The sequence below is a fragment of the Paractinoplanes lichenicola genome (genome assembly GCF_016785085.1).
GTDB lineage: Bacteria > Actinomycetota > Actinomycetes > Mycobacteriales > Micromonosporaceae > Actinoplanes > Actinoplanes lichenicola.
The window spans coordinates 1-52,720 of the sequence record NZ_JAENHO010000024.1; the positions used below are offsets into that span (position 1 = coordinate 1).

The 52,720-nt window shown below is 70.6% G+C and carries 63 protein-coding genes and 2 pseudogenes (1 of these 65 cut by a window edge); 32 read left to right on the forward strand and 33 right to left on the reverse strand.

Annotation, left to right across the window (positions count from 1 at the left end):
- Positions 1-1,744, reverse strand: a 1,744-nt coding sequence (locus JKJ07_RS47230) for a helicase-related protein (RefSeq protein WP_268919459.1), incomplete at its 3' end; no start/stop codon positions are given.
- A 165-nt stretch (positions 1,745-1,909) separates the two neighbouring features.
- Here JKJ07_RS47230 and uraD point away from each other — a divergent pair.
- The 7 genes from uraD to JKJ07_RS47265 all read left to right on the forward strand — a co-directional run bounded on the left by uraD (position 1,910) and on the right by JKJ07_RS47265 (position 9,731).
- Complete coding sequence (gene uraD / locus JKJ07_RS47235; protein WP_203078450.1) at positions 1,910-2,416, forward strand: 2-oxo-4-hydroxy-4-carboxy-5-ureidoimidazoline decarboxylase; 507 nt, start codon at positions 1,910-1,912, stop codon at positions 2,414-2,416.
- Complete coding sequence (gene uraH / locus JKJ07_RS47240; RefSeq protein WP_203078451.1) at positions 2,406-2,768, forward strand: hydroxyisourate hydrolase; 363 nt, start codon at positions 2,406-2,408, stop codon at positions 2,766-2,768. The genes uraD and uraH overlap by 11 nt, the downstream gene beginning before the upstream one ends.
- 6 nt (positions 2,769-2,774) lie before the next feature.
- Positions 2,775-3,635 (forward strand): factor-independent urate hydroxylase, encoded by an 861-nt coding sequence (gene pucL / locus JKJ07_RS47245; protein ID WP_203078452.1) that lies wholly within the window; start codon positions 2,775-2,777, stop codon positions 3,633-3,635.
- Positions 3,632-5,062 (forward strand): 8-oxoguanine deaminase, encoded by a 1,431-nt coding sequence (locus tag JKJ07_RS47250; protein ID WP_203078453.1) that lies wholly within the window; start codon positions 3,632-3,634, stop codon positions 5,060-5,062. The genes pucL and JKJ07_RS47250 overlap by 4 nt, the downstream gene beginning before the upstream one ends.
- Before the next feature lie 272 nt (positions 5,063-5,334).
- Positions 5,335-6,813 (forward strand): DUF1996 domain-containing protein, encoded by a 1,479-nt coding sequence (locus JKJ07_RS47255; RefSeq protein ID WP_203078454.1) that lies wholly within the window; start codon positions 5,335-5,337, stop codon positions 6,811-6,813.
- Between the two features lie 155 nt (positions 6,814-6,968).
- Entirely contained in the window at positions 6,969-8,516 is a 1,548-nt protein-coding gene (gene aceB / locus JKJ07_RS47260) for a malate synthase A (protein WP_203078455.1), read from the forward strand.
- Positions 8,517-8,591: 75 nt separating this feature from the next.
- Entirely contained in the window at positions 8,592-9,731 is a 1,140-nt protein-coding gene (locus tag JKJ07_RS47265; protein ID WP_203078456.1) for a DUF6986 family protein, read from the forward strand.
- Between the two features lie 135 nt (positions 9,732-9,866).
- On the opposite strand, the gene JKJ07_RS47270 is transcribed toward JKJ07_RS47265, so the two are convergent.
- Together JKJ07_RS47270 and JKJ07_RS47275 are read right to left on the reverse strand one after the other, a co-directional pair.
- Positions 9,867-10,016: a hypothetical protein gene (locus tag JKJ07_RS47270; RefSeq protein WP_203078457.1), complete on the reverse strand. Its 150-nt coding sequence runs from the start codon at positions 10,014-10,016 to the stop codon at positions 9,867-9,869.
- Positions 10,004-10,462 carry an alpha/beta fold hydrolase gene (locus tag JKJ07_RS47275; protein ID WP_203078458.1) on the reverse strand — a complete coding sequence of 153 codons (459 nt, stop codon included), beginning with the start codon at positions 10,460-10,462 and terminating at the stop codon, positions 10,004-10,006. Before JKJ07_RS47275 ends, JKJ07_RS47270 begins: the two co-directional genes overlap by 13 nt.
- A 131-nt stretch (positions 10,463-10,593) precedes the next feature.
- Between JKJ07_RS47275 and JKJ07_RS47280 the strand changes: the two genes are divergently transcribed.
- Together JKJ07_RS47280 and JKJ07_RS47285 are read left to right on the forward strand one after the other, a co-directional pair.
- Positions 10,594-11,562, forward strand: a complete 969-nt coding sequence (locus JKJ07_RS47280; RefSeq protein WP_203078459.1) for an outer membrane protein assembly factor BamB family protein — start codon at positions 10,594-10,596, stop codon at positions 11,560-11,562.
- Between the two features lie 37 nt (positions 11,563-11,599).
- Positions 11,600-11,821 (forward strand): hypothetical protein, encoded by a 222-nt coding sequence (locus JKJ07_RS47285; protein WP_203078460.1) that lies wholly within the window; start codon positions 11,600-11,602, stop codon positions 11,819-11,821.
- Here JKJ07_RS47285 and JKJ07_RS47290 read toward each other — a convergent pair.
- The 4 genes from JKJ07_RS47290 to allB are packed head-to-tail and all read right to left on the reverse strand — an operon-like array spanning position 11,794 to position 15,033.
- Positions 11,794-12,117 (reverse strand): TfoX/Sxy family protein, encoded by a 324-nt coding sequence (locus JKJ07_RS47290; RefSeq protein WP_203078461.1) that lies wholly within the window; start codon positions 12,115-12,117, stop codon positions 11,794-11,796. The two genes, JKJ07_RS47285 and JKJ07_RS47290, sit on opposite strands and share 28 nt — an antisense overlap.
- 9 nt (positions 12,118-12,126) lie before the next feature.
- Entirely contained in the window at positions 12,127-12,708 is a 582-nt protein-coding gene (locus JKJ07_RS47295) for a dihydrofolate reductase family protein (protein ID WP_236031451.1), read from the reverse strand.
- Between the two features lie 19 nt (positions 12,709-12,727).
- A complete protein-coding gene (alc, locus tag JKJ07_RS47300; RefSeq protein WP_203078462.1) occupies positions 12,728-13,717 on the reverse strand; it encodes an allantoicase in 990 nt (329 codons plus the stop codon).
- A complete protein-coding gene (allB, locus tag JKJ07_RS47305) occupies positions 13,717-15,033 on the reverse strand; it encodes an allantoinase AllB (RefSeq protein ID WP_203078463.1) in 1,317 nt (438 codons plus the stop codon). Before allB ends, alc begins: the two co-directional genes overlap by 1 nt.
- 199 nt (positions 15,034-15,232) lie before the next feature.
- Between allB and JKJ07_RS47310 the strand changes: the two genes are divergently transcribed.
- Both JKJ07_RS47310 and JKJ07_RS47315 read left to right on the forward strand, forming a co-directional pair.
- Positions 15,233-15,967, forward strand: a complete 735-nt coding sequence (locus JKJ07_RS47310; RefSeq protein ID WP_203078464.1) for a hypothetical protein — start codon at positions 15,233-15,235, stop codon at positions 15,965-15,967.
- Positions 15,952-16,329, forward strand: coding sequence for a cupin domain-containing protein (locus tag JKJ07_RS47315; RefSeq protein WP_203078465.1), 378 nt, complete (start codon positions 15,952-15,954; stop codon positions 16,327-16,329). Before JKJ07_RS47310 ends, JKJ07_RS47315 begins: the two co-directional genes overlap by 16 nt.
- Here the strand turns inward: JKJ07_RS47315 and JKJ07_RS47320 are convergent.
- Entirely contained in the window at positions 16,324-17,379 is a 1,056-nt protein-coding gene (locus JKJ07_RS47320; protein ID WP_203078466.1) for a hypothetical protein, read from the reverse strand. The two genes, JKJ07_RS47315 and JKJ07_RS47320, sit on opposite strands and share 6 nt — an antisense overlap.
- Positions 17,380-17,433: 54 nt before the next feature.
- On the opposite strand from JKJ07_RS47320, the gene JKJ07_RS47325 reads away from it, so the two are divergent.
- From JKJ07_RS47325 to JKJ07_RS47335, 3 genes are all read left to right on the forward strand, one after another.
- Positions 17,434-18,582, forward strand: a complete 1,149-nt coding sequence (locus JKJ07_RS47325; RefSeq protein WP_203078467.1) for an aminoglycoside phosphotransferase family protein — start codon at positions 17,434-17,436, stop codon at positions 18,580-18,582.
- Between the two features lie 64 nt (positions 18,583-18,646).
- A complete protein-coding gene (locus JKJ07_RS47330; RefSeq protein WP_203078468.1) occupies positions 18,647-19,843 on the forward strand; it encodes an aminopeptidase in 1,197 nt (398 codons plus the stop codon).
- Complete coding sequence (locus JKJ07_RS47335; RefSeq protein WP_203078469.1) at positions 19,843-20,703, forward strand: NAD-dependent epimerase/dehydratase family protein; 861 nt, start codon at positions 19,843-19,845, stop codon at positions 20,701-20,703. The genes JKJ07_RS47330 and JKJ07_RS47335 overlap by 1 nt, the downstream gene beginning before the upstream one ends.
- Here the strand turns inward: JKJ07_RS47335 and JKJ07_RS47340 are convergent.
- A complete protein-coding gene (locus JKJ07_RS47340) occupies positions 20,610-23,141 on the reverse strand; it encodes a sel1 repeat family protein (protein WP_203078470.1) in 2,532 nt (843 codons plus the stop codon). The genes JKJ07_RS47335 and JKJ07_RS47340 overlap by 94 nt on opposite strands.
- A gap of 97 nt (positions 23,142-23,238) precedes the next feature.
- Between JKJ07_RS47340 and JKJ07_RS47345 the strand changes: the two genes are divergently transcribed.
- Positions 23,239-23,421, forward strand: coding sequence for a hypothetical protein (locus JKJ07_RS47345; RefSeq protein ID WP_203078471.1), 183 nt, complete (start codon positions 23,239-23,241; stop codon positions 23,419-23,421).
- A gap of 113 nt (positions 23,422-23,534) precedes the next feature.
- Positions 23,535-24,128: a class I SAM-dependent methyltransferase gene (locus tag JKJ07_RS47350; RefSeq protein WP_203078472.1), complete on the forward strand. Its 594-nt coding sequence runs from the start codon at positions 23,535-23,537 to the stop codon at positions 24,126-24,128.
- Here the strand turns inward: JKJ07_RS47350 and JKJ07_RS47355 are convergent.
- The gene (locus JKJ07_RS47355; RefSeq protein ID WP_203078473.1) at positions 24,118-24,255 is read right to left on the reverse strand and encodes a hypothetical protein; all 138 of its coding nucleotides are present in this window, start codon (positions 24,253-24,255) and stop codon (positions 24,118-24,120) included. The two genes, JKJ07_RS47350 and JKJ07_RS47355, sit on opposite strands and share 11 nt — an antisense overlap.
- A 62-nt stretch (positions 24,256-24,317) precedes the next feature.
- Here JKJ07_RS47355 and JKJ07_RS47360 point away from each other — a divergent pair, with 62 nt between their 5' ends.
- The gene (locus JKJ07_RS47360; protein ID WP_203078474.1) at positions 24,318-25,895 is read left to right on the forward strand and encodes a phospholipase D family protein; all 1,578 of its coding nucleotides are present in this window, start codon (positions 24,318-24,320) and stop codon (positions 25,893-25,895) included.
- On the opposite strand, the gene JKJ07_RS47365 is transcribed toward JKJ07_RS47360, so the two are convergent.
- Together JKJ07_RS47365 and JKJ07_RS47370 are read right to left on the reverse strand one after the other, a co-directional pair.
- Positions 25,882-26,418: a DUF6817 domain-containing protein gene (locus tag JKJ07_RS47365; protein ID WP_203078475.1), complete on the reverse strand. Its 537-nt coding sequence runs from the start codon at positions 26,416-26,418 to the stop codon at positions 25,882-25,884. The two genes, JKJ07_RS47360 and JKJ07_RS47365, sit on opposite strands and share 14 nt — an antisense overlap.
- A gap of 1 nt (position 26,419) precedes the next feature.
- The gene (locus tag JKJ07_RS47370; protein ID WP_236031454.1) at positions 26,420-27,478 is read right to left on the reverse strand and encodes a protein-L-isoaspartate O-methyltransferase family protein; all 1,059 of its coding nucleotides are present in this window, start codon (positions 27,476-27,478) and stop codon (positions 26,420-26,422) included.
- 66 nt (positions 27,479-27,544) lie between these two features.
- Between JKJ07_RS47370 and JKJ07_RS47375 the strand changes: the two genes are divergently transcribed.
- Positions 27,545-28,126, forward strand: coding sequence for a hypothetical protein (locus tag JKJ07_RS47375; RefSeq protein WP_203078476.1), 582 nt, complete (start codon positions 27,545-27,547; stop codon positions 28,124-28,126).
- 6 nt (positions 28,127-28,132) lie between these two features.
- On the opposite strand, the gene JKJ07_RS47380 is transcribed toward JKJ07_RS47375, so the two are convergent.
- From JKJ07_RS47380 to JKJ07_RS47400, 5 genes are all read right to left on the reverse strand, one after another.
- A complete protein-coding gene (locus tag JKJ07_RS47380) occupies positions 28,133-28,393 on the reverse strand; it encodes a hypothetical protein (RefSeq protein WP_203078477.1) in 261 nt (86 codons plus the stop codon).
- Positions 28,394-28,395: 2 nt separating this feature from the next.
- Entirely contained in the window at positions 28,396-29,016 is a 621-nt protein-coding gene (locus JKJ07_RS47385) for a TetR/AcrR family transcriptional regulator (protein WP_203078478.1), read from the reverse strand.
- A 263-nt stretch (positions 29,017-29,279) separates the two neighbouring features.
- Positions 29,280-30,251: a pirin family protein gene (locus tag JKJ07_RS47390; RefSeq protein WP_203078479.1), complete on the reverse strand. Its 972-nt coding sequence runs from the start codon at positions 30,249-30,251 to the stop codon at positions 29,280-29,282.
- A gap of 114 nt (positions 30,252-30,365) precedes the next feature.
- On the reverse strand, positions 30,366-30,566 hold the full coding sequence (locus JKJ07_RS47395) for a DUF397 domain-containing protein (RefSeq protein ID WP_307834821.1): 201 nt from the start codon (positions 30,564-30,566) through the stop codon (positions 30,366-30,368).
- A gap of 13 nt (positions 30,567-30,579) precedes the next feature.
- Entirely contained in the window at positions 30,580-31,419 is an 840-nt protein-coding gene (locus JKJ07_RS47400) for a helix-turn-helix domain-containing protein (RefSeq protein WP_203078481.1), read from the reverse strand.
- Positions 31,420-31,568: 149 nt separating this feature from the next.
- On the opposite strand from JKJ07_RS47400, the gene JKJ07_RS47405 reads away from it, so the two are divergent.
- Positions 31,569-31,793, forward strand: coding sequence for a hypothetical protein (locus tag JKJ07_RS47405; protein WP_438871522.1), 225 nt, complete (start codon positions 31,569-31,571; stop codon positions 31,791-31,793).
- Here the strand turns inward: JKJ07_RS47405 and JKJ07_RS47410 are convergent.
- The gene (locus JKJ07_RS47410) at positions 31,759-32,199 is read right to left on the reverse strand and encodes a MarR family winged helix-turn-helix transcriptional regulator (RefSeq protein WP_203078483.1); all 441 of its coding nucleotides are present in this window, start codon (positions 32,197-32,199) and stop codon (positions 31,759-31,761) included. The genes JKJ07_RS47405 and JKJ07_RS47410 overlap by 35 nt on opposite strands.
- A 115-nt stretch (positions 32,200-32,314) precedes the next feature.
- Between JKJ07_RS47410 and JKJ07_RS47415 the strand changes: the two genes are divergently transcribed.
- A complete protein-coding gene (locus JKJ07_RS47415) occupies positions 32,315-32,707 on the forward strand; it encodes a hypothetical protein (protein WP_203078484.1) in 393 nt (130 codons plus the stop codon).
- On the opposite strand, the pseudogene JKJ07_RS52510 reads toward JKJ07_RS47415, so the two are convergent.
- From JKJ07_RS52510 to JKJ07_RS47440, 6 genes and pseudogenes are all read right to left on the reverse strand, one after another.
- A pseudogene (locus JKJ07_RS52510) lies at positions 32,704-32,931 on the reverse strand (Clp protease N-terminal domain-containing protein); the annotation flags it as partial. The gene JKJ07_RS47415 and the pseudogene JKJ07_RS52510 sit on opposite strands and share 4 nt — an antisense overlap.
- Before the next feature lie 234 nt (positions 32,932-33,165).
- Positions 33,166-33,306, reverse strand: a pseudogene (locus tag JKJ07_RS50875) (Clp protease N-terminal domain-containing protein); the annotation flags it as partial.
- 1 nt (position 33,307) lies between these two features.
- On the reverse strand, positions 33,308-33,544 hold the full coding sequence (locus tag JKJ07_RS47425) for a helix-turn-helix domain-containing protein (RefSeq protein ID WP_203078486.1): 237 nt from the start codon (positions 33,542-33,544) through the stop codon (positions 33,308-33,310).
- 90 nt (positions 33,545-33,634) lie between these two features.
- Positions 33,635-33,826: a DUF3072 domain-containing protein gene (locus JKJ07_RS47430; protein ID WP_203078487.1), complete on the reverse strand. Its 192-nt coding sequence runs from the start codon at positions 33,824-33,826 to the stop codon at positions 33,635-33,637.
- 32 nt (positions 33,827-33,858) lie between these two features.
- A complete protein-coding gene (locus JKJ07_RS47435; protein ID WP_203078488.1) occupies positions 33,859-34,629 on the reverse strand; it encodes a VOC family protein in 771 nt (256 codons plus the stop codon).
- Between the two features lie 205 nt (positions 34,630-34,834).
- The gene (locus JKJ07_RS47440; protein WP_203078489.1) at positions 34,835-36,982 is read right to left on the reverse strand and encodes a SpoIIE family protein phosphatase; all 2,148 of its coding nucleotides are present in this window, start codon (positions 36,980-36,982) and stop codon (positions 34,835-34,837) included.
- A 169-nt stretch (positions 36,983-37,151) separates the two neighbouring features.
- Between JKJ07_RS47440 and JKJ07_RS47445 the strand changes: the two genes are divergently transcribed.
- Entirely contained in the window at positions 37,152-37,586 is a 435-nt protein-coding gene (locus JKJ07_RS47445) for a hypothetical protein (RefSeq protein WP_203078490.1), read from the forward strand.
- A 99-nt stretch (positions 37,587-37,685) separates the two neighbouring features.
- On the opposite strand, the gene JKJ07_RS47450 is transcribed toward JKJ07_RS47445, so the two are convergent.
- The gene (locus JKJ07_RS47450) at positions 37,686-38,768 is read right to left on the reverse strand and encodes an IS110 family RNA-guided transposase (protein WP_203078491.1); all 1,083 of its coding nucleotides are present in this window, start codon (positions 38,766-38,768) and stop codon (positions 37,686-37,688) included.
- A gap of 427 nt (positions 38,769-39,195) precedes the next feature.
- Here JKJ07_RS47450 and JKJ07_RS47455 point away from each other — a divergent pair, with 427 nt between their 5' ends.
- Positions 39,196-40,137, forward strand: coding sequence for a mechanosensitive ion channel family protein (locus JKJ07_RS47455; RefSeq protein ID WP_203078492.1), 942 nt, complete (start codon positions 39,196-39,198; stop codon positions 40,135-40,137).
- Positions 40,138-40,466: 329 nt separating this feature from the next.
- Here the strand turns inward: JKJ07_RS47455 and JKJ07_RS47460 are convergent, their stop codons facing one another.
- On the reverse strand, positions 40,467-40,817 hold the full coding sequence (locus tag JKJ07_RS47460; protein WP_203078493.1) for a DUF6401 family natural product biosynthesis protein: 351 nt from the start codon (positions 40,815-40,817) through the stop codon (positions 40,467-40,469).
- 92 nt (positions 40,818-40,909) lie between these two features.
- Between JKJ07_RS47460 and JKJ07_RS47465 the strand changes: the two genes are divergently transcribed.
- The gene (locus JKJ07_RS47465) at positions 40,910-41,293 is read left to right on the forward strand and encodes a hypothetical protein (protein WP_236031456.1); all 384 of its coding nucleotides are present in this window, start codon (positions 40,910-40,912) and stop codon (positions 41,291-41,293) included.
- Positions 41,294-41,345: 52 nt separating this feature from the next.
- Here JKJ07_RS47465 and JKJ07_RS47470 read toward each other — a convergent pair whose 3' ends face one another.
- Positions 41,346-41,552: a hypothetical protein gene (locus JKJ07_RS47470; RefSeq protein WP_203078494.1), complete on the reverse strand. Its 207-nt coding sequence runs from the start codon at positions 41,550-41,552 to the stop codon at positions 41,346-41,348.
- 121 nt (positions 41,553-41,673) lie between these two features.
- Between JKJ07_RS47470 and JKJ07_RS47475 the strand changes: the two genes are divergently transcribed.
- Entirely contained in the window at positions 41,674-42,333 is a 660-nt protein-coding gene (locus tag JKJ07_RS47475; RefSeq protein ID WP_307834822.1) for a toast rack family protein, read from the forward strand.
- Positions 42,334-42,335: 2 nt separating this feature from the next.
- On the opposite strand, the gene JKJ07_RS47480 is transcribed toward JKJ07_RS47475, so the two are convergent.
- On the reverse strand, positions 42,336-42,800 hold the full coding sequence (locus JKJ07_RS47480; protein WP_203078495.1) for an SRPBCC family protein: 465 nt from the start codon (positions 42,798-42,800) through the stop codon (positions 42,336-42,338).
- 3 nt (positions 42,801-42,803) lie between these two features.
- A complete protein-coding gene (locus JKJ07_RS47485) occupies positions 42,804-43,805 on the reverse strand; it encodes a YihY/virulence factor BrkB family protein (protein ID WP_203078496.1) in 1,002 nt (333 codons plus the stop codon).
- Positions 43,806-43,874: 69 nt separating this feature from the next.
- On the opposite strand from JKJ07_RS47485, the gene JKJ07_RS47490 reads away from it, so the two are divergent.
- Positions 43,875-45,464 carry a phytoene desaturase family protein gene (locus tag JKJ07_RS47490; protein WP_203078497.1) on the forward strand — a complete coding sequence of 530 codons (1,590 nt, stop codon included), beginning with the start codon at positions 43,875-43,877 and terminating at the stop codon, positions 45,462-45,464.
- On the opposite strand, the gene JKJ07_RS47495 is transcribed toward JKJ07_RS47490, so the two are convergent.
- Both JKJ07_RS47495 and JKJ07_RS47500 read right to left on the reverse strand, forming a co-directional pair.
- Entirely contained in the window at positions 45,433-45,675 is a 243-nt protein-coding gene (locus JKJ07_RS47495; RefSeq protein WP_203078498.1) for a hypothetical protein, read from the reverse strand. The two genes, JKJ07_RS47490 and JKJ07_RS47495, sit on opposite strands and share 32 nt — an antisense overlap.
- A gap of 1 nt (position 45,676) precedes the next feature.
- Positions 45,677-45,898, reverse strand: coding sequence for a hypothetical protein (locus JKJ07_RS47500; RefSeq protein WP_203078499.1), 222 nt, complete (start codon positions 45,896-45,898; stop codon positions 45,677-45,679).
- Positions 45,899-46,154: 256 nt separating this feature from the next.
- On the opposite strand from JKJ07_RS47500, the gene JKJ07_RS47505 reads away from it, so the two are divergent.
- Together JKJ07_RS47505 and JKJ07_RS47510 are read left to right on the forward strand one after the other, a co-directional pair.
- Positions 46,155-46,397, forward strand: a complete 243-nt coding sequence (locus JKJ07_RS47505) for a hypothetical protein (protein ID WP_236031458.1) — start codon at positions 46,155-46,157, stop codon at positions 46,395-46,397.
- A gap of 39 nt (positions 46,398-46,436) precedes the next feature.
- Positions 46,437-47,312, forward strand: a complete 876-nt coding sequence (locus JKJ07_RS47510; RefSeq protein WP_203078500.1) for a helix-turn-helix domain-containing protein — start codon at positions 46,437-46,439, stop codon at positions 47,310-47,312.
- A gap of 16 nt (positions 47,313-47,328) precedes the next feature.
- On the opposite strand, the gene JKJ07_RS47515 is transcribed toward JKJ07_RS47510, so the two are convergent.
- On the reverse strand, positions 47,329-47,793 hold the full coding sequence (locus JKJ07_RS47515; RefSeq protein ID WP_203078501.1) for an SRPBCC family protein: 465 nt from the start codon (positions 47,791-47,793) through the stop codon (positions 47,329-47,331).
- A gap of 108 nt (positions 47,794-47,901) precedes the next feature.
- Here JKJ07_RS47515 and JKJ07_RS47520 point away from each other — a divergent pair, with 108 nt between their 5' ends.
- The 5 genes from JKJ07_RS47520 (at position 47,902) to JKJ07_RS47540 (ending at position 52,704) form a co-directional block, all read left to right on the forward strand.
- Complete coding sequence (locus tag JKJ07_RS47520; protein WP_203078502.1) at positions 47,902-49,095, forward strand: glycosyltransferase; 1,194 nt, start codon at positions 47,902-47,904, stop codon at positions 49,093-49,095.
- An 81-nt stretch (positions 49,096-49,176) separates the two neighbouring features.
- Positions 49,177-50,079, forward strand: a complete 903-nt coding sequence (locus JKJ07_RS47525; RefSeq protein ID WP_203078503.1) for an ABC transporter ATP-binding protein — start codon at positions 49,177-49,179, stop codon at positions 50,077-50,079.
- Between the two features lie 5 nt (positions 50,080-50,084).
- The gene (locus tag JKJ07_RS47530) at positions 50,085-50,825 is read left to right on the forward strand and encodes an ABC transporter permease (protein WP_203078504.1); all 741 of its coding nucleotides are present in this window, start codon (positions 50,085-50,087) and stop codon (positions 50,823-50,825) included.
- A gap of 11 nt (positions 50,826-50,836) precedes the next feature.
- The gene (locus tag JKJ07_RS47535) at positions 50,837-52,087 is read left to right on the forward strand and encodes a sensor histidine kinase (RefSeq protein ID WP_236031459.1); all 1,251 of its coding nucleotides are present in this window, start codon (positions 50,837-50,839) and stop codon (positions 52,085-52,087) included.
- A complete protein-coding gene (locus tag JKJ07_RS47540; protein WP_203078505.1) occupies positions 52,084-52,704 on the forward strand; it encodes a response regulator in 621 nt (206 codons plus the stop codon). Before JKJ07_RS47535 ends, JKJ07_RS47540 begins: the two co-directional genes overlap by 4 nt.
- On the opposite strand, the gene JKJ07_RS47545 is transcribed toward JKJ07_RS47540, so the two are convergent.
- Positions 52,701-52,720, reverse strand: partial view of a VOC family protein gene (locus tag JKJ07_RS47545; protein WP_203078506.1) — the 3' end only. 391 nt of this gene lie beyond the right edge of the window; 20 of the gene's 411 nt are visible here — the last part of the coding sequence; its start codon lies off the right edge, out of view — the gene reads right to left on this strand; it ends in the stop codon at positions 52,701-52,703. The genes JKJ07_RS47540 and JKJ07_RS47545 overlap by 4 nt on opposite strands.

The window sequence follows — 52,720 nt, forward strand, 5'->3', positions numbered from 1 at the left end:
CGCCACGCGTCTCACTGCTACGCGCCTCCCCGCCACGCGTCTCACTGCTACGCGCCTCCCCGCCACGCGTCTCACTGCTACGCGCCTCCCCGCCACGCGTCTCACTGCTACGCGCCTCCCCGCCACGCGTCTCACTGCTACGCGCCTCCCCGCCACGTGCCGAGCTGTCGAGGGCGGAACGGGTCGCGTCCGGCGCGGGTGTGGAGGTGTCGGGAGCGGCGGCCGCGTCGGTGACGTCGGGGACTGATTCGTCCGACGGGTTTCGCTGCAAGGCCGCGGTCAGGCGGGTCACCTCGGTGCGCCAGGCCGGGTCGCGGTTGCCGCGGGCGCGGCGCCAGGCGGTGGTCAGGTCGTCGGTGGCGGAGCGGTCGTCGTCGAGCAGGGCGACGATCTCGGCAGCCCGGCGGGAGCCGACCGCGGGAGCGCCGTCGAGCAGGGCCCGGGCCAGGCGGGGATGCAGGCCCGCGTCGGCCAGGGCACGGCCCCGGGCGGTCACACGACCGGCATCGTCGACCGCGCCCAGGTCGCGCAGCGTGGCCACGGCGGACTGCAGGGCACCGGCCGGCGGCTGGTCGGGCAGTGACAATCCGCTGCCGTCGGGGTGACCCCACAGGGCCAGGTCGAGCGCGAAGCCCGTCAGGTCGGCGGCGGCGATCTCGGGCTCGGGCTGGGGCGGGAGCCGGTCGTGCTGGGTCTGCGACCAGCAGCGATAGACCCGGCCGGGCGCCTCGCGACCGGCTCGGCCCGCGCGCTGCACGGCCGCCGCCCGCGACACCGGCACCGTGGCCAGGGCGCCCAGGCCACGGGCGTGATCCATGCGGGGGACCCGGCTGAGGCCGGCGTCGACCACCGCCCGCACGCCGGGGACGGTCAGGCTGCTCTCGGCGACCGCGGTGGCCAGCACCACCCGGCGCCGCGAACCCGGGCGCAGGGCGGCGTCTTGCACCGCGCCGGGCTGGCGGCCGTGCAGCGGGATCACCTCGGCCCCGCACCCGCCCAGCCGGTCGGCCACGGCGTCGATCTCGCGTGCGCCGGGCAGGAAGACCAGCACGTCGCCCTCACCCTCGGCCAAGGCCCGGCGGGTCGTAGCGGCCACGTGGTCGAGCAGGCGCGGATCGACCCGCAGGCCCAGCGGCGGCGTGATCGGGCCCGGCGGCGGAGTCCAGAACTCGGCGACCGGGAAGACCCGGGCCGACGCCGTGACCACCGGGGCCGCGCCCAGCACCTCGGACAGCCGGCCCGCGTCGGCCGTGGCCGAGGTGGCCAGCAGGCCCAGGTCGGGGCGGAGGGCGGCCCGCACCTCGATCAGGAAGGCCAGCGCCAGGTCGGTGTCGAGGTGGCGCTCGTGGCACTCGTCGAGGATCACGACCGCGGTGCCGGCCAGCTCGGGGTCGCGTTGCAGCCGCCGGACGAGGACGCCGGTCGTCACGACCTCGACCCGGGTGGCCCGGGAGACCTGGCGATCGCCGCGAACCGTATAACCGACCTGAGCGCCCGGCTTCTCACCCAGCAGCGCGGCCATGCGGCGGGCGGCGGCGCGGGCGGCCAGGCGGCGGGGCTCGGCCACCACGACCCGGCCCTTGAGCGCCAGCGGCACTAACGTCGTCTTGCCCGTGCCGGGCGGGGCCACCAGCACCGCCGAGCCGTCGCCGGACAACGCCGCGCGAACCCGCGGCAGGACCGGACGGATCGGAAGGTCGGGCAGAGCGTCGTCGGCGATGAGCACGCGACCATCCTGTCCCATGGGTCCGACAAAACCCCGCCGTTGTCCACAGCCCCGGAGTTATCCACAGGCCCCAGAAAACTGTCGGCCCGGCATGGCAAGGTGTGCGGCACGAAGCAACGTCGGGGAATGAGTGCATCGGGCCGCAAAGGCCTGATTGACTGATCGACATAGGAAGGGGTGCCGATGGACGCGGTCGAGGTGTTCAACTCGCTGCCCGACGCCCGCCTCGAGCAGGATCTTCTCGCCTGTCTGGCCGCCCCCGCGTGGGGTGCCAAGATCATGGCCCAGCGCCCTTATGAGCGGCGTGCCGACGTGCTCGCCGTCGCCGGCGCCGCCACGCAGGCCCTGAGCTGGCCCGAGGTGCTCACCGCCCTCGCCGCCCACCCGCGAATAGGCGAGCGTGCGGGCGGCGCCTCCAAGGAGTCCGCGTGGTCCCGCCGCGAGCAGTCGACGGCCGCGGCCAGCGCCGACGAGGTCACCAAGGCGGCGTTGATCGAGGCCAACCGGGCGTACGAGGAGAGGTTCGGTCACGTGTTTCTGATCTTCGCCAGCGGGCGTACGCAGGAGGAGATCCTCGCCGCGGCCCGCGAGCGGCTCGGCAACGACGAGGCCGCCGAGCGTGAGGTCGTCGTCCACGAGCTGCAGGCGATCGCCCTGCTGCGACTCGAGCGGGTGCTCGATGCCCTCTGACGACGGCACGGAGCCCGAGTTCCACGCGAAGATCTCGACGCACATCCTCGACACGATCAGCGGCGAGCCGGCCCGCGATGTTTATGTGCGGTTGGAGCGACGCGACGCGCAGGGGTGGGGGACGATCGCCGAGGGGCGCACGGACGACGACGGCCGCTTGCGCTATCGGGTTCCGTTGCACGAGTGGCAGGCGGGTGGCTATCGCCTGTCCTTCTACGTCGAGCCCTACCTGGGGGCCGACTGCTTCTTCCCGGAGATCACGGTCGCCTTCCACGTCCGCGACCCCGAGCGGCATTATCACGTGCCGCTGCTGCTCAGCCGTTACGGATACACGACCTATCGAGGGAGCTGAACGCGCGTGGCGATCGTGCTCGGAGAAAACCGCTACGGCAAGGCCGAGACGCGGCTGGTTCGCGTCACCCGCGACGGCGAGACGCACACGCTGGCCGATTTCAACGTCAGCATCGCCCTCTCCGGCGACCTGGCCGCGACCCACCTGACCGGCGACAACTCGGGCGTGCTGCCCACCGACACCATGAAGAACACGGTGTACGCGTTCGCCAAGGAGCACGGCGTGGGCGAGCCCGAGGAGTTCGCGTTGCGCCTGGCCCGGCATTTCGTCGAGACCCAGACGCAGATCCGCGCGGCCCGGGTCGGCATTGAGTCGCTCGCGTGGCAGCGGCTGGGGCCGCACTCGTTCAAGCGACAGGGCGACCACACGCGTACGGCGGAGGTCACCGTCACCGTCGAGCAGACCCAGGTGGTCAGCGGGATCTCCGGGATGGTGCTGCTCAACTCGACGAATTCGGAGTTCCACGGCTACCCGCGCGACAAATACACGACCCTGCCCGAGACCACCGACCGCATCCTGGCCACGGCGGTCGACGCCCGCTGGCGGCACCTGCACGACACGACCGACTGGGGCAAGTCGTTCCCGGGCGTGGTCGACGCTTTGACCAGGGCTTTTGTCTACACGCACAGCCTCTCGCTGCAGCAGACGCTGTTCGCGATGGGCAGTCAGGTGCTCACCGACCAGGCCGAGATCGCCGAGATCCGGCTCGCGCTGCCCAACAAGCACCACTACCTGGTCGACCTCTCGCCGTTCGACCTGGCCAACGACAACGAGGTCTTCATCGCCGGCGACCGGCCGTACGGGTTGATCGAGGGCACCGTGACCCGCGACGACGTCCCGCCCGCGATCACGGAGTGGTATCCGTGATCGTCATCGAGAACGTCGCCGTCGCCACGGTCGATGCCTCCGACACGTATCACGCCGACGGCCACGTGGTGATCGGCGCCGACGGCCGCATCACCGCCGTCGGTGCGGGACCAGCGCCAAACGGGCCGCCCGGCGGGGCAGGGGCGCTGGGCGGGGCAGGGACGCCGGGCGGGGCAGGGGCGCCGGGCGGGGAAGGAACGCCGGGCGAGGTCAGGCGGGTCGACGGTTCGGGCTGCCTCGTCACACCCGGGCTGATCAACACGCATCACCACCTCTACCAGTGGGCGACCCGCGGCCTGGCCGTCGACGAGACGCTGTTCGGCTGGCTGACCACGCTCTACCCGATCTGGGGCCGGCTCGACGCCGAGATCGTCGGGGCCGCGGCCGGGGCCGGGCTGGGCTGGCTGGCCCTCTCCGGCTGCACGACGTCGATGGATCACCACTACGTCTTCCCGCGCGACGGCGGCGACGTGCTCGAGGCCGAGATCGAGGCGGCCCGGCGGGTCGGCCTGCGCTTCCACCCCACGCGCGGCTCGATGGATCTCGGGCGCAAGGACGGCGGACTCCCGCCCGACAACATCGTCGAGAGCACCGAAGACGCCCTCCTGGCCACCGAGAAGGCGATCGACCGCTGGCACGACCCGTCCCCGGGAGCGATGCTGCGGATCGCGGTCGCGCCCTGTTCGCCGTTCTCGGTCACCGAGCGGCTGATGAGCGAGGCCGCCGAGCTGGCCCGGCGCAAGGGCGTCCGGCTGCACACCCACCTGGCCGAGACCGACGACGAGGAGGACTTCTGCCGCGAGCGGTTCGGCTGCACGCCGGTCGAGTATGCCGAGCGGCTCGGCTGGCTGGGCGACGACGTGTGGCTGGCCCACGGCGTGCACCTCGACGACTCGGCGATCGCGAAGCTGGGCGCCACCGGCACCGGAGTCGCACATTGCCCGAGCTCGAACGCGCGGCTCGGCGCGGGCGCGGCCCGGGTGCGCGAGCTGCTCGACCATCGCGTGCCGGTCGGCCTCGGCGTCGACGGCTCGGCCTCGCAGGAAGCGGCCCACCTGGGGGAGGAGCTGCGGCAGGCGCTCTACACGGCCCGCATCCGGGGCGGACCGGCGGCGATGAACGCGCGGGAGGCTTTGCGCCTGGCCACGATGGGCGGCGCCCGCTGCCTGGGCCGGCAGGACGAGCTGGGTTCGCTCGAACCGGGCAAGCTGGCCGACCTCGTCGTGTGGCGGCTCGACGGCCTCGGGCATGCGGGCATCGACGACAAGCTGGCCGCGCTGGTGCTCGGGCCGGCCGCGCCCGTCGAGCTGGCGCTGGTCGGCGGGCGGCCGGTCGTCGAGCGGGCCGACCTCGTGCACGCCGACGCCGAGACGCTGGCCCGGGAGGCCGTCCGCGCCCATCGGCGCCTGCTCGACAGCGACCGTTGACCCGCGGCCGCCCGCCCGGGGACGGCGAGCGCGGCTCACGGCGTACGGGGGAAGGTTGTCACGGTCTGTGGTTGATCGAACTCGTGTGGCATTTAAGGAAGACTTAAGGCGGAGACCCCGGAAAAATGTTATTGAGAATCGATATCGCGGCGACCTGCGACGCCTCGAATGGCAATTCCTAATTCTTTCTCCACGCGTTGAAAGAACGCTCTGACCTCTGCATACTCGCTCTCGAAACGGCCCCGGAACGGCAGAGACGAGAGAGCAAGACAATGCGGACTGACCCCCAACACGTCGCCCCGCCCAACCCCCGCAATCGTCGCCGCGTCACCCGCGTTGTCCTCGGCGCGGCTGTTGCGCTGGCGGTCGGGGGCAGCGGCGTCTACATCGCCACCGCGAACGCCGCCGAGACCGTCGTCCCCGGGCGGCTGCAGGCCGAGGCCTTCTCGGCCCAGTCCGGCGCGCAGACCGAGAACACGGGTGACCAGGACGGCGGCAAGAACGTCGGCTGGCTCGCGAACGGCGACTGGCTGCGCTACGACAACGTGACCGTCGGCAGCACCGTCACGGCCCGGATCGCCTCCGACAACTCCGCGGGCGGCTCGATCGAACTGCGGCTCGGCTCGCCGACCGGCACGCTGCTGACCACGATCCCGGTGACCAAGACCGGCGGCTGGCAGAAGTGGGTCACCAAGACCGCGACGGTAAAGGCGCCGACCGGCACGCAGAAGCTCGTCGCCGTCATGAAAAGCACGCACAAATCGGACTTCGTGAACGTCAACTGGTTCACGTTGGGCGGAGCCGCGACCACGCCGACCACGCCGACGACGCCGCCCACGACAAAGCCGGCCACCCCGTCGACGACCGCGCCCACCACGACGCCACCGGCCACGACCGCCGGCTGGGTCGTGATGGACCAGGCCAAGTGGAAGGCCCAGCTGGCCGAGTTCAACGCCATGAAGCCCAAGGCGATCACCGGCAACCCCGTACGGGTGGCCGAGTTCAACGCCTCCTGCAAGGTCAGCCACGCCGCCGCGGACGACCCGATCGTGCTGCCGGGCCTGCCGGGCGGATCGCACATGCACTCGTTCCTCGGCAACAACGCGACGGACGCCTTCACCACGACCGACACCCTGCTGAAGAACACCGGTTCGAGCTGCAAGCCGGACGACGACCACTCGGCGTACTGGATCCCGAGCCTTTACGAGAACGGCCAGAAGGTCGAACCGCACGGCGTCACGGTCTACTACGGCTCACGCCTGCCCGACCCGACCAAGACCATGCCGCTGCCGCAGGGCTTCCGGATGGTCGTCGGCGACGCCAAGCGCCAGGTCGCCACGCCGAAGGGCGCCAACGGGCAGTTCTGGTGCGCCGGCGCCGGTGGCGAGATCGGTCGCAGCACCGACGGCAACTGGCCGGTCTGCGCCAAGACCGCCGAGCTCACCTTCCACCTGACCTTCCCGGACTGCTGGGACGGCGTGCACCTGGACAGCCCCGACCACAAGTCGCACACCGGCCCGGCCGACTCGTCCGGCAAGTGCAGCGGCAAGTTCCCGGTCGCCATCCCGTCGATCGCCTTCGTGATCGGCTACCCGACCTCGGGCTCGCCGGCCGGCTTCAAGCTCGCCTCGGGCATGGCCAGCTCGATGCACGGCGACGTCTTCGCCGCCTGGGAGGACGCGGCCCTCGGCCACCGGGTCAAGGACTGCCTGGTCCAGAAGGCCAAGTGCGACACCAACGGTAACCACTGATTGCCGGTGCGGGCGCCCACCGTCCCCAGGCCGCCCGCACCTCTAGGAAAGCGCCCATCTTCGCCGGGACCGCGGAGGTGGGCGCTTTCCTGCCGACAGCCCCCGGCTCCACTACGGTTTAACAAGCAGAGCCGCATCGAGGGGAGCCGTCGACGATGACCGAGATCCTGTCCGACGAGGCCGTGGCGTTCGTCGCCGAGCTGAACCGGCGCTTCCGTCCGCGGCGTAATGAGCTGTTGCGGGCCCGGGGGGAGCGCCGGGCCGCGATCGCCGCCGGTGGGTCGCTCGGCTTCCTGCCCGAGACGGCCGACGTGCGCGCCGCCGAGTGGACTGCCCCGCCGGCGCCGGCCGACCTGCGGGACCGGCGCGTCGAGATCACCGGCCCGACCGAGCGCAAGATGACCATCAACGCGCTCAACTCGGGGGCCAAGGTGTGGCTGGCCGACCTGGAGGACGCGAACACCCCGCACTGGTCGAACGTGGTCGACGGCCAGCAGAATCTGCACGACGCGATCCGGCGCACCATCAGCCTCGAGACACCCCAGAAGACGTACGAGCTCAAGGGTGGTCCTTACCCGACGATCGTGATGCGGCCCCGCGGCTGGCACCTCGACGAGCGCCACCTGCCGGTCGACGGCGAGCCGGCCGTGGGTGCGCTGGTCGACTTCGGGCTCTACTTCTTTCACAACGCCAAGGAGCTGCTCGAACGCGGCAGCGGGCCGTATTTCTATCTGCCCAAGATGGAGTCCCACAAGGAAGCCGAGCTCTGGAACGACGTCTTCACGTACGCGCAGGAGACGCTCGGCATCCCGGTCGGCACGATCCGGGCCACGGTGCTGATCGAGACGATCCCGGCCGCGTTCGAGATGGAGGAGATCCTGCACGCGCTGCGGCCGCACATCTCCGGGCTCAACGCCGGCCGCTGGGACTACCTGTTCAGCATCATCAAATACTTCCGCGACAACCCGTCGATGGTGCTGCCCGACCGCGCCTCGGTCACGATGACCGCGCCGTTCATGCGGGCGTACACGGAACTGCTCGTCTCCACCTGCCACCGCCGCGGCGCCTTCGCGATGGGCGGCATGGCCGCGTTCATCCCCAGCCGGCGTGACCCCGCGGTCAACGAGGTCGCGCTGGCCAAGGTCCGCGAAGACAAGGAGCGCGAGGCGGGCGACGGGTTCGACGGCTCCTGGGTCGCCCACCCCGACCTCGTACCGGTCTGTCAGGAGATCTTCGACCGGGTGCTCGGCGACAAGCCCAACCAGCTCGACCGGCTGCGCCCCGAGGTCGAGGTCACCGCCGAGCAGCTGCTCGACGTGGCGGCCACCCCCGGCGAGGTCACCGAGGACGGGCTGCGCAACGACGTCTCGGTCGGCCTGCAATACCTGGAGGCGTGGCTGCGCGGCAACGGCGCCGTGGCGATCAACAACCTGATGGAGGACGCGGCGACGGCCGAGATCTCGCGCTCGCAGCTGTGGCAGTGGATCCACAACGGCGTACGGCTGCCCGACGGCACCGAGATCACGGCCGACCTCGTGGGCCGGATCGAGGACGAGGAGCTGGCCAAGATCCGGGAGGCGATCGGCGACGAGGCGTGGGGGCAGAGCCGCTTCGACGACGCGCGCAAGCTGTTCGAGCGGGTCGCGCTGGCCGACGACTTCGCCGACTTCCTCACCACCGCCGCCTACGACTCGATCGACTGATGCGGCTCACCGGCGCTTCCCGCGACGAGGTCGGCTGATGCGGCTCACCGGCGCTTCCCGCGACGAGGTCAACTGATGCGGCTCACCGGCGCCGATTACGACGAGGTCGACGGCCGGCTCGCCGCCCACGACGCGTTCCTCGCGGCGCGCTACCCGGGCGAGCGGGCCGACCGGCAGCCCGTGCACACCGTCTACATCCCGGCCGACCGCCTCGACGGCTTCCGCGAGTGGGGCGACGAGGCGCTGCGGGCGATGGACGAGCACGACTTCCCGTGGTCGGTGCCGGGTGTCCGCGAGAAGCTGGCCCGCGAGCCGATCGAGGACTTACGGGTCGACTTCGAGGACGGATACGGCGTCCGCGACGACGACCAGGAGGACGCCGCGGTCCGCAAGGCGGCGGAGATCCTGCGCGCCGGCGACCGCCCGCCCTTCCTCGGCCTGCGCGTGAAGTCGCTCGAAGCCACCACGCGCCGCCGATCGCTGCGCACGCTCGACCTGTTCCTCTCGTCCTATCAGGACGACCAGTTCATGCTCACCCTGCCCAAGGTGAGCGGCGCCGAGCAGGTGGCCACGTTCGCCGCGCTGCTCGACAAGCTGGAGCACGCCTACGGTCTGGCCCACGGAACGCTCCGCTTCGAGATCCAGATCGAGCTGCCGTCGGCCGTGCTCGCCGCCGACGGCACCGCCACCGTCACCCGCCTGCTCACCGCCGCCGCCGGCCGCTGCACCGGCCTGCACTACGGCACGTACGACTACAGCGCCGCCGCCGGCATCGCCGCCGCGTATCAGGCGATGGACCACCCGGTCGCCGACCACGCCAAGGCCGTCATGCAGGCCGCCGCCGCCCAGACCGGCGTCCGCCTCTCCGACGGCTCCACCAACATCCTGCCCGTCGGTTCGCGCACCGAGGTGCAGGAGGCGTGGACGATCCACCACCGCCTGGTCGCCCGCTCCCTCGAACGCGGCTTCTACCAGGGCTGGGACCTCCACCCGGCCCAACTGCCGACCCGCTACGCCGCCACCTATGCCTTTTTCCGCGAGGGCCGCGACATCGCCGTCACCCGCCTGCAGCGCTACCTCGCCCGCGCCGACAGCGGCATCGCCGACGAGCCCGCCACCGCCCGCGCCCTCGCCTCCTACCTGCTCCGCGGCCTCAACTGCGGCGCCCTCGAGGATGCCGTCTTCACCCGGGAACAGCTGCTCGAGTTCCTTTAACACCAATGCCCCCGTACGAGTCGTCGGGCGGAACAACCGCACCATCGCGAACCCGGCGCGCCTCGCGGCCCCGACTTTGGTCACGGCCATAGCGCGCCCTCCGGCCGTGGCGGTGGCTCACGTGTGGGCTGCCGGTCAAGCCGCCGACCAGAACCGGGCCAGCACAGTGTTGAACGCGTCGGGTTGTCCGCGCTGCGGTTCGTGGGCCGCGCCCGGAATCCGGGTCAGCTCGGCGTCGATCCGGTCGGCGGTCGAGGTGCAGACGGCTCGCATCAAGTCGGCCATCCCCGGCAGGTCGCCAGTGGGAAGGAGATCCCAACCGCGGCAACCGTGTGCGCACAAGGCTCGACCATCACCAGCGACCGCACCAGATCGGGCCGAGCCGCAGCAGCCAGCATCGCCACCGTGCCCCCGTAGGAGTGCCCCACCAGGTGAACACCGCGCGGCCCCGCGCCCGACATCAACACGAGGAGATCAACGGCGTCGACCGCATAGTCACTGGTGATCTCCAGACCATGATCGTCGCCGACGGACGAATCGTTGGCCTGACTTCGATCCAGGTCCGGGCTGTCGCCGAAACCACGCCGGTCCGGCAGCAGAATCCGGCGGCTTCGAGCGAGCGCCCGCTGAAACTCGAACGCCCGCAACGCCCAAGAAAACGTCCCGTGCACGAGAACCGCCGGCGCCGCCGACGCCGGCCCGTCCCATTCGTTCACGTGGATCGGTCGCATTACCGCACGCTAACCAACGTCCGCGGTGCAGGCGTGCCCGGCCAGACCAACACCACCACCCGGCCTGCGGAAGTGAAGAGCCCCGCCCGATCCGGTGGCGGGGCCGCCGCGGACAGTGCGAGCATGCCGTGGTGATCGTCTGGACGCGGCCGCTGCACGTACGGTCGGAAGCGGTCGCGGTGTCGCCGGACGCGCTGATCGTGGCCGAGCGACTCACGCGTCTGGTGCGGCTCGACCCGCGCACCGGCGACCAACTGTGGGAGCAACGCGTCGAGGACTGCTGGGGAACGGTCGTCCGCGCGGGTGACCGGTGCTTGTATCTGAGCCAAACGGGCATCCTGCGCTGCTTCGATCTCGGCACCGGCGACCCGCTGTGGTCGGTCGGCGGCCTGCGGGAGCGGCGTTACGTCACCGTCAGCGGCAGCGCTGTCTTCGTCGGTGGCTGGCGCGGCTACCACCCGTTGGAGCGGCTGTCACTCGTCGACGGCTCGTCCCTGCCGTTGCCGAGCCCGGTTTCCGGCCGCCTCTCGTGGCCGGTGTCGATTCCTGGCCATCAAGCGGTTCTGGTCGCCGCCTCCGAGAAATCCGCCCTGTACGTCGTCTCCGGAACCGGCATCCGCCAGTTTGAGCACCCGCTGGAGGACTTCCGGCTGAGCCATACCGGCGACGGCGGCCGCATCACGTTCGTTGCCGGCTCCCGGACGGTCATGGATTTCACCCTGGAGTCAGGCGTCCGCTTGCTGTGGCGGAACGACCGTGACCTGGCCCCGGCCCACCGGCCGATGCTCGACGGCGACACGCTCTGGCTGGTGGACGACGCCGGGCTCGCCGTGGTCGGCCTGGCCGGCCGGACCGTCGCGCGACTGCGTCCGGGCCGGTTCCGTGCCGTCACGTTGCTGGCCGGCCGGCCGCTCGCGGTTGTGAAAGGCCGGCCAGGAGTCGTGTGGGCGGACCGGCCGGGGGATTACCGGGTGTGCCCACGCCAGGTTGACCGATTCTTCCCGGGTCACGGCGAGTTGATGCACGCCGTGGGCAAGGGCCATCTCGTCGCGTTGGACCGGTCAGGAATCGAGAAGCGGGTGGGCGGCGGTCGGTTCTAGCGTGGCCTGCGTGAACGAGACGACTGGGAGGTTCGGGATGAAGACGTGGGTTCGGCAGGCGCATCGGTGGATGGCGGCTCTTTTCACGGTGACGGTGGTCGTGACGACCGTGGCCATCACCGTGGGTGGTGAGTCACTGTTGTGGGTTTCGTATACGCCGCTGTTGCCGCTGGGCATCTTGTTCTTCTCGGGTCTCTACCTCTACGTGCTGCCCTACCGCGCGAAGCGCCGTCACTTGGCGGGCAACCCGGTCACGTAGTCGAGCGCCTCGGCCAGCCAGGAGTCGAGGGCGGCGTCGTCGAGGTGGTCGCCGGCGACGAGGAGCCAGCTTTTCATCACGCGGCCGTTGCCCTCGAACGGGCGGACGCCGGGGCGGCTCATGGCGGCCTCGACCTCGGGCACGCCGAGCCGCACGATCAGCGCGTCGCCGGTCACGCCGACGGTCATGTTGCCGTTCGTGAAGAAGGCCAGGCCGCCGAACATCTTGCGTTCGGTGACGGCCGGGTCGGTGAGGCGGTCGCGCAGGCGTTGGGCCAGCACCTCGTCGTATGCCATGGCGGAAAGCTACCGCAGCACCTGGTACGTCAGGTGGGTCACCGCGCGGCCGGCCACGATCGCCGGGTCGGAGAGGCGTACGGGGGTGTCGCCGAGCGCGTCGAAATAGCGGGTGCCCCGGCCCAGCAGCACCGGCACCAGCGACACCACGATCTCGTCGAGCACCTTGGCGGCCAGGTATTGCCGGATCAGGCTCGGGGTGGCCACGACGACGTCGCGGTCGCCGGCCGCCGCCCGGGCCGCCTCGAGCGCGACGAGGGCGTCGTCGTGGAACGTCGTGCCGGGCCGGGGCCAGCCGTCGGGCACGGAGTGGCTGACCACGAAGACGGGACAGCCGACCGGGTGCCGGCCACCCCAGCCCTGGGCCAGGTCGAAGTTGCGGCGGCCGGTGAGCAGCGCGCCGATGCGGCCGCCCGCGAAGACCGGGCGCAGGAACTCCGCGCTGGCCTCGCTGACCCGGAACTCGCCTCCACTAAATGGCATAACGACGTCGCCGTTGAAATACCAGCCGAAGAGCTCGTCGACACCGTCGTTCTCGTCGGCGACGAAACCGTCGAGGGACATGGACATTTCCGCGATGAGTTTGGTCATGCCCGGTGGTCGGAGCGGGTCAGCCGGTTTCGACATGACGGCGGAACTGGTTTTCGAGGAAACCCTCGACCGGCCGTCCGTGCAGGCGCAGCCGGGCCATGCCGCCGTCGGGATAGATGTCGAGCCGGGCCGCGGCGGCGACGCGACCGGGTCGTACGGGGAAGCGGTGTGGGGTGTCGGGACGCAGGGCGGTACGGGGCAGGATGTCGAACCACTCGACGCCGTCCTCGGTGCCGCGGACGGTGGCCCAACCGGGGGCGTTGCCCTTGAAGTGGGTGGTGTCGAGGTCGACCAGCGCGATCTCGGCCGGGGCGGCCAGCCGGACCGTCAGCCAGTCGTTGGCGTCGTCGCGGCGGCGGGACGTCTCCCAGCCGTCGCCCATGTGCTGGGCCAGGCCGGGCATCAGCATGTTCTCCGGGTGGCCGTAGAACATGTTGCTGCACTCGGTGATCCGCGCCCCGTGGGCGAGGGCGGCCACGTCGACGACCTCGGGCAGCAGCCGCGGATCGGGGACGACCGTGCCGTGCACCCGCAGCCGGGCGACGCCACCGTCCGGGAAGATCGTCAGCCGTACGTGGGTGAACCGCCGGTCGCTCGTGACGGGGAACAGGTTGCGGCTGTCGCCCGCGAGCGGGGATTTCGGCACCAGCGGCGTCCACTCGGCGGCGGCCAGCTCGGCCGGGGCCGGATAGCCCTCGGCGGCCAGCCCGTCGATCGCCGCGTGGGGCGGATAGTTGCCGGTGAAGAAGGCCGTGTCGACGTCGACGCCGCGGATCACGCCGGGCGCGCCGAGCCGGACGATCGCCACGTCGTGACCCGGCTCGCGGCGCCGGCGGGTCTCCCACCCGTCGTACACCTGGCCCTTGTGGTCGAAGGTGCGCGGCGCGAAGACCGGCGGGGCCGGAAGCACGAGGTGGTCGGCCGCCGCGAAGAACTCGTCGTCGGCGTGGACGACGCCGCCGCCGAGCGCGCGCGAGGCCAGATCGGGCAGCGTGGCGAAATCCTCCATCAGGCGTCCTTCCGCGTCAGGAACCGTCCCCGTGCCACGTCGCCGGTCACGGCGTGCCCGCGCAGCCAGGTGGTGCGCACGACACCCGAGAGCTTGCGGCCCGCGTACGGCGTCACGGGGTTTTTGTGATGCAGCCGGGCCGGCTCGACGACGAACGTCTCCTCCGGGTCGAACGCGACCAGGTCGGCGTCGGCGCCCACCTCGATGCGGCCTTTGGCGCGCAGCCCGACCAGGTCGGCCGGGCGGCGCGCCATCCAGTCGACCACGTCGGCCAGCGCGTGACCCCGGGCTCGGGCCGATGTCCAGATCACCGGCAGGCCCAGCTGCACCGACGCGATGCCGCCCCAGGCCGCCGCGAAGTCGCCGGTGTCGCGTTTCTTGAGCTCGGGCGTGCAGGGGGAGTGGTCGCTGACGACGCAGGTGATCAGCCCGTCGGCCAGGGCCTGCCAGAGCAGGTCGGCGTTGGCCGCGTCGCGGATGGGCGGGCAGCACTTGAACTCGGTCGCGCCCGCGGGGATGTGGTCGGCGTCGAGGGTCAGATAGTGCGGGCAGGTCTCGGCGGTGACCGGCAGGCCCTCGGCGCGGGCGGCCGCGATCAGTGGGAGGGCTGTGGCCGCCGAGAGATGCAGGATGTGGACCCGGCTGCCGGTCCGGCGGGCGGCGTCGACGGCCGTGGCGACCGCGGCGTGCTCGGCCTCGACCGGCCGCGACGCGAGGAACTCCGCGTAGGTCGCCTCGCCGGGCAAATCGCCCAAATAGTCAGGGTCTTCGGCATGGACAACAAATAGGACATTTCGCACGGCGATCATCGCGGCGGCCAACTGAGGCGCAGACAACGGCGGAAATTCCGGCACACCCGAATCGGCCAGGAAAGCCTTGAAACCGAAGACTCCAGCATCGTGCAGAGCCGGCAGCGAGGCGGAATTGCCGGGGATGGCCCCACCCCAGAACCCGACGTCGACGAAGGTCTGCCCCTCGGCCGCCGCCTGTTTGACCCGCAGCGCAGCGACGTCGACGGTCGGCGGCAGGCTGTTGAGCGGCATGTCGATGATCGCCGTGACGCCCCCGGCCGCCGCCGCCCGGGTGGCCGAGGCGAACCCCTCCCACTCCGTACGCCCCGGCTCGTTCACATGCACATGCGTGTCGACCAGGCCCGGCAGCAGCGCGGTCTCGCCCAGGTCGGTGTCGACCTCGGTGTCGAAGACGTCGTCGTAACCCCCGACGGCCACGATCGTGCCGCCCTCGATCGCCACGGCGGCCGCACACTCGCCGCCACCCGTGACCGCCCGTCTCGACCGCAGAACCAGCTCGACCATGGAGCCGACACTAGCGCCTGTTTCGTGGCTGTGGCGGGGCTGCGGCAGGGCCCAGATCCCGCCTGGCGGCGTCCCGCGAAAACCCGGTTCCAACCCCGGGAGCCGGGCTTCCACGGGCCACCACCAGACGAAATCTGGACCCGGCCTCGCACCCACCCCAGCCACGAAACAGACGCTAGCCGTCGCGTATGACAGAAAGGTGGCTTGGACGACTTCGACGAGCGTGCGCGAATTCCTGGACGCGGCGGGCGGTTTCCTGCGGGCCCGGCCGATCGACCACACGATGCTGCTGACCGAGGCTGCCTATCTCGAGGCCGTCCCGACCGCCCGTGACCAGCTCTACGGCTGGTGGAGCGGTGGCGGCGCCTTCCTCCGGGCGCCCGGTCATGCGCCGATCGTCTCGCTGCTGCCCGACGAGGCGTGGGGGCCGCTCGCGGCGCTGCTGCCCGGCGTGACCGAGGTCGGCGTCGACGCGCGCTCGCTGCCGGGGGCGACCGCCGCCTGGCCCGGGCTCGGTGAACGGTTCCGGGTCTCGGTCTGCCGGGCGCGATCGCAGCCGGTGCCTGCCTCGGGACGGGCCCGCAAAGCCACGCCCGACGACCGTGACCTGCTGGTCGGCTGGTATCACGAGCTGATGGCGGCCAACCCGGGCGACCCGAGCGAGCTCGCCTACGTGGTCGACTTCCCCATCACGTACGGGGGCCTGATGCTCTGGGAAACCGAAGGCGAACCCACGGCGATGGCGAGCCGCACCCCGGTCATCGGTGGCGTGACCCGGGTCGGCGCCGCTTATGGCATCGACGCTGCAGCCGCTCTGGCCGCCGTCCGCGCCGAGGCCGCCACCGTCGCGTCCGATGTCCTGACGCTCACCACAGCCGAGGATTGTGCGCCCGTGCTCCAGCGGGTCACGCTGGGGACATGGACAAGCCCGTGAACATCCAGGCCGCCCTGGCCAGTTTTGACGAGGTCTACAGCCCGCGGATCGTGACGCGGATGAACGACTACGACGTGCGGATCGCCCACGTGAAGGGGGAGCACGTCTGGCACGTCCACGAGCACACCGACGAGTTCTTCCTGGTGCTCGACGGTCGCTTCGACATCGAGCTGCGCGGCCGCGAGACGGTGACGCTCGGCCCCGGCGACGTGTTCGTGGTGCCCGCGGGGGTGGAGCACAAGCCGTCCTCGCCGGGCGGGTCGATCCTGATGTTCGAGCCGTCCGGCACCGCGACGACCGGCGACCGGCACGAGGGCGAGATCCCGGATCACGTGCACAGCACGACCGGCCAGGAGCTATGACGCCGGGGCGACCCGTCCCGCCCACTGCACGGCCTCGGCCGCGGGCAGCACCCGGTTGAGCGTGACCTCGGGCTTCATCAGGGGATAGGTGCGGCCGATGTTCCAGCTGCGCTCGTACGGCGGCGGGTCGAGCACCACCACGCGATGATCGCCGAGCAGCGGGATGTCGGCCGGCCGGCCCTCGTTCCAGATCGTCTCGCCGGTCGCGTCGGCCAGATAGAACTGCCCGTGGATCGGCTCGGGCGGCGACAGCTCGCCCTCGGTCGCCGCGGCCACCCACGACGGGTCGGGCGGGGTGCCCGGCAGCAGCCCGCGGGCCGGCGCGCCGATCAGGGTGGCGGCGAGCAGCGTGTGCAGCTGGAAGTTGTCGCCCACCCCGCTGATCGTCAGGTCGTACGCCTGCTGGGTCGGCCGGTGCAGCACCAGCAGCGGCTCGTCGTCGAGCACCTCGAGCAGGCCGTGCAGCCAGGCCGCGTCGTCGGAGTGCGGCACCATCGCGGCCGTCGCCGCCATCAGGCGCTCGCGCTGCGGCAGGGCCTGGCGGGCCGGCTTCTGTTGCAGGGGCAGCAGCAGGGCCGGAATCCAGTCCTTGACCGTGAACCAGGCCTGGGTGATCTCGCCGGCCTCCTCGACGGTCAGCCCGCCCGCCGCCTGGGCCACCCGTTCGCGCAGGTCGCGATAGTCGTCGGCGGAGGCCGGGGCGGCCACCCGGTCGCCCAGCTTGTCGGCCAGCACCCCGAACTGCGCGGCCAGCTCGAGCCCGGTCGCCAGCCGGTCGGCCAGCACCGGCAGCACCGGCGACGGGTCGGCGCCCTGCTCGATCAGCCCGGCCACCAGCGTGGCCAGCAGCCCGCCGTTGCCCAGCGCCACCTGCTCCAGGGCGGGGATCAGCGGCGTCAGGGCGGCGTCGAGCTCCGGCTGGTCGGCGTGCGCGAGACGGTCCACAATGGCGCGATAGCTGCGGGTCGAGGCCCGCGAGTCGAGTCGGATCACGGCGTCGGCCAGGCCGGTGCAGAGCTCGGGCAGGGCGGTCCCGGGGCGTCCCAACATCCGCGCATCGTATGTCACCCGGCTGTCACCGGGGACCCGCTACGGTTCCGGGTCATGACGAGAACCGTGACGCTGGTGCTGGTCGAGCCCGACGGCACCGTGCTGGGGCAGGCCGAGCCGTTCGAGGCCGACGTCCCGTGGTGGCAGGAGGTCGGCGGTTTCGGCCGCGACGTCCAGGTGCTCCGCCTGCTGGGCGCCGATCTTCCGGCGCCCCCCGGCGGCCACGTCACCTATCTGGCCGAGGTCACCGGCGGCTTTCCCGGCCAGATCAACCCCACTTCCCCGTACGAGGTGGGTCCGCACCCCCTCCGGGCCGCGTATGCGGAGGTGGGAGGTCCCGCCGCCTCGATCGAGTGGGCGACCGCGCTCGCGCCCGGCACCACCGCGCAGCAGAAACGCACCTGGAACCTGTCCGCGATCTGGCGGCTCGACGACAAGGACGGTCACCCGGTCGCCTGGCTCAAACAGGTGCCCCGGTTCTTCGCCCACGAGGCGTACGCGTTGCGGATGGTCGCCGCCGTCGCGCCGCATCTGGTTCCCGAGCTGATCGCCGACGGGGAGCACGGGCGCATGCTGCTGGCGCACGCCCCCGGCGAGGATCGGTACGGCGCCGGCCCCGAGCTGTGCGCCGAGATCGCCGCGGCGTTTCATCCGATCCAGGCCCATTTCGCGGCCGACCCGGCCCTGCTCGCCGGCATCCCCGACGCCCGTCTCGAGGTCGCGCCGTTCGCGCGGGTGGCCGAGCCGCACTACGCGACGATCCCCGGGCTGCAACGGCTCATCGACGACCTGCCCGCCCGGTTCGCCGCGATCGCCGAGTGCGGCCTGCCCGACACGCTTGTGCACGGCGATCTGCACCCGGGCAACGCCCGCACCGACGACCAGGGCCGGCTGACCATCATGGACTGGGGCGACTGCACATACGGGAATCCGGTCTTCGACATTCTGCGGCTCACCGACGGCCGCACCGGCGGTTTCGCGCCCCACGACGAGACGCTGGCGGCTTGGGCCGACCGGTGGAAACAGACCGTTCCCGGCTGCGATCCGCTGCGCGCGGCCGAGCTGATGCGACCGGTGGCGCCGCTGCGGTCCGCGCTGATCTACGCCACGTTCCTCGAGAACATCGAGCCCTCGGAGTGGCCGTATCACGCCGCCGACGTGCCGGAACGTCTCGCCGCAGCAGTGGCCGAAACGATTCCATAAGGAGCGTATCGGGGGCGTAACAGTATGGACACCGAAGTGCCCTGTTTGATCTACCCTTCCCCGCATGGTGGTGATCGAGCGGTTCGCGGAGCTTGTCGTGCGGGGTGGCATCAACGTCCAGCCGGGCCAGGGCGTGGTGTTGTATACCGATACGGCCCACCTCGAGATCGCGCGGGCCCTGACCGAGGCGGCGTACGCGGCGGGCGCCGGCTGGGTCGAGCCCATCTGGTCCGACGGCCCGATGCGCCGCTCGGCAGTGCGGCACGCCACGATCGAAAACCTTTCCGCCGTACGCCCGTGGGCCCTCGCCCGCATCGAGGAGTGGCGCGACGCCGGGGCGGCGTGGATCCGGCTGCTCGGCGAGCCCGACCCGCACCTGCTCGACGGTCTCGACCCGGCCAAGGTCGCCGCCTCCCCGGCCGAGGAGACCCAGGCCATGCGCCGGGCCGTGTTCAACGGTATGCGCTGGACGGTCGTCGGCGCGCCCAACCCGGGCTGGGCCCGTCAGGTCTTCGGCGAGCCGGACGTCGAGCGGCTGTGGAAGGCGGTCGGCACGGCCATGCGGCTCGACCTCGAGGACCCGGTCGCCGCATGGCAGGAACGGGCCGAGATGCTGGCCGAACGCGGCCGCCAGCTCGACGCGCTGGAGCTGACCGAGCTGCGCTACTCGGGCGAGGGCACCGACCTGACCGTGGGGCTGCTGCCGGACAGCCGTTGGAAGGGCGGCGGCCTGGTCGACGCCGACGGCGTGCCGTATCTGCCGAACATCCCGACCGAGGAGGTCTTCACCAGCCCCGACCGGCGCCGGGCGGAGGGCGTGATCCGGGTGACCCGGCCCGTCGTCATCGCCGGCCAGGTGATCACCGGGCTCCGCGTCACGTTCGCGGGCGGCCGGATCACCGAGGTCGCGGCCGACGACAACGCCGACGTGGTGCGGGCCCACCTCGACACCGACGAGGGCGCCCGGCGGCTGGGCGAGGTCGCGCTGGTCGACCGGGACAGCCGCATCGCCCGTACGGGGGTGGTCTTCCACAACATGCTGTTCGACGAGAACGCGGCCTGCCACGTCGCGTGGGGCCAGAGCTTCCCGTTCGCGGTCGCCGGCGGCGGCGCGATGACCGAGCAGCAGCGCGCCGACCTGGGCCTCAACATGTCGAGCGTGCACACCGACGTCGTGATCGGCGGCGAAGGAATCTCGGTTGCGGGCCGTGGCCCCCGCGGTACGGTCGAGATCATCCGCGACGACGAATGGGTGCTGTGATGCGCGTTCTCCTGCTGGGCGGCACCGGTTTCGTGGGGCGGGCCGTGACCGACCTGCTCGACGAGCCCACCCTGTTCAACCGCGGCACCGACGACAACTTGTTCCCCGGCGTCGAGCGGCGCCGCGGCGATCGCGAGACCGGTGACTACGCGTCGCTGGCGACCGGCGAGTGGGACGCGGTGGTCGACACGACCGCCTACTACCCGTGGCAGGTGCGTCAGGCGATGGACGCGCTGGGTGACCGCGTGGGGCGTTACCTGTTCGTCTCGAGTCACGCCGTCTTCGCCGGGGCGGGGCCCGACCTGCGTCCCGCCGACTACGACGCCGCGCCGCCGCTGACCAACGACAACTACGGCCCGGCCAAGGTGGCCTGCGAACAGGAGGTGGTCGCCCGGTTCGGCGCCCGGGCGACGATCGTGCGGCCGGTGAAGGTGGCCGGCCCGCACGACAACCAGAACGGCCTCACCGACTGGGTCCGCGCGGCCGTCCGGGGCGGCCGTTTCGAGCTGCCCGGCGACCCGGCGCAGCCCGTCCAGCTGGTCGACTCCCGCGACCTGGCCCGCCTGGTGCTCTCGCTGCTGACCGACGACCGCGGCGGCGCCCACACGGCGGCCGGCCCGTCCACCGACCTGGCCGGGCTGATGGCCCTGTGCGCGGCCGCCGCCGGAACCGAGGTCGAGATCGTGCCGGTGGCCGAAGAGTCGTATTTCCCGCTGGTCAAGCCGCGCGAGCTGTGGGACACCCAGAACCGCTCGCCGGCCGAGGGTCAAACGGTGACACTCCTCGAGACAACCGTTCGCGACGTTCTGTCCTGGATCGCCGGCAGCAGTACTGGGCTGTCGAAGTCCCATGGTTCCTGAGGCGCTCCGCCGCCGTCTATTCCGAAATGACGGACATTGTGCGCGCCGTCAGGATCGCCGGACGATTCGAGCAACAGGGTCAGATGAACCAAGGCATTGAGATCGCCCCGGTTCGCGGCTTCGCAGTACAGCTCAAGCGCTTCGCTCGGGTGACCGGCCCGCTCGCGCCGCCGGCCGAGGCTGCTCAAAATGACGGGGTTCCCTCGATCGGCCGCCGCGCGACCGAGACGGATGGCCCCGGGCACGTCGTCAGATGCCTCACGCCGTAGCGCCAGCCGGCTCAGAATGCCGGTGTAGCCGAGGTCGGCCGCCCGATGTGCTGCCGCTTCCGCACCTTCATGATCGCCCTCCTTCTCGCATCGCCGGGTCAGATCGGCGAGTGCGACGGCGGCACGGTCAACGGAACGTTGGCGTAGTCGCCCCACATCGCCGCGGTTGAAAGTGGGTTCGGCCGCAGCACGACGTGCGCGGCGCGGATCGCTCGTCGGAGTTCGCTCGGCCGGGGAGAGGCTCCCGCTGGTTGCGAAGACCAATGTGCCGTCAGCGGCAGCGGGGTCGCCCTGCGACGTGGCTGAAGGGCCATTGAGCCGAGCCAGCGCCCGTGCCGCACGAGCATCACCGTGGTCGGCAGCCTGCTGGTAAAGACCGGAGGCGGCGGGAAGCTTGCCGCCTCGCTCGCGTTGGAAGGCGAGAGCGGTCAGGGCTCCGGCATGGTCGTGACGACCGGCCTGTTCGTAGATTCGAGTGGCCCCGGATTTGTCACCTGCTTGTTCGCGTAGTCGTGCCATGGCGACGAGAGCGTCGACGTCGCCCAGCTCGGCGGCCGCTCGGTAAAGCAGCGCGGCGTCCCGGTAACGGCCACGGCGTTCGGCGGCTTGGCCGAATGCCTGCAGCGTGGGCACATCCTCGATGACAGACACGGCGGCATCCCAGAAACTCGACGGCGGATACACACCAAGCCGTGACGGCGTACACACCTGTTCCAGATAATCCGCCAGCCGGTATGTCGGACCGCCGTTCGCGTGCGGTTCGCCAGGACGGGGGCGCAGACTGGTCAACGGTCCACGGGCGCCGTTGCAGGGCGCCGCCAGGTAGTCGAGAACTTGCTCGAGCCAGCCGCTGCGGCCGTCCCGTGCCCATTGGTCGTCGTCGAGATATCCCGGCGCTGCCTGCTCGAGCAGCGCGAGGGGAATCGCCGGAGGGTGACCGAGGCGCCGCGCGTCGATGGCCACATCGAGAACGGCCCGGGCGGTCGGCCGTGCTTTGAGATAGCGGTCGAACAGGAGCGGTGCCCCAGCCAGATACTGAGTGATCCGGCCACCCGAGGCGTACGCGCGTGCATGGTTCAACTGAGGATCATCGCGGCCGGCCAGATCGGCCTGATCAGCGGCGGTGAAGGAGTCCGGCACGTCGATGTCGGTGCCGCCGAGCAGTTCGCGTGCCTGAGCCTGGGGGTCGGCCAGGCCTGTCTCCGGGCGGCCGGTGATTGCTGTCCAGTGGTTCGGCCACATGGTCGCCAGAACCAGAACGGGGCCAGCGTCTTTGGCTGCCAACAGGGTGCGTAGACCAGCGGCTACCCGTTCACCGAGACGTGAGTCCGGCGGAGCCAAATACAGCTGGGCCTCGTTCAGCCAGACGATGGTGCGGGCGCCGACCCGTCCGATGTCTTCGGCTGCCGCCTCAGGCCGGGTCGGGTCGAACGGGTGCCAAATCCGCCATTCTTCCCGACTGTGACTGCCGATGTATTGCACGAGCTCCCAGCAGGCGCGGGTCTTGCCGGTCGATGACTCACCTACCAGCGTGATCATCCGCCGTGCTCCGGCCAGAACTTCATCGGCGATGCGCTGAAGCCGCCGATCGTGTGACCGTTCGACATAGGCCGGCAGGATCGACTGCTGGTCACTCCCAGGGATGTCGATAGCTCGGTGAACCTCGAGTGCGATCGGGTCGCACTCGGCGACCAAATGTCCCAACGGCGGCGACCCGGATCCGTCAGCCGAGACGTCTTGTGCGTCCGGTGCCGGTCCTTGGTGTTCAGGATCCTCGGATCGACGGCGGGCGCCTCGACGTGCGGCCTTCGCGCTCGCGTGGAGCTGTCGCCAATCGACCGGACGGGCGACGAACGTCGGTCGACGCCGGGCCAGCACGGTCAAGTGAGTGATCAGGCGTCGGACGGTTGCTGGATCATTGGGCACCGACTTGCCGGTCAGCCAGTCGCTGAGTGTCTGCTTGGCCAGCTTGACCGGCGGATCCCACCGCGCCGCGGCCCTGCTCAGCGCCTCATGCGTCGGCGAGCCGGCCGCCTCGTAGAGCCATGCCAACTCCTCGGTGAATTGGGCGTCCGCCGCAATGTCCCGACCGTTCATTGTCGTCCCCAGTGACGCACCGTCCGGTCCGGACCCGAACCGGATGTCCCGGATTCGCCCCTTGAGCAGCACATTCCGTAACAGTACCGACACGTGTGGTCGATCACGAACCTTCCAACGGGCTGTGCTGAGGGCAGACCTAGCCGACCCGACCGAAGGGCTGACCGCGATGACGACCGCGACCATCCTTAACGCTATTGAGCAGGGCAGCCAAGCCGCCACAGCCGTCAGCTTGCTCTATACCGCCATCGTCGCGGTCAGCGCACTGACCGCGATCATGGCACCGACCGAGGTGCGGCGTCAGGCGGCGCGCGAGGTTCTCACGCTTCTGCTGCGCCGTCGAGACCACTGACTCGTCTCGCGTGGGCAGCCCCGTGCGAGACGATGGCGGTATGGCTTCCACTGCGGCGTACGACGAGATCGCGGACTGGTATGAGAACGACTTCCTGCCGCGGTCGCGGCCCGGTGACCCGATCGGGGGTTCAGCGGCAGCTCGGCGAGTTGCTCGGTGGGGGCAGTGGGCTCTGCCTGGAAGTGGGCTGCGGCACCGGCGTGCACGCCGAGCAGCTCCGGGGGCTGGGGTGGACGCCCGTCGGGGTGGATTTGTCGGCGGGCATGTTGGCGTACGGGAAACAGAAGCTGCCCGTGGTGAGGGCCGACGCCACTCGGTTGCCGATCCGGGATGGTGTCGTGCCCGCCGTGGTGGCGATGTTGGTGCACACCGATATGCCGGACTACCCGGGCGTGCTGCGGGAGATCGGTCGCGTGCTCCGGCCGGGTGGGGTGTTCGTCCATGTGGGGGTGCATCCGGCCTTTTGCGGCGGGTTCGCCGATCGCAGCGATCCCGCGGCCGTGGTGATCAGGCCGGGCTATCTGGACGGTCGCTGGACGAAGGATTCCTGGACGACCGAGGGGGTGCGCAACCGGGTCGGCGCGACGCACTTCCCCCTGCCCGTGCTGGTGCAGGCCGTGCTCGACGCGGGTTTGACGCTGACGGGCTGCACCGAGGGCGGCGGACCGGTGCCCACCACCCTGGGCCTGAAAGCGATCAGAGCATGAACATCATCGCGCCGACGCCCAGCAGGACGAGCAGCAGCATCGCGATGAGCAAGCCCTTCTCGGCTGAGGCGGCGGCGGAGTCGGGGGCGACGACGTCGGGTGTGGTGGCGATCGGCTCGCTGCTCATGACTGGTCCCTCCGGAGGATCTCGGCGTGCGCGCCGGGGTCGGGCGACTTAGATTCGAGGGCGTGCCAATTCCGGACTGGTTTCTCAGTGCAGAGGAGCGCGGCAACCCGGACTCCTCCATACCCAGATGGTGCGCCGGAAACGCCGCCGAACCGCTTATTCACGGCAAAACATATTTTGACCGTCTGGTTACGGAGGTGGAAAGACTCCGCGAGGGTGACCACCTGTTCTTCACCGACTGGCGGGGCGACCCGGACGAGAAGCTGCGCGACGACGGACCGACGATCGCCGAGCTGTTCAGTGCGGCGGCCCGGCGCGGGGTGGTCGTCAAGGGCCTGCTCTGGCGCTCCCACCTCGACAAACTCGCCTACAGCGAGGAGGAGAACCGCAACCTCAGCGAGGCGATCCGCGAGGCCGGCGGCGAGGTCCTGCTCGATCAGCGCGTACGCCGTGGCGGCTCGCACCACCAGAAGCTCGTCGTGCTGCGCCACCCGGGCCGCCCCGAGCTCGACGTGGCGTTCGCGGGCGGCATCGACCTGTGTCACAGCCGCCGCGACGACGAGCGGCATCTCGGTGATCCGCAGGCGGTGGCCATGGCCAAGGCGTACGGGCCGAATCCGCCCTGGCACGACGTGCAGCTCGCCCTGCGCGGGCCGGTCGTCGGGGTGCTCGACCTGACGTTCCGCGAGCGGTGGAACGAGCCCGACGACCTCGACCAGCACGGCCCGATCTCGACGATCACCGACAAGCTGCAGCACGCCGACATGAGCGCCGACAAGCTGCCGCCGCAGCCGCCCGACCCGCCCGAATGCGGGCCGCTGACGATCCAGACGTTGCGGACCTATCCGGCGATGCGCCCGAAGTACGACTTCGCGCCGAACGGGGAGCAGAGCATCGCCCGCGGCTACACCAAGGCGATCAAGCGGGCCCGGCGGCTCATCTATCTCGAGGACCAATATCTGTGGTCGACCGAGGTGGCGCAGCTGTTCGCCGACGCGTTGCGGGCCAACCCCGAGCTGCATCTGGTCGCGGTCGTGCCGCGGCATCCCGACGTGGACGGTGCGTTCGCGCTGCCGCCCAACCAGATCGGCCGCGAGAAGGCGATCCAGCTGTGCTCGATGGCCGCGCCCGACCGCGTGCACGTCTTCGACCTCGAGAACGAGGCCGGCACGCCGATCTACGTGCACGCCAAGGTCTGCGTGATCGACGACGTGTGGTGCAGCGTGGGCAGCGACAACTTCAACCGCCGGTCCTGGACGCACGACAGCGAGCTGTCCAACGCGATCCTCGACGACACGCGCGACGAGCGGCAGCCCGTCGACCCGGCGGGGCTGGGCGACGAGGCGCGGCGGTTCCCGCGGGAGCTGCGCCTGGCCCTGGCCGGCGAACACCTGTGCCGCACCGACGACGCCGACCTGATCGACCCGGCCGACTTCGTCCGCGAGATGACCGGGGCGGCCGACGCGCTGAAGAAGTGGGCCGACGGCGGCCGTACGGGGTTGCGACCGCCGGGCCGCCTGATGCCGCACTCGACCGAGCGGCTCTCGCGGTTCCAGCGCTGGTGGGCGTCCCCGGTCTACCGGCTGGCGTACGACCCGGACGGGCGGCGCTGGCGGGACAGGCTGGCTAACCGATGGTGAGGACCCGCTGGCAATCCTCCATCACGGACGGTGAGGCCAGGCGGGCCCACGTCGGGAACACCGACCGGAAGTAGTCGCCCGCCTTGGCCGCGATCTCGGCCGAGCGTTCGAAGACGTCGAGCTCGTTGACGATGCTCAGGTCGGCGAAGGCCCGCACCTGGGCCGGCGTCGGCGACTCGGCGTGACCGGTGAAGCGGCTCCACACGGTCTGGGTCTCGGGCAGCGCCCGCCACGTGCGGTCACGATCGCAGCCGCCGTACCGATAGACCAGCGCCTCCGCCTCCGGCCCGATGATCTCGCGGAGGCGCCGGCGCTCGGTCACCTCGAGCAGCGCCACGGGAAAACCGTCGGTCCCGTACGCCGCGTGGGTGAGCCCGGCGAGCCGCTCGTCCTCGCTCAGCTCGTGCGTGGCCAGGCGGGCGTGCACGCGGTCGAGATGCTCGTAGAGCGAGCCGCCGGCGTGCGGGATCGACTCGGCGCCCCTGTCCCGCAGCCACGCGCGGGCATCGTCGGCACGGCTCATGTCACAGCTCCCAGGTGTGCGGCAGCAGGATCGGGGAGTCGGGGTCGCCGCCGGGGGCCAGGCCGATCCGCCACGCGCCCATCGGCGGCCGGCCCAGCTCCAGCCAGCGGTCGACGATGGCGGCGGCTTCCTCGCCCCGGCTGCCGCTCGCGGTGATGCTCCCGTCGGGGAACACGATCGCGCCGCCCTCGCGGTCCTCGTCCAGCAGCGCCAGGCAGCTCTGCTCACGACCGGGCACGGCGGCCAGCGTGGCCCGGCGGTTCCAGACACCGGCCGCGTACCAGAGGTCCCGATAGGCGAGCGGCTCCAGCGGGGGATCGAAACGGCTTTCCCCGTACGGGTGGAGGTTCTTGAGCGCGCCCGGCGGCGCGGGTGTGGGGAACGGATGCGCGGCCGTGAGCGGACCCGCGGCGATCATGAAGCCGGCCGGGGTGACGACGCGTGCCGCGTAACCGGGGCTGATCTTGAGTACGGGATGGGTGCCGGCGTGCTCGACCGGGGCCACGATCGGGGTCTGCCAGCGCGGCGAGACACCGGCCACCCCGACGGTGACGATCACGCGGTCGACCTGCTCGTCGGGCCGGCCCGCATAACCGTCGCCGAGCTCGACCCGTACGCCGGTGACCCCGGCCCGGGCCACGGCGGCGCGGGCCCGCTCGACCACGTCCTCCTGCACGTCGATGCTGATCACCCGCGCGCCCATCGTGGCCAGCAGCGCCGCGTTGTAGCCGGTGCCGGCCCCGATCTCGAGCACGGTCATGCCGGGCCGCACGTCCAGCGTCTCGATCATCAAAGCCATCAGCGACGGCTGGCTCGACGAGCTGACCGGCGTGCGGCCGTCGACCTTGGTCACCAGCACGTCGTCGCTGTAGACGATCTCGAGGAAGTCGGGGTCGGCCGGCTTGGCCCACGTGCCGTCGCGCCGCTGGAACCCGTCGGGCACGAACACCTCACGCGGCACCTGGGCGAAGGCGGCGGCCAGCGACGGCGAGAGGATGATGCCCCCCCTGCCGGATCCGATCGACGAACCCCTTTCGCGGCCCAGCCATCCCCACACCATACGGGGGCAACCGTCCGGCAACCGGTCTGCTCTCAGGGTCGTCCGGCCCGCACCGATCGGAACTTCGTGCGCCTCACCGTCCTGCTCGCCGTCGCCGTCGCCACCCTGGGCGGCTGCGCGGGCACCGGCGCCTCGACCCGGCCCCGGCCCGCGATCAGCTCGCCCGCCCCGGCGCCCGCACCCGTCGTCGAGAACACCGGTTCGGCCTGGCCCACGATCGTCACTTCCCTGATCTCGTACGGGCAATGGCTGCTGGCCGACCCCGACCCGGCGCTCGCCGCCGTGATCGCCGCCCCCGGCTGCGCGAGCCACGACGACTTCACCGACGAGCTGGACTCCCTGGTCGCGACGGACGCCATGGTCCGCACCAGCCCCGCCGTGGTGACCTCGGTCAGCGGCCCGGCGACGCCCACGCGCGACCGGGTCGTCGTCGAGGCCACCGTGTCCCGAGCCGCCGAACCCGTAGTGGTCAAAGGCAACACCAGCCTCAGCCCGTCCGCCAAGACGATCTGGCTCGAGGACCGCGCCGAACTCCCCGCCACGACCCTGACGGTGACGTTGGTCCGCGAGGACGACAAGTGGCGCTTCTGCAAACTGGTCGACAAAACCGGCGACCCGGACGGCGAGGCCCTCACCCGAGTGCTCTGAACCCGCTCAGACCACGTGGCGGCGCGCCCTCTCGCGGGCCCGGATCGCGGCGCTCATCTGCGACTCCTCGATCCAGGCCCCGCTCACGACGGCCTCTTCGGCCACGTATTCGATGGTCGAATACCCCTTCTCGTCACCCACGCGCAGCTCGGGATTGCGGGGCGCCCCGGCGTAGGGCCCGGTGTCCGCGTACGAGACTGCCCCCGCCACCCCACCGAGCAGCCGGAACCGCCGGCGCAACCAGCCCATGAAGCCACTGCCCGGCATCGTCACCCTCCTCGTGTCGCGGGCTGTCCCAGCAAGGCACCGAGAATGCCGGTAGCGATGCCCGTCACGTCGGTGCGACCATCCGCCGCGTGCCGCAGGACCAGGCCGGCCCCGAGCGCGCCCCAAGCGGTGACAAGCTGCGGGACAGGAACCGCCGGGCGCAGCCCGAGGCGCTCACAGGCCTCGGTGAGCAGCCCGGCCAGCTCCCGATCGAGCGCGGCCTGCGCCGTCGCCAGCCGCCCGGCATGCTCGGGCCGCCCGGCCAGCGCGGCTGCGGCCTCGGCGGAGACGAGAGCCCACCGCGCCGCGTCGGGATCCTCCAGCGCCCGCCCGGGATTGAGGGCGGCCACGAGTTCCTCGCGATCCCGGGCGCCACCGACGGCCTCCGTCAGCGCTCCGGTCACAGCCGCACTGCTCGCGTCGACGAGGGCGTGCCACAGCCCTTCCTTGCCGCCGAAGTGCTTGTAGACCGCGCCCCGGGTGTAGCCCGCCTCGGCGGCCAGGTCGTCGACGGTCGCCTCCAGGAAGCCTCGCCTCAGAAACACCTCACGGCCGGCCGCCAGGAGCCGCTGGTGCGTCTGCTCCTGCCCCTGCGCCCGAGTCCTTCGAGCTTCTCGTGTCACATCCGTGCCCCTAAGAAACACTCTGTATCCAGAAACGCTATGTTACCGAAAGGGGCGGCGCAAGCGGTGTGGGTTGAGCTGGACCACCGGTTCGGTGCCGTGCGGGCGCTACGGCCCGGTGTCGCACCCGGGTCGCCGAGACTCCCGGTTCTGTCCTAGTGCTTTTGTCCGAGTCGACGTGGCGTACGGGATGGGTGTGCTCTTGAGACGACGACAGCCCGCCCCCCGAGATGATCGTGGGGCGGGCTGCGGGATGAACGGGGTCAGTCTGTGTGGGGCATGCGCTCGGCGGGGATGACGCCGAGGCGGCCCTTTTGGAAGTCCTCGAAGGCCTGCTTGAGCTCGGCCTGCGTGTTCATGACGAACGGGCCGTAGTGGGCCACCGGCTCGCGGATCGGGCGGCCGCCCATGATGAACAGCTCCATGGCCGGGATGTTCGAGTCCTGCGTGGCGTCGGCGGTGACCCGGATGGCGTCGCCCTTGCCGTGGGACGCCAGCTGGCCGATCTGGATGGGGCGGGCCTCGGTGCCGACCGTGCCCCGGCCGGCCAGCACGTAGACCAGCGCGTTGTAGTCGGGCTGCCAGGGCAGGTCGAGCCGCGCGCCGGGCTGGAGGGTGACGTGGGCCAGGTTGATCGGGGTGAACGTGGAGCCAGGACCGGCGTGACCGCCGACCTCGCCCGCGATCACCCGGATCAGGCTGCCGCCGTCGGGGGTGGTCAGCAGGCCGGCCTCGCGACCGCGGATGTCCTGATACTTCGGGGTGATCATCTTGGCCGCGCGGGGCAGGTTGACCCAGAGCTGCAGGCCGTGGAACAGGCCGCCGCTGGTCACCAGGTGTTCCGGCGGGGCCTCGATGTGCAGGATGCCCTGGCCGGCGGTCATCCACTGGGTGTCACCGTTGGCGATCGTGCCGCCGCTGCCCAGCGAGTCCTGGTGGTCCATGATCCCGTCGATCATGTAGGTCACCGTCTCGAAGCCGCGGTGCGGGTGCCACGGGGTGCCCTTCGGCTCGCCCGGCGCGTAGTCGACCTCGCCCATCTGGTCGAGGTGGATGAACGGGTCGAGCTCGTTGAGCGGGACCCCGGCGAACGCCCGCCGTACGGGGAAGCCTTCACCCTCGTAACCGCTGGGGGCGGTGGTCAGTCGGCGGACGGGACGGAAGCTCGTGGCGGCGGGGTCGAGCTGAGGCAGGCGCGGCAGGACGAGAACGTCGTCGACGGTGATGGCGGGCATGGCATGCCTTCCTGAGTGGTCGTGCCTCAGATCGTAACTCTTTCAAACTTGAAATACCACCGGATGGAAAGAGCCCGGCCTCACACTCGGAGACCGGGCCCAGGCCGTACGGGGTCAGAGGTCGAACTCGCCGTCCTTGACGCCGCCGATGAACGCCTGCCACTCGGCGTGGGTGAAGATCAGCGTGCCGCCGTCGCGGTCCTTCGTGTCTCGGAGCGCGACGATGCCGTCGAGGTTCTCGGCCACCTCGACGCAGTTGCCGTTGGCGCCGCTGCGCGTGGACTTGTGCCAGCGTGCGCGGGTCAGATCGGTCACTTGGCGCTCCTCTCTAGGCGGCATTCGCCGCATCCTTCATCAAGCTGAGGGTGTCGGCCGGGCTCAACGCCTGGGCCGCGAGTCGTTGGAAGCTGTTGCGATAGCGGGCGACCTCGGCGTCCTGCTCGAGGAACAGGCCGCCGCCTGCGTTCTCCGTATAGACGATCGCCGGGTCGGGGTCGGTGAACTCCAGGATGAGGAAGCTGCCGGGCATCCCGAGGTGGGCGCCGGAGGAGTGCGGGACGATCTGCAGGGTGACGCCGGGCCGGCCGGCGGCGCTCGAAAGATGCCGGAGCTGATCCCGCATCACCGCGCTACCGCCGACGTTACGCCTGATGACACCCTCATCGAGGATCCCCCAAACGAGTGTTTTCGAATCCTGGCGCCGCATCCGCACCTCGACGCGTTCCTCGATCGCCTCGGGTTCGGCCTCGGGCATCAGGGCGCCGATGATCGTGCGGGCGTACTCGGGGGTCTGGAGCAGGCCGGGGACGAAGGCGAGCTCGAAGACCGATTCCCGCTCCGCTTCGGCCTCGAAACTGATCAAGGCCGCGTAGCTGTCGTCGAGCTGACCCTCGAAGCGCTGGAGCCAGCCGATCTCGTCGGACTGCTTGAGCACGGCCTCCATCTCGGCCCGCCTGACCTGGTCCGTCACGCCGTACAGGTCGAGCAGGGTGCGCAGGGTGCGGCGCTGCGGGCGGGTCTGGCCCTTCTCCAGCTTGAACAGCGCGCCCTCGGAGATGCCGGTGCGCTCGTTGACCTGATCGCGGGTGAGGCCGGCGCCGGTGCGGAGCGCGAGCAGGTCCGCGGCCAGGCGACGCCGCCGCACCGTGGGGGTCTTGCGCGTGGGCATCGGCTCGGCTCCCTCTCGTCGACCGGGTCAGGGTGGCACTAAGACGGCTATCAAAAGTGCAAGTTGTACTTGTAGCATGCCCCTCAGTGCATGTCTGCCTACAATTAGTGATCTTGGAGCCGGGGATGATGCCTCGCGCGGGTGAAGTAGTGAGCCTGACTCAGGCGGCGAGCGTGCAGTTCGCGGCCCCGGTGCTCTTCCGGGTGATTCGCGTCCACGATCGTCCCACGTACGAGGGATGGGTCTGGCTCGACGGCTACGAGCTGGACGGCGCGGGCGCGGCGGTCCAGCGGCGCTCGGTCTTCGTGCAGCTCTCGGGGCTGCGGCCGCGCGGTGGCGCTAAGCCTGTCGCACCTTCGCGAACACCCGTGTGATCACGTCGAGCTCGGCCGGGTCGAGCCGGTCGATGAAGCTGTCGCGAACAGTGATCAGGTGCAGCGGGGCGGCCGTCTCGAGCGCCGTCATGCCCTCGTCGGTGAGCACGGCCTCCTGACCGCGGCCGTCCTCGGGGCAGGGCTGCTTGCGCACCAGGCCGCGCTTGACCATCGAGCTGATCTGATAGGTGATGCGGCTGGGGGAGAAGACCAGCCGGCCGGCCAGCTCGCCCATGCGCAGCCGATGCTCGGGCGCCTCGGAGAGCACCACCAGCACGTGGTAATCATTCATGCTGAGGCCGGTCTGCGCGCGAAGCTCGTCCTCGAGGTGTGTGTGCAGGGCCCACGAGCTCTCGATGAAGGTGCGCCAGGCGGTTTGCTGGCTGTCGCTCAGGGGGTCGGCCATCCGGGAATCGTAACTCTTTCAAATCTGAAACACCAAGTGGCCCGGCTCACGAAACTTTCTCGCAACATCGCCTATCATCGGGCCCTGGGTTCGGCCGGGCCTGTGGGGGCAGCGGATGGCGTACCGGGTGGAATACGGCGGCGAATTGATCGAGTTCGCCGCGTTGGACGCTGCGCTCGACTGCGCGCGCAACGCGATCGTCAACGATCTGGGGCGGATCGACGGCTGGTCGGTCGAGCACGACGAGGAGCTCAACGACTGGTACGTGCGCGGTGTGCGCAACGGCCGGCGCATCGGGCCGACCGCGATCGTGTCGGGGCCCCGCGCGCGGCAGACCGTCTTCGAGGAGTGGGAGCGCCGGGTCGTCTTCATCGGGGAGACGCCGGCCGACGCGTTCGCGATGGCGGCCGCCTGGCTCGAGAAGCGGCCGGACATCACGACCCTGGGGGACGTCGGCTGGCATCACACCGCCGACGGCCACCAGCTGCGGGTCTATTTCCAGCCTTAGGCGGCTGCGGCGTTGACCGAGCGCTCCATGTCATCTCGTACGCGGTCGAGGTCCACGCCGCGTTCGGCCATGATCAGGGCGGCCAGGCCGTGGCCCTCGCGCAGCAGGCCCAGCATGATGTGCTCGGGCGCGATGAACTTCTGCTTGAGCCGGATCGCCTCGCGCAGCGACAACTCGAGCACCTTCTTGTTGCGGTTGGTGAAGGGGATGTGCCCGCTGCCGGCGTAGACCTTGCCGAACAGCCCCTTCTTCTTCGGCGCCGGGCGGGGCAGCCGCAGCGCCCCGGCCCCGAAGTTGGCTTCGATGGCTTCCCGTACGGCGGCCAGGTCGATCCCGATGGCCTTGAGCGCGGCCGCGTCCTCCGCGTCGGCGTCGCTCAGCACCGGGCCGTCCTGCGTGTGGCCGCCGATCCGCTCCAGGATGTCGGCCCGCACGGTGGCGGCGTCGAGCCCGGTCGAACGGGCGACCGGCCCCTCGGGATCGGCCAGCAGCGACAGCAGCACATGTTCGGTGCCGATGTGCTCGTGATGCAGCGAGCGGGCCTCGCTCTGCGCGTTGACCACAACGGAACGCGCGTCTGCGGTGAATCGCTCGAACATGTCAGTCCTCCCGTGGGTCCTGCGCCGGCATCGTGCGCGCGTGCTTCTTGTGTACGCCCTGACGGGTCACCTCGAGTGCGTCGGCGATCTCCTGCCAGGACCAGCCCTTGCGGCGGGCGTTGGCCACCTGCAGATGCTCGAGACCCTCGAGCAGGCGGCGCAAGGCCACGACCGCGCGCAGGCCGACCCGCGGATCGGCGCTGCTCGCCGCCGCGGCGAGGTCGGTTGCTTCGGTCATGCTGTCAACTTAGGTTGACTTAGCCGCCGTGTCAACCTTGGTTGACGCTGAGGGCACAAAAAAGCCGGCCCGCGAGGGCCGGCCTTCTCGTTACCGGCCGCGGCCGGTCTTTTCCTGCAGCTCTTCGATCTTTTCGGACGCCTCGGCCTTGGTCAGGCCGTCCGGAACATCCTCCTGCGCCTCGTTGGCCAGCGTATGCAGATAGGACTCCTGGGGGCCGGTGGCCGGCTCGTCGCCGGTGGTCCAGTCGGAAGGGTCCTTGACGGGGTTCGTGTCGGTCATCAGACGTTCCTCTCGTTCGAACGCCTGTTCCCTTACCCGCCGTACGTCAACTCCATGCCGATGATGTCGTTGTAAGCCACATTCAACTCGACCGGGCGATGCACCGGCGCGGTGACCGCGAACGGGGCGCCCAGCGGGTCGATCATTTCGACGTAGCTGCCCAGGCCCATCTCGACCGGCCCGGCCATCACCCGGCCGCCCAGCCCGGCGCAGCGGTCGATCGTCTCGGTCGTGTCGGCCACCTGGAACGACGGCTGCCAGCGGACGTCGTAGCGGCCGGTGATCAGGCCGGCCACCGAGTCGTGCGCCTCGGACAGCCACTCGCCGCTGCCGAACTCGTGGCTCAGGGTCCAGCCGAACGCCGCGCCGTAGAACGAGGTCGCCGCGTTCACGTCGTCGGTGAGCAGGTCGGCCCACTCCATCGTGCCCGGCTCGCCGCGCACCTGGGCCCCGGCGAACCCGGCGGCCTGCCACAGCCCGAACATCGCGCCCGACGGGTCGGCCATGATCGCGCTGCAGGCGCCCCGGCGCTCCTCGGGCCAGGTCAGCTGCCGCCCGTACGCCCGGGTGATCCGCTCGGCCGTCGCCGCGAGGTCGGGCGCGGCCAGATAGGTCAGCCAGCCCTCGGGCCGATCGGGGCGGGTGCGGCTGATGCCGGCCACCGCTTGCCCGTTCCGCAGGAATCGATCACCTTCGACCTCCCAACCGAAGAGCCCGGCGTAGAAACCCGCCGCGTCGTCCGGATCGGAAGTCGTCAGCTCGACCCAGCAGGGGGTCGATGGCGCAAAGCCTCTAATCCGCATATACCACTCCAACGTGGACGTCCCCGAATACGTAAGACTCTACGGCAATCTATACGCGCCGTCACTACCTCGGGGTTCAATGTCCGCTTTAGAGCATCTTTTCGCTACCTAAAGTGACTGCCGGTAAGTTCACTGTCACATCTGCGTTAACACCCCGGAATCTTGCCGATTTTGCAAGAAACGGATGCACGTGCATCTGCTCCGATCAATCGGTTAGTGCACGCGGAATGAGCATTTCGAACCACACAGTGGTGCCCCGAACCGTCGGATCGGTGCCCCACGAATCGCTCAATTCCTCGATCAGTCCGAGCCCGCGGCCGCGGCTGCTCATCGTGTCGGCGTGCGCCCGGATGACGCTGCCGCGGGTGCCCGTGTCGGCCACCGAGACCAGCAGCCGCTCGGCGTTGAGGTCGATGTGGACCTGCGCCGGGGTGCCCGCGTGCAGCAGCGCGTTGGTGGTCAGCTCGCTCGTGCAGAGGATCGCCGCCCCGACGACCGGCTCGGGCACCGACCACTCGCGCAGCCGCATCGTCATCCACTGCCGGACGCGGCTCGGGCCCGTCGGCTCGGCCGGCACGAGCATCGTGGCCGACCGGCTCATCGCCACCGCGTGCTCGACCGCGAGCACGGCCACGTCGTCGTCGGTCGAACCGGCGACGGCGGAGGTGGCCAGCGAGCACAGGTTGCGCGGGTCGCCGCTCGCCGCCCCCGCGGTCGCCGCCACCAGCGCGTCCAGCCCGTCGTTGAGCGGGCTGCCGCGCCGCTCGACCACGCCGTCGCTGAACATCAGGATCGAGTCGCCCGGCTCCAGCCGCACCTGACCGGTCTGCCAGCGCCCGCCCAGGCCCAGCGGCGCGCCCGGCGGCACCTTGACCAGTTCGGCCGTGGGCCGCCCGCCGCCCTGACCGGCCCGGCGCAGCACCGGCGGCGGGTGCCCGGCGCTGGACATCGTGATCGTGCCGTCGGCCGGGTCGAGCACCCCGTAGACGACGGTCACGAAGATCTCCTCGTTGCGCGACTCGGCGCCCAGCGAGCCGACCAGCCGGTCGAGCCCGGCCAGCACGCTCGGCGGCGCCGGATCGGTCAGCGCCATCGCCCGCAGCGCGGCCCGCACCTGACCCATCACCGCGGCCGCGCGCACGTCGTGCCCGGCCACGTCGCCCAGCACCATCGCCAGCCGGCCGTCGAGCAGCCGGAACGCGTCGTAGAAGTCGCCGCCGGCCGCGTTGCCGTCGACCCCCACGTCGTAGCGGGCGGCGATCCGGAACGTTTCAAGCTCGGGCAGGTGTTCGGGCAGCATGCTGCGCTGCAGAAGCTGGGCCGTGCCGTGCTGGGCCTCGAACCGGCGGGCCCGTTCGGCGGCCTGCGCGACCAGCTGGGCCGCCGCGTTGAGCAGCGCCCGCTCGGCCGGGAGCCAGTTGTGCGCCTCGCGATAGCCGATCGTCAGGGCCCCGCTCAGCAGCGGCGTGCGCAGGGGCAGCGCGGCCAGGGCCCGGATCCGCCGCTCGTGCCGGTCGGACGCCACGGCCAGCAGCGGCTCCCCGTCCGGCACGAAAGTGGGCTGACCCGACTGCGCCGCGGCCACTATCGGCGCCCGCGGGTCGTTGGGCAGCCGCTTCCACACCGGGGGCAGCCGCTCGTCGGCCTCGTCGAGCATCTCGCCACGGATCCGCCGGACATAGCGGAACGCGCCGCCGTCGTCGACCGCGAACGTGCAGTGGTCGAGGTCGAACGAGGTCATCGCGTAGCCGAGCACGACCCGGGCCACGTCGTCGATGGTGAGCGCGCCGGCCAGCTTGGCGGTCAGCTCGCCCAGATTCTGCAGGCGGCGGGTCACCTGCGTGGTCTCGGCGGCGACGGTCAGCACGCCGGTGACCTTGCCGCGCAGGTCGCGCACGACCGAGTGCCCGCGGGTGAAGAAGGCCTGCTCGGGGCGGCCGTGCGGGCCGCGGGCGACGGTCAGCGGCGTCTCGGCCTCGAGCTTCGGGCGGCCGTTGCGATAGACGTCCTCGACGGCGCCGCCGAAACCGCGCCACAGCTCACCCAGGACCTCGGCGGCGGGCTGGCCCAGGGCGGCCGGGTGCAGGGCGCCGATCAGATCCGCGTACGCGTCGTTGTAGAGCAGCAGGAAACCGTCGCCGTGGCTGTACGCCATCGGCATGGGGGAGGACAGGACGAGCTCGACGGTGGCGGCGACGGCCGGATCCCAGTGATCGCGGGGGCCGAGCTCGGTGGCGCTCCAGTCGCGCCCGTGCACGAGGTCGGCACAACCGGGCCGGACGGGCGGCGACGAGGTCTGCGCGGGCAGGGCGGGCATCACTGAGGGGCTTGCCCCGCCACCCGTCCCGACCATGCGAAAAGAGTATCCCGACTCCGCCATTCGGACGATACCGCACCGGCCAACCGTCCGATTCTTGACGGTACGACCCCCTGATCCCACTCGGGTGTTGTGCGTCAATCTCACTATAAGTAGTTGCATTTCGCCGGAACGAGCTGGTGATTTGGCTCGGTCGTCACTTACAGTGTTGATCGTGACCGATCAACGCCGTGCCGCCGTCCCTGTCGCCGTGCGGCATTCATTGATCCCTGCGCAGCGTGTTCTCGCGGATGGTGAATCGCTGATCGATCTCTCGGTGCCGCCGCCTGTGGTGGCTCGGGGTGGTCGTCGCCCGGCCGGCGCGCTGATCGTGGGGGCGGTCGCGGTCTTCCTGGCGGGTGGGGTCGGTTACGCGGTGGTGGCGGACTCGTTCTTGTCACCGCCCGCGGCCGGGGTCTCGTTGCCACCTGAGGTTTTGTCACCGTCCAGGCCCGGGGTCTCGTTGCGGCCCGACCCTGCGCCTGAGGTTTCGTCGCGGCCCGACCTCGCGCCCGACATTCCGTCGCGGCCCGACCGAGCCGGCATCCCTGAGCAGGCGGCCGACCGCGTTCGCGTTCGCGAGAGCCCTGCCGCCGACTAGAACCGCCGGACATGGCCCGCCCTCCACCGGGGGCCTCCGCCACCAACCATTCTATCGAGCCGGGCCAATCTTGACCGGTGGCCCTGATGCTCCTGTAAGTCAAGTTGTGGATAACTGGGGTGCAGGTGTGGTGGGGGTGTGGCGGTGCAGGGCGTTTTGTATGTGGGTGAATAGTTCGCGGGCTATGTAGCGTTTGAGGCAGCGTCTGATGTCGCGGTCGCTGAGGCCTTGGCTGGTTCTGCGGTCGATGTAGGCGCGGGTTTCTGGGTGGTGCCGGCTGCGGCTGAGCGCGATGGTGTGCAGGGCTTTGTTGGCTTGCCGGTCGCCGGCGCGGTTGAGGCGGTGCCGGTCGGTGCGGCCGGAACTGGCGGGTAGGGGTGCGGCGCCGCAGAGCATCGCGAACGCGGCTTCGGCGCGGAGTCGTTGCGGGTTGTCGCCGGCGGTGATCAGCAGTTGAGCGGCGGTGGCGGGGCCGACGCCGGGCCGGGCGAGTAGGTCCGGGGCGAGTTCGCGCAGGATCAACTCGAGGTCGAGGTCGGCCTCGCGGATTTCTGCGGCCAGGTTGTGGCAGCGGCGGGCCAGCCGGCGTAGTGCCAGAGCGGTTGCGGTGCAGGGTTCGGTCATGTCGAAGCCTGGTTTCAGGTCGGCCGCCGCGGCGATCAGCCGGTCGGTGGCCAGGCCGGTCAGCTGGCTGCGCAGGGGTTCGGGGGCGGTGCGGGCTATCGCGGTCAGGGCGTTTTTCGCCGCGGTCCGGGCTTTGACGGCAGTGGCGCGGGTGGTCGTGATGACTCGGAGCGTCTCGACGATCCCGGTCCGGGTCTTCGGGACAGTGGTGGCGGTGCCGGCCAGTACGGCCCGGGCTGCGGTCTCCGCGTCGATGGAGTCGCTTTTGCCGCGGCGTCGGCGGGTCTTGCGGCTGGGCCGGTCGACCTCGATCACCGAGATGCCCTGGGCGTGCAGGTGCCGGTAGAGGCCGACGCCATAGCTGCCGGTGCCCTCGACCCCGACCTGCCGGACCCGGCCGAAACTGGCCAGCCAGTCCAACAGCTGCCGGTAGCCGTCGGGATCGGTGGGAAACTGCTGGTGACCGAGGAGACGGCCGGTGGTGTCGACAGCGGCGGCGGTATGGGTGTCGGCGTGGGTGTCGACACCGCCGATCACCTCGACCAAAGTTTCTGTCATGGTGGTCTGTGCTGCCCTCTGCTGTGGTGAACGGGGTCGGCACACCACCGGGCAAGGGTGGACAGCACGTTGACGGGGCTTCTAGCCAAGCTCCTGTTAAGTCACCGTTCTTGCCCGGTGGTGGCCCCAGCGGCGGTCGACAGATCAGGGTTAAGGCAGTCACACGACGCCCGGGGAAAACAGGGTCAGACCGACACCGGTGATCCACCAAGTTCTATCGCGGACACCACGTGGACAAAGAGTCAGACCCCGCTGAGGCCAACCCAGCATCTCAACGTGGACAACGGGGAATTGTGGATAACCCCCGCCGCCGCCCGCCGGTGTGACTTACGAGCTCAGCGATGGTCAAGAGGCGCCCTGAGTCGTTGCGTTCTACGGTCGCAACGGGCCGGCAGCCCGCCGGACGACCTCACGCAGGGAGCACTCGATGACCGGGGACGGGCTGGGCCGCGGGCTCAGCGACATGTGGCGGTCGGTGCTGTTGTTCGTCCCGACCGCGCTCGCCTTCGCCGCGATCCTGCTGATCGGCTATCTGATCGCCCGGCTGCTGCGCACCGCGGCGACCCGTGCGCTGCACAAGGCCGGCCTCGACCGCGCGGCCCAGCGTGGGGCGGCGGCCCGGCTCTTCACCCGGATGAGCGCGAGCGAACTGACCGGCAAGCTCCTCTTTTACGGCATCCTGCTGTTCGCGCTGCAGGTGGCGTTCGGGCTGTGGGGTCCCAACCCGGTCAGTGACCTGCTGACCAGCTTGATCGCCTGGCTGCCGCGGCTCTTCGTGGCGATCGTGCTGATCGTCGTGGCCGCCGCCGTCGCGCGGGCCGCGCAGGATCTGATCGGCGGTGCGCTGAGCTCCCTCCCGTACGGGGGTCTGCTCGCTCGGTCCGTCTCGGTCGTGATCGTGGCGCTGGGCGTGATCGCCGCGCTCGACCAGGTGCGGATCGCCACCTCGGTCACCCAGCCGGTGCTGATCGCGGTGCTGGCCACGATCGCCGGCGTGGTGATCGTCGGGGTCGGCGGCGGCCTGATCCGACCGATGCAGCACCGCTGGGAGACGTGGCTGGAGCGGGCCGCGACCGAGTCGGCGGCGATCCGGGAGCACGCGAAAGTCAACAGCCGCCCTGAGCCGTCCGGGGAAGCCGAGGCGGACGAGACACAGGTGATCCCGCGTCAGGCCGAGAAGCAGGAGACCGAGGCCACTGTGATCACGACGGAGGCGGGGGACAGCACGATCGTGAACCCCGGTCCGAACGACACGATCGTGATCGGCAGCGGCACGGACGACGCCGAGCGCACCCAGGTGATCTCGCCCGCGGACACGACGACGACCCGTCCGCTGCCCCGCGAGGACGAGGGCCGCACCGATCGCTGACGGGTTGGCACACGAGCGCCTGTGGATAACCCGATTTCCGGCTTGACAACCGATAACGTCTGCGGCATTTCCCTGGGTGGGCGGGGGAGGCGGCGGCTGCTCCGCGATCTTGAAAGCCGGGCGATCTTGACAGGCTGACCTGAAGGGGCGGCCGCAATGGCGGCGGGGCGGGGAGCAGGCGGGGGCGGGGCGGAGAGCTGGCGGGGGCGGGGCGGAGAGCTGGCGGGCGCGGTCGCGAGAAGTTGCGGGAAATGAGGAGGGCCGGTGCCGGGAGCGGATCCCGGCACCGGCCCTTCGATGAAAGGTTTACGGCGCTTTGGCGTGTGCGGTCAGGGCTGGGGCAGGGTGCGAGCGAGGGCGCACACCGCCAGCAGGCGGCGCAGGACCCAGTCGCCGGCGGTCCAGTCGATGTCGGCGGCCGGCGGGCGCCAGCCGTGCGTGAAGGCGGCGTCGCGCACGCCCTCGGCGTAGGCGGCGAGCAGCACGGCGGTCAGCGGGCGGAGGTCGGCCGACAGGCTGTCGCGGATGCCCGCGCAGTGCTGGTCGACGATGGCCATCAGGCCGGGGTTGGCCTCGGCCGCCTCCAGACCGCCACCGACGGTCTGGTGCAGCTCGGTGAGGCTGGCGTGGGCGGAGCGGAGGGCAGCACGGGCGGCAGCGCCGGAGAACAAACCATTCATGTGGAGAAACGTTAAGGAGCGTCGGGTAGCCAACGGTTCGCCTGTTCGGTGCAGCTCGGTTGAAGCTTCCGCGGCGGGGAAATCATGGCGGCATGGACGACACCACGGTCGAGGCTCTGGGGAAGCTGAGCTCGGCGCTCGAGACGACGGACCGGGCCCGCGGGCACCTCTACTCGTTCCACCAGCTCACCGGCAAGGCCGATTTCGAGCTGGACGAGGCGGTGGCGCTGTTCCGCGAGGCCGGCCACGACAAGATCGCCGACCGGATCCAGCAGGATCTGATCGGTCGCAACGTCACGCCCGGGCATTGGACGTTCCAGCTCGTCGAGGAGTACGACGACGGCTATTGGAGCGAGTTCCGCACCGTCGAGCGGGCGGCCCGCGACGAGCTGGCCGAAGGAAAGCGCCACCTGCACGAGGCGGCGCTGAAGGAGCGGCGACGCACCCACGGCAAGCCGGGACACGAGGCCCGATAGAAAGCGGCAAGCCAGGGCGCGCGGCCAAAAAAGCGACGGGAATGGAGCGGGGTTACTCCGCCTCGACCTGCGCGGGACGGCGGCGCTGCGCGTCGTCGGCGAGGATGACGGTGGCGACGACCATGGCCACGACCACGGCGAACAGCCAGGACGCGTCGTCGATCAGGCTCGCGGCCATCGGGGCCTGGAAAGCGGCCAGCAGGAAGCCGACCCAGGCGAGACGGCGCTGATTCTCGGAGAGGAAACCGGGAGAACGCATTCGGACAGTCTGGCTCGCATCGGGCGGATCGCCGTCACCCGTTCGTACGATTCTCCGTTGTCCGATAGTGCCCCCTGCGTTGCGTCACCACCGCTCAACCATCGCCTTTCTGCTGGTCAGCGTGTTGGCGATCGCAGGCTGTGAGGCTCGCGGCACGGAACCGCCCGCGCCGGCCCAGCATGTCGTGGCCGGGCCGCTCGAGGGGCGTACGGGCGCGGTTCTGGTTGTTTCAAGAGCCGCTTCCCGCGTACGGGTGGTGCTCGCGAACATCCCAGGAATGCTCTATCGGATCACGACGGAAGCCGATGCCGGACTGACCCCGCGCGTCACCAGTCGTGGCGGTCAGGTGCGGGTGGCGCTGCTTCCCTCCGGCGGCACCGGGCCGGACGAGGTGAGCATCGTGCTCAACCGAAATGTGCGCTGGGATCTGCGGCTGCCCGCGGGCGCCGGCGAGCAGCGACTCGACCTCACCCGGGGCCGCGTCTCACGGCTCACGGTGGGTGCTTCCGGGCTGATCGAGGTGCGGCTGCCCCACCCGTACGGGACGGTGCCTTTGATCGTCACCGGTGGGGTGGGGACCTTGGCCGTCACCGCTCCGCGCGGCGTGCCGTTGCGGCTCAACCTGGCCCGGGGCGCACGCTCGGCCCTGACCCCGTGGACGGCCGACGAGGAGATCCCGCCGGCCACCACCTTCGCGCCGGCCGTGTGGCCTACGGCGCGGGACCGCTACTCGCTGCGTACGAGATCGACGGTCGGGATTCTCGCCCTGCGACGAGTGTGAGATCACGCGCCGGGACGGTCGACCTGACCGCGCCAGGCGCCGCTCTCGATGCCGCCGCGGCCCTCGATGAACTCCTTGAACCGCTTCATGTCGCCCTTGACCCGGCGGTCGACGACGCCGAGCTTGTCGCCGGCGTTCTCCACGAAGCCCTGCGGGTCGAAGTCCATCTGCACGGTGACCCGGGTGTGGGTGTCGTCGAGACGGTGGAAGGTGACCACGCCGGCCTGCTTCTCACCCTCGGTCGACCGCCAGGCCACGCGCTCGTCGGGAAGCTGCTCGGTGATCTCGGCGTCGAACTCGCGCTTGACCCCGGCGATCTCGGTCTTCCAGTGCGTGTGGGTCGGATCCAGCTGCCGGATTTCCTGCACGCCCTCCATGAAGCGCGGGAACTCCTCGAACTGGGTCCACTGGTTGTAGGCCGTACGGATCGGGACGTCAACGTCAACGGACTCAGTTACAGTGCTCATGCACTAGGGGGTGCCCGGGTCCGAGGGCGCTAAACGAGGCGCCAGCGGTGTCTTGGGATTCGTGTCGCCGGCCTGTCGCAGCCGGGCCCGCTGCACCTCGGCGTTGACCTGCACGCCGAGCAGCACGGCGATGTTCGACAGATAGATCCAGACCAGGAACGCCATGATCGCGCCGAGGCTGCCGTACGTGCGGTTGTAGGAGCCGAAGTTGGCCACGTAAAGGCCGAAGCCGAACGACGCGAGCGCCCACAGGAACAGCGCCACCGCCCCGCCCACGGTCAGCCAGCGGAACCGGGGCTGCTTGACGTTCGGGGCGATCCAGAACAGCAGCGACAGTACGAGCGTGGCCGCGGCCACCAGCACCGGCCAGCGGCCCGCGTGCCAGAGTTGCCGGGTCGTCTCGCCGGCCCCCAGCGCGTCACCGACCGCGTCGACCAGTGGGCCGCTGATGATCAGACCGGCCCCGATCGCGGCCAGCAGCACCAGCGCGACGGCGGCCAGCAGGATCTCCAGGATCTGCAGTTTCCACCAGCTCCGACCTTCCCGTACGCCGTAGATCCGGTTGGACGCCCGGGAGAACGTCGAGACGTAGCCGGACGACGACCACAGCGCGAGCAGCAGGCCGAAGCCGAGCAGCACCTTGGCCGAGTCCTGCTGGACCAGCAGCGCCTGCACGACCGGGAGCAGGTCCTGGTTGTCGACGACCGCGCCGACCCCCAGGTCGTTGAGGATGCCGACGGTCGTCGTCAGCACCGTGGAGCCGTCGGTGACCAGGTTGATCAGGGCGACGATCACGACCAGCGAGGGAATCAGGGCCGTAAAGGTTTGATACGTCATCGCGGCGGCGAAATCAGAGCAGTCGTCCTCGATGTAGCCGACGGCACTGCGCCACAGCACGGAACGCCAGTACCGCCAGCGCAACTGGCGGAGCCGGCGCGGCACAGGATGAGGGGTAGCGTCGTCGGCATCGGCCTCGGACTCACGGTCGACGGTCGGCTCGGTCATGCCGGCTCCTCAAGGTTCTTCACAGCGCAGCTACCCGAGCACGCTCAGCGACAAACGCGGGGGACTTTCATGGAGAGCGCGGACGCGATCGTCATCGGCGCCGGGCACAACGGCCTGGTCGCGGCCAACCTGCTCGCCGACGCCGGATGGTCGGTCCTCGTGCTCGAGGCGACCCCGCATCCGGGCGGGGCGGTCCGGTCGGGCTACGTGACCGCACCCGGCTACCTCAGTGATCTTTTCAGCTCGTTCTATCCCCTCGGGTACGCCTCGCCGGTGCTGAAGGGCCTGGATCTGGGCGACCACGGGCTGAGCTGGACGCACGCCCCCGAGGTGCTGACCCACCTCATGCCGGACGGGCGGGCGGCCACGCTGAGCCGCGACATCTCGCGCACGATGGAGTCGCTCGACCGGTTCGCCCCCGGCGACGGCGAGAGCTGGCAGGAGACGTACGCGGAATGGCGCTCGGTCTCCCGGACGATGCTGGACACCATCCTGACGCCGTTCCCGCCGGTCCGCGGTGGCCTGGGGGTGGCCCGCCGGCTGGGCGCGCCCCGCTCGCTCCGGCTGGCCCGCCGGCTGCTGCTGTCGGTGCGCGAGATGGGCACCGAGATGTTCCGCGGCGAGGGCGCGACCATGCTGATGGCCGGCTGCGCCCTGCACACCGACCTCTCACCCGAAGAGGCCGGCGGCGGCGTGTACGGGTGGCTGCTCGCCATGCTGGGCCAGCAGTACGGCTGGCCGGTGCCCGTGGGTGGCGCCCAGAAGATCACCGACGCCCTCGTCTCGCGGCTCGAGCAGCGCGGCGGCCGGATCCGCTACGAGACCCCGGTCTCCCAGGTCCTGATCGCGCGGGGCAAGGCGATGGGCGTCCGTTCCGCCGGTGGCGAGGCTTTCCGGGCATATCGCGCGGTGGTGGCCGACGTCCCGGCCCCGTCGATGTATCTCGACCTGGTCGGCGAGCGCTGGCTCCCGCCGCGGATGATCGAGGACCTGGCCCGCTTCCGCTGGGACGGCGCCACGGTCAAGGTCGACTGGGCCGTCCGCACAAAGATGCCCTGGAAGAACCCGGCCGCGGCGGGCGCGGGCACGGTCCACCTGGGCGCCGACCTCGACGGCCTGACCCGGTACGCGTCCCACCTGGCCACCGACTCGCTGCCGCCCGACCCGTTCCTGCTGCTGGGCCAGATGACCACGGCCGACCCGACGCACTCACCAGAGGGCACGGAGTCGCTCTGGGCGTACACCCACCTGCCGCACCGCAAGCACTGGGACCCCGACGAGATCGCGGCCCACGTCGAACGCATGGAGTCGGTGATCGAGGACCAGGCCCCCGGCTTCCGCCAGGAGGTCATCGGCCGCAACGTCTTCTCCCCGGCCGACATGGAACGCGAAAACCCGTCCCTGGTCGGCGGCGCCCTGGGCGGCGGCACAGCGGCGGCCTTCCAGCAACTCTTCCTGCGCCCGATCCCCGGCCTGGGCCGCGCCGACACCCCGGTCGACCGCCTCTTCATGGCCAGCTCCTCGGCCCACCCCGGCGGCGGCGTCCACGGTGCCCCGGGCGCCAACGCGGCCCGAGCCGCCCTGGCCCGCAACCGAACCGTCCTCGGCGACGCCTACCGCGGCCTGATCAACGCGGGCCACCGCGTCGTCTACGGCTGAGCCGCCGAGCTTCTACCGCGACCCGCAGGGCGGGCCACAGCCGCAGCCGGCGCGAGCTGTCGGTGGCGGCCAGCACCGCCGCGAGCGCCGGCCGCTCCTCGGGCGGGACGAATGTGAGCACGACCAGCAGCGGTATGACGGCGGCAAGCAATTCGACACAGATGCATAGGACAGTCACTCCGGCCACGATGGCAAAGATCGTGTACTCCATGTCAGCGCCCGCTCAGGAGGGCAGCGGCCAGAAGAAGAAGCGCGGTGGTCAGGCAGAGGAAGACGGCCAGGGCGGCGGCCGCCGCGCGGATCAGGGGTCCGATGGGCTGCACCAGGCGCTTCACCTGATCAACCGCGACGACCAGGCACAATCCGGCAAGGGCGAGGTAGAGCGCGCCATTCAGCGCCAAAGATCCGGAATGGTTTTGGAGTGTTTGTGACACGTCAGCCTCCTCGTCCGGGGGGTCGTGGGAGGCGGGGTTGCCGCTCCCTCATTCGTCAGGGTCGCGGCATCTGTACCATGACCGCCAGCGCATATGCATCTGGCGCGAATAACGGACACTACCGGCCTAATCGGCTACCTGGCAGATTGACAGGTGACCGAGCGCTACCTGGCTACGTGCTTACTATCCGTCGGCATGCACCTTGGTGGGTCAGATGCATTGTGAATACGATCTATCCCATCGTGCATGAGACAGGATGCAAAAGCTGATGAGCGAAATCGACACCGAAGTCGACGCGCCGGGGTTGCGGCTGACCGAGCTGGCCGCCTCGTGCTCCGGCGGAAGCTGCCCTACGGTCTATCTCTCTGGAAAGGGCACGATCGTGGTCCAGGGGTACGCCGTCGACGGGGCAGCGGCCGGAATCGATTTGCCGTCCGGGGAACTGCTTGTCGAGATCCCGGCCGATCTGCTGGCGGCGGCGGTGCGGAACCAGTCCTGAGTCTGGACGCCGGAGGGCCACACCGAAAGGGGGCCGGTCGTGACCGATGAGCAGTCGATCAGGAACGGTGACGCGGCGCCGGCCCCGGTCGGCGTGGTCCTCCACCAGTTGCGCATCGAGGCCGGACTGACCGGCGCGGAGCTCGGCCGGATGGTCGAGATGAGCCAGTCCAAGATTTCGCGGATCGAAACGGGTTCGACGCCGGTGGCGCCGGAGGATGCCGGTCGCCTGGCACGGGCGTTGGGCGCTCCGGCGGATGTGGTGGCTCGGTTGGTCGAGAGTGCCGAGGCGACTCAGAATCGGCTGACCGACATGCGTTCGGCCGCGGGTTCGGTCACGGCCTCCCAGCGATCGGTGGCCCGGATGGAAGCCGGGGTCCGGGAGTTCCGGGTCTTTCAGCCGGCTGTCGTCGTGGGACTCGCTCAGACCAGCGATTACGCTCGTGCCGTTCTTGTCGCTGCTCACGAGGTGCGTAAGGCGGCGATTCCGGAGGCCGACAACGTCGTCATTCCGGAAGCTCTGTCAGCGCGAGTGCGGCGGCAGGAAGTTCTCGATGATCCGGACCGTCGTTTCTTCTTCCTGCTGACCGAATCGGTGCTGGCCAGCGCTGTGGTCGCACCCGAATTCATGCTTGCTCAGATCAAGCGGCTGCGGCAGTTGGCGGTCCAGCCGAACGTCACGTTGCGGATCATTCCGGCGGCCGCGCCGTGGACGATCGCGCAGCTGCACGGCTTCGAGTTGCTCGACAGCAAGTGCGTGGTCATCGACGTCTACAACAGCTCGATCATCACCACCGGAGCGCAGGACATAGCCCTCTACCGGCATGCGTTCGACCGGCTCGACGAGAGCGCCACCTCCGACATCGATCCAATTCTGGACAAATACCGTCGGCACTACCGCAACCTGCTCGACTAGCGAACCAGGAGTCTGCCTACGACTGGCTGGCTCGGGCGATCAGGCGGTCGGCGTAGTTCTCGGCCAGGTCGGCCAGGCGGCGCAACGCCTCGACGTTGCGTTGGTGCAGGACGAGGTCGTTGATCTTGTTGCGGGCGGCCAGCAGCGGCCCGCGCTCGAACTGCTCGCTCATCGTCACGCGGGTGCCGGCGCCGGCGGGCTCGAGGCGGATGTCGACCACCGCCTCGCCCAGCGGCCACAGCCCGGCCCGCAGGCGCAGGTGCCGCCCGGGCTCCATGGCCAGGACGGTCGACGAGTCGTGCAGGGAGAGCGGCCACGGGCCGGCCTTGTGGTGCAACTCCGCACCGACCTGCGGCCAGTGTTGATCGACGTCGCGGATGTGGGCGGTTCCGACCACCCAGTCGCTGTAGGTCCACCCGTCCGCGAGCACGGCGAAGACGCTGTCCGGCGGGGCTTGAACGGTACGCTGCACAGTAGCCACGACCAGGACATACCCTGCGAAGAGACAGCGTAACGGATAGGCCGAGGTTTACGGATTCGGCGGTCGGGCACATGCCACCGCGAAACGCAGCCAGCTGGAGGGGACCACGTGCGCATTGCCATGATTTCCGAGCACGCCAGCCCCCTGGGCGACGGCGGGCAGCACGAACACGTCGCCGGCCTCTCCGCGGCGCTGGCCGAGCTGGGCAACGACGTCTGTGTCTACACCCGGCGCGACGACCCGGCGGTGGCCGAGGTGGTCACCACCCCGGGCGGCATCCGGGTCGTGCACGTTCCGGCCGGTCCGCCCCATTTTCTCCCGCCTGACCTGCTGCTGCCGCACATGGGTGAGTTCGCCAAGTGGCTCGAGCAGCATTGGCGTACGGGGCATTGGGTCCCCGAGGTCGCCCACGCCCACTTCTGGACCAGCGGGCTCGCCGCGGTCACGGCCGCCCGCCAGATCGGCATCCCCGTCGTGCAGTCGTTCCACCAGCTCGGCGAGGTCGAGGCCGGCAACAGCAAACCTTCCCGTACGGGGTATGAGCGCGCCCTGGGCCGGGCGGTCGACCGCGTGGTCGCGCAGACGCAGGACGAGGTGCAGGGCCTGGTCCGCCTGGGTGTGCCCCGCGCGCAGCTGACCGTCGTGCCCTCGGGTGTCGACAGCATCCGATTCACCCCGGAGGGCCCGGCGGTCGAGCGTGACCCCGAGCGCCCCCGCATCCTCTCCGTCGGCCGGCTGGTCGAACGCAAGGGCTTCGGCGACGTCCTCGAGGCCATGCGGTACGTGCCGACCGCCGAGGTGGTCGTGGTCGGTGGCCCCGCGGCCGATCAGCTGACCGCCGACCCGAACGCCCGCAAGCTGCGCGCGCTCGCCGAGAGGCTGCAGGTCGCCGACCGGTTCCGGCTGGTCGGGGCGGTGCCGGCCAAGGACATGCCGCGCTGGTATCGCTCGGCCGACCTGCTGGTCGCGGCGGGCTGGCAGGAGCAGTTCGAGCCGTCCGCGCTCGAGGCGATGGCCTGCGGCGTGCCGGTGATCGGCACGGCGGTCGGCGGCCTGACCGAGACCGTGGTCGACGGGCTGACCGGCGATCTGGTGCCGGCCCGCGACCCGCGCGCGCTCGGCGGGGCCCTGCGGCGGCTGGTCAACGACAAGGTCCGGCGTTTCGCGTACGCCACGGCGGCGCTCGACCGGGCCCGGCAGGCGTATTCGTGGAAGCGTGTCGCGGCTCAGGTGGGCTCGGTCTATCAGGCCGTCACGGGCCGCCGGGCCGGCGTGAGCACCGAAGAGGCCGTGGCGTCCTAATCCGGCATCCACCAGTTGGTGGATGCCCGGTCGAGCGAGCTGTTCGATTTTTTCGAGCGGCCGTGCTGTGACGCTCGATGCATGGCAGTCATCGAGGTCCAGAACCTGCGCAAGACGTACGGGGACACGGTCGCGGTGCGGGACGTCTCGTTCACTGTGGAGCCCGGCGAGATCTTCGGCATCCTCGGTCCGAACGGCGCCGGGAAGACCACCACGGTCGAGAGCGTCTCCGGGCTCCGGGCGGCCGACTCGGGCACGATCCGCGTGCTCGGCCGGGAGCCCCGCGACAAGTCCCTGCGCCGCGACGTCGGCGTCCAGCTGCAGGAGAGCCAGCTTCCGGACAAGCTCACCGTCCGTGAGGCGCTCGACCTGTACGCGTCCTTCTATCCGGAGCCGGCCGACTGGCGCGCGCTGACCCGCGAGCTCGGCCTGACCGAGAAGCTCAAGACCCCGTACGGGAAGCTCTCGGGTGGCCAGAAGCAGCGGCTCTCCATCGCGCTCGCGCTCATCGGGGGGCCGCAGATCGCGATCCTGGACGAGCTGACCACCGGGCTCGACCCGCAAGCCCGCCGCGACACGTGGGATCTGATCGAGTCGGTGCGCGCCAGCGGCGTCACGATCGTGCTGGTCACCCACTTCATGGAGGAGGCCGAGCGGCTCTGCGACCGGCTCGCGGTGATCGACCACGGCCGGGTCGTCGCGCTCGACACCCCGGCCGGCCTGGTCGCGGGGCTCGGCGCCGAACAGCGGATCCGCTTCCGGCCGTCCGCCCCGGTCGCCGACGAGCTGCTGACCGCGCTGCCCGAGGTGCACGAGGTGCGCCGCCACGGCCCGCAGCTCGAGGTCGTCGGTCGCGGCAACCTGCTGCACGCCGTCACTTCGGTGCTGGCCGTCAACGAGATCATCGCCGCCGACCTGCGGATCGAGCAGGCCAGCCTGGACGACGCGTTCGTGCAGCTGACCGGCCGCTCGACGAAGGAGTGAACCCGATGCGCGTCTTCACCAAGCTCACCCTGACCGAGATCAAGCTCTTCCTGCGCGAGCCGATGGCCGCCTTCTTCGTATTGTTCTTCCCGACCCTGCTCGTGATCATCCTGGGCAGCATCCCCGACTTCCGGAAGCCGTCGGACGACCTCGGCGGCGCCCGTGGCATCGACCTTTACGTCGGCATCGCGGTCATCCTGACCCTGGCCATGGCGGCCATCCAGGTCACCCCGGCCGTGCTCGCCCTCTATCGGGAGCGGGGCGTGCTGCGCCGGCTCGCCACCACGCCGGTGTCGCCGCTGACGATGCTGAGCGCCCAGCTGGCCTCGAACGGGCTGGCCGCGATCGTGTCGACCGCGCTGGTGCTCGTCGTCGGCCGGGTCGTCTTCGACGTGCCGCTGGCCGACAACGTCGCCGGTTTCGTCCTCGCCTTCCTGCTGACCGCGGCCGGCACGCTGGCGATCGGCCTGTTCGTCGCCGCGATCGCCCCGAGCGGCAAGGCCGGCAACGCGATCGGGACGCTGCTGTTCTTCCCGCTGATGTTCTTCGCCGGGCTGTGGCTGCCACGCGAGGCGATGCCCGGCGTGCTGCAGCGGATCGCCGACTTCACGCCGCTGGGCGCGGGGGAGCGGGCCCTGAGCGACGCCATGACGGGCAGCTGGCCCAACATGCTGTCGGCTACGGTTCTGGTGGGATACCTGGCCGTGTTCGGGTTCGCCGCGGTCCGGTTGTTCCGCTGGTCGTGACGGGGGTGCAGATGACGGAGCCGGACCGCACCGAGCGGATCATGGCGCGGTTGCCCTACATCGCGCTCGGCGCCTCGGTGATCCTGGTGGTGGCCGGGGGCACGGTCGGCGTGCCCCATCAGGGCTGGCTGATCGTCTGCGGGGCCTCCGTCGTCACCCTCTGCTGGCTCATCTGGTGGGTCACCCTGCACCCCTCATGGGAGCAGGACGAACGCAAGATGATCGTCTTCTTCCTGGGCCTGGTCACGCTGATCTACGTGCTCATCTGGGCCAGCCCGCTGTTCGGGTTCTTCGCGTGGAGCGGATACATCCTGGCCACGTACGGGCTCAAGAGCTGGCGGCGGCAGGCGGGGGCCACGCTGATCGCGATCGCCTCGGCCGTCTCCCAGATCGGCGGCGTCGACAATCTCGACGAACCGGGCATCCTTCCCGTGCTGCTCGTGGTGCTGGCGATCAACATCGGCATCGCCAACGTGATGATCTGGGTGACCATGTGGACCCACGAGCAGGGGCTCAAGCGGGCCCGCATGATCGAGGATCTGGCCGAGGCGAACGCCAAGCTCGCCGCGGCGCTCAAGGAGAACGCCGGCCTGCACGCCCAGCTGCTGGCCCAGGCCCGCGAGGCCGGCGTGCTCGACGAGCGGCAGCGGATGGCCGGCGAGATCCACGACGTGCTGGCCCAGGGCCTGACCGGCATCGTGACCCAGCTCGAGGCGACCGGCGCCGCCGCCGACCGGCCCGACGACTGGTGGCGGCACCTCGGCAACGCCAAGAGCCTGGCCCGCGACAGCCTGACCGAGGCGCGCCGATCCGTGCAGGCGCTACGCCCGCAAAACCTGGACGGCGCCGCGCTGCCCGACGCGATCGGCGACCTCGTGACCGACTGGTCGCGGGTGCACGAGGTGGCCGCGGAACTGGTCACCACGGGGACGCCCCGCACGCTCGTGCCTGAGATCGAGGCGACCCTCCTGCGTACGGCTCAGGAAGCTCTGGCCAATGTCGCCCGGCATGCCGACGCGGGACGGGTCGGGCTCACGCTGTCCTACATGGAGGATGTGGTCACGCTGGACGTCCGCGACGACGGGCACGGCTTCGACCCGCGGGCGCCGCGCGAGCTCTCCGAGACCGGCGGCTTCGGGCTGGCCGGGATGCGCGAACGGCTGGCCCGGATAGCCGGCAGCCTCGAGGTCGAGTCGGAACCGGGCGCCGGCACCGCGCTCTCGGCCTGCGTGCCGGCCATCCCGATCGGGGCCGCCGCGTGATCGGGCTGCTCATCGTCGACGACCACCCGGTGGTGCGCGACGGGCTGCGCGGCATGTTCATCGGCGACGACCGCTTCGAGGTGCTGGGCGAGGCCGGCGACGGCACCGAGGCGCTGGCCCTGCTGCCCGCGGTCGACCCCGACGTCGTGCTGATGGACCTGCGCATGCCCGGCATGGACGGCGTGACCGCGATCAAGGAGCTGCGCAAGCGGGGCTCGCGGGCCCGGGTGCTGGTGCTCACCACGTACGACACCGACGCCGACGTGCTCCCCGCGATCAAGGCGGGCGCCACCGGCTACCTGCTCAAGGACGCGTCGCGGCAGGAACTGTTCCGCGCGGTCGAGGCGGCCCACCGGGGCGAGTCGGTGCTCTCCCCGGCGATCGCCGGCCGGCTGATGGGCACCCTTCGTTCCCCCGCGACGAAGGAGCCCCTCAGCCAGCGCGAGCTCGAGGTGCTGGCGCTGATCGCGCGGGGCAACTCGAACAAGGAAGCGGCGAGCCGCCTGTTCATCAGCGAGGCCACGGTCAAGACCCACCTGCTGCACGCGTACGCGAAACTGGGCGTCCGCGACCGTGCGGCGGCCGTCGCCGTGGCCTTCGAGCGCGGCCTGCTCTAGACGGGCGCGCCCCGAT

Bases quoted from the DNA above. Each gene is read 5' to 3' on its own strand.
- uraD (WP_203078450.1), top strand. From the start codon at position 1,910: ATGGACGCGGTCGAGGTGTTCAACTCGCTGCCCGACGCCCGCCTCGAG.
- uraH (WP_203078451.1), top strand. From the start codon at position 2,406: ATGCCCTCTGACGACGGCACGGAGCCCGAGTTCCACGCGAAGATCTCG.
- JKJ07_RS47255 (WP_203078454.1), top strand. From the start codon at position 5,335: ATGCGGACTGACCCCCAACACGTCGCCCCGCCCAACCCCCGCAATCGT.
- aceB (WP_203078455.1), top strand. From the start codon at position 6,969: ATGACCGAGATCCTGTCCGACGAGGCCGTGGCGTTCGTCGCCGAGCTG.
- JKJ07_RS47265 (WP_203078456.1), top strand. From the start codon at position 8,592: ATGCGGCTCACCGGCGCCGATTACGACGAGGTCGACGGCCGGCTCGCC.
- JKJ07_RS47270 (WP_203078457.1), bottom strand. From the start codon at position 10,016: ATGGCCGACTTGATGCGAGCCGTCTGCACCTCGACCGCCGACCGGATC.
- JKJ07_RS47275 (WP_203078458.1), bottom strand. From the start codon at position 10,462: ATGCGACCGATCCACGTGAACGAATGGGACGGGCCGGCGTCGGCGGCG.
- JKJ07_RS47285 (WP_203078460.1), top strand. From the start codon at position 11,600: ATGAAGACGTGGGTTCGGCAGGCGCATCGGTGGATGGCGGCTCTTTTC.
- JKJ07_RS47290 (WP_203078461.1), bottom strand. From the start codon at position 12,117: ATGGCATACGACGAGGTGCTGGCCCAACGCCTGCGCGACCGCCTCACC.
- JKJ07_RS47295 (WP_236031451.1), bottom strand. From the start codon at position 12,708: ATGACCAAACTCATCGCGGAAATGTCCATGTCCCTCGACGGTTTCGTC.
- alc (WP_203078462.1), bottom strand. From the start codon at position 13,717: ATGGAGGATTTCGCCACGCTGCCCGATCTGGCCTCGCGCGCGCTCGGC.
- allB (WP_203078463.1), bottom strand. From the start codon at position 15,033: ATGGTCGAGCTGGTTCTGCGGTCGAGACGGGCGGTCACGGGTGGCGGC.
- JKJ07_RS47315 (WP_203078465.1), top strand. From the start codon at position 15,952: ATGGACAAGCCCGTGAACATCCAGGCCGCCCTGGCCAGTTTTGACGAG.
- JKJ07_RS47320 (WP_203078466.1), bottom strand. From the start codon at position 17,379: ATGTTGGGACGCCCCGGGACCGCCCTGCCCGAGCTCTGCACCGGCCTG.
- JKJ07_RS47325 (WP_203078467.1), top strand. From the start codon at position 17,434: ATGACGAGAACCGTGACGCTGGTGCTGGTCGAGCCCGACGGCACCGTG.
- JKJ07_RS47330 (WP_203078468.1), top strand. From the start codon at position 18,647: ATGGTGGTGATCGAGCGGTTCGCGGAGCTTGTCGTGCGGGGTGGCATC.
- JKJ07_RS47335 (WP_203078469.1), top strand. From the start codon at position 19,843: ATGCGCGTTCTCCTGCTGGGCGGCACCGGTTTCGTGGGGCGGGCCGTG.
- JKJ07_RS47345 (WP_203078471.1), top strand. From the start codon at position 23,239: ATGACGACCGCGACCATCCTTAACGCTATTGAGCAGGGCAGCCAAGCC.
- JKJ07_RS47355 (WP_203078473.1), bottom strand. From the start codon at position 24,255: ATGAGCAGCGAGCCGATCGCCACCACACCCGACGTCGTCGCCCCCGAC.
- JKJ07_RS47365 (WP_203078475.1), bottom strand. From the start codon at position 26,418: ATGAGCCGTGCCGACGATGCCCGCGCGTGGCTGCGGGACAGGGGCGCC.
- JKJ07_RS47370 (WP_236031454.1), bottom strand. From the start codon at position 27,478: ATGGTGTGGGGATGGCTGGGCCGCGAAAGGGGTTCGTCGATCGGATCC.
- JKJ07_RS47380 (WP_203078477.1), bottom strand. From the start codon at position 28,393: ATGCCGGGCAGTGGCTTCATGGGCTGGTTGCGCCGGCGGTTCCGGCTG.
- JKJ07_RS47390 (WP_203078479.1), bottom strand. From the start codon at position 30,251: ATGCCCGCCATCACCGTCGACGACGTTCTCGTCCTGCCGCGCCTGCCT.
- JKJ07_RS47400 (WP_203078481.1), bottom strand. From the start codon at position 31,419: ATGCCCACGCGCAAGACCCCCACGGTGCGGCGGCGTCGCCTGGCCGCG.
- JKJ07_RS47410 (WP_203078483.1), bottom strand. From the start codon at position 32,199: ATGGCCGACCCCCTGAGCGACAGCCAGCAAACCGCCTGGCGCACCTTC.
- JKJ07_RS47415 (WP_203078484.1), top strand. From the start codon at position 32,315: ATGGCGTACCGGGTGGAATACGGCGGCGAATTGATCGAGTTCGCCGCG.
- JKJ07_RS47425 (WP_203078486.1), bottom strand. From the start codon at position 33,544: ATGACCGAAGCAACCGACCTCGCCGCGGCGGCGAGCAGCGCCGATCCG.
- JKJ07_RS47430 (WP_203078487.1), bottom strand. From the start codon at position 33,826: ATGACCGACACGAACCCCGTCAAGGACCCTTCCGACTGGACCACCGGC.
- JKJ07_RS47435 (WP_203078488.1), bottom strand. From the start codon at position 34,629: ATGCGGATTAGAGGCTTTGCGCCATCGACCCCCTGCTGGGTCGAGCTG.
- JKJ07_RS47440 (WP_203078489.1), bottom strand. From the start codon at position 36,982: ATGGTCGGGACGGGTGGCGGGGCAAGCCCCTCAGTGATGCCCGCCCTG.
- JKJ07_RS47450 (WP_203078491.1), bottom strand. From the start codon at position 38,768: ATGACAGAAACTTTGGTCGAGGTGATCGGCGGTGTCGACACCCACGCC.
- JKJ07_RS47455 (WP_203078492.1), top strand. From the start codon at position 39,196: ATGACCGGGGACGGGCTGGGCCGCGGGCTCAGCGACATGTGGCGGTCG.
- JKJ07_RS47460 (WP_203078493.1), bottom strand. From the start codon at position 40,817: ATGAATGGTTTGTTCTCCGGCGCTGCCGCCCGTGCTGCCCTCCGCTCC.
- JKJ07_RS47465 (WP_236031456.1), top strand. From the start codon at position 40,910: ATGGACGACACCACGGTCGAGGCTCTGGGGAAGCTGAGCTCGGCGCTC.
- JKJ07_RS47470 (WP_203078494.1), bottom strand. From the start codon at position 41,552: ATGCGTTCTCCCGGTTTCCTCTCCGAGAATCAGCGCCGTCTCGCCTGG.
- JKJ07_RS47480 (WP_203078495.1), bottom strand. From the start codon at position 42,800: ATGAGCACTGTAACTGAGTCCGTTGACGTTGACGTCCCGATCCGTACG.
- JKJ07_RS47485 (WP_203078496.1), bottom strand. From the start codon at position 43,805: ATGACCGAGCCGACCGTCGACCGTGAGTCCGAGGCCGATGCCGACGAC.
- JKJ07_RS47490 (WP_203078497.1), top strand. From the start codon at position 43,875: ATGGAGAGCGCGGACGCGATCGTCATCGGCGCCGGGCACAACGGCCTG.
- JKJ07_RS47495 (WP_203078498.1), bottom strand. From the start codon at position 45,675: ATGGAGTACACGATCTTTGCCATCGTGGCCGGAGTGACTGTCCTATGC.
- JKJ07_RS47505 (WP_236031458.1), top strand. From the start codon at position 46,155: ATGCAAAAGCTGATGAGCGAAATCGACACCGAAGTCGACGCGCCGGGG.
- JKJ07_RS47525 (WP_203078503.1), top strand. From the start codon at position 49,177: ATGGCAGTCATCGAGGTCCAGAACCTGCGCAAGACGTACGGGGACACG.
- JKJ07_RS47530 (WP_203078504.1), top strand. From the start codon at position 50,085: ATGCGCGTCTTCACCAAGCTCACCCTGACCGAGATCAAGCTCTTCCTG.
- JKJ07_RS47535 (WP_236031459.1), top strand. From the start codon at position 50,837: ATGACGGAGCCGGACCGCACCGAGCGGATCATGGCGCGGTTGCCCTAC.